The 57,671-nt window shown below is 69.3% G+C and carries 52 protein-coding genes and 2 pseudogenes (1 of these 54 running past the window's edge); 34 read left to right on the plus strand and 20 right to left on the minus strand.

The features are described from left to right. The 6 genes from APZ21_RS14625 to accC form a co-directional block, all read left to right on the plus strand. A partial coding sequence (locus tag APZ21_RS14625) for an SDR family NAD(P)-dependent oxidoreductase (protein WP_156371077.1) occupies nucleotides 1–2,651 on the plus strand: 2,651 nt, incomplete at its 5' end. Beyond that, nucleotides 2,648–4,660, plus strand: coding sequence for a hotdog family protein (locus APZ21_RS14630; RefSeq protein ID WP_054813860.1), 2,013 nt, complete (start codon nucleotides 2,648–2,650; stop codon nucleotides 4,658–4,660). The genes APZ21_RS14625 and APZ21_RS14630, both read left to right, overlap by 4 nt. Beyond that, complete coding sequence (locus tag APZ21_RS14635) at nucleotides 4,657–6,222, plus strand: PfaD family polyunsaturated fatty acid/polyketide biosynthesis protein (protein ID WP_054813861.1); 1,566 nt, start codon at nucleotides 4,657–4,659, stop codon at nucleotides 6,220–6,222. The genes APZ21_RS14630 and APZ21_RS14635 overlap by 4 nt, the downstream gene beginning before the upstream one ends. Continuing rightward, complete coding sequence (locus APZ21_RS14640; protein WP_054813862.1) at nucleotides 6,219–7,907, plus strand: acetyl-CoA carboxylase carboxyl transferase subunit; 1,689 nt, start codon at nucleotides 6,219–6,221, stop codon at nucleotides 7,905–7,907. Before APZ21_RS14635 ends, APZ21_RS14640 begins: the two co-directional genes overlap by 4 nt. Then, nucleotides 7,904–8,446, plus strand: a complete 543-nt coding sequence (locus APZ21_RS14645) for a biotin/lipoyl-containing protein (RefSeq protein WP_054813863.1) — start codon at nucleotides 7,904–7,906, stop codon at nucleotides 8,444–8,446. Before APZ21_RS14640 ends, APZ21_RS14645 begins: the two co-directional genes overlap by 4 nt. Continuing rightward, complete coding sequence (accC, locus tag APZ21_RS14650) at nucleotides 8,443–9,813, plus strand: acetyl-CoA carboxylase biotin carboxylase subunit (RefSeq protein WP_239476631.1); 1,371 nt, start codon at nucleotides 8,443–8,445, stop codon at nucleotides 9,811–9,813. Before APZ21_RS14645 ends, accC begins: the two co-directional genes overlap by 4 nt. A gap of 74 nt (nucleotides 9,814–9,887) precedes the next feature. Here the strand turns inward: accC and APZ21_RS14655 are convergent, their stop codons facing one another. From APZ21_RS14655 to APZ21_RS14665, 3 genes are all read right to left on the minus strand, one after another. Continuing rightward, complete coding sequence (locus APZ21_RS14655) at nucleotides 9,888–10,781, minus strand: alpha/beta hydrolase family protein (RefSeq protein ID WP_054813864.1); 894 nt, start codon at nucleotides 10,779–10,781, stop codon at nucleotides 9,888–9,890. Next, complete coding sequence (locus APZ21_RS14660) at nucleotides 10,778–11,302, minus strand: YiiD C-terminal domain-containing protein (protein WP_054813964.1); 525 nt, start codon at nucleotides 11,300–11,302, stop codon at nucleotides 10,778–10,780. Before APZ21_RS14660 ends, APZ21_RS14655 begins: the two co-directional genes overlap by 4 nt. A 77-nt stretch (nucleotides 11,303–11,379) precedes the next feature. Further along, the gene (locus APZ21_RS14665) at nucleotides 11,380–12,540 is read right to left on the minus strand and encodes an acyl-CoA dehydrogenase family protein (protein WP_054813865.1); all 1,161 of its coding nucleotides are present in this window, start codon (nucleotides 12,538–12,540) and stop codon (nucleotides 11,380–11,382) included. Nucleotides 12,541–12,659: 119 nt separating this feature from the next. Between APZ21_RS14665 and APZ21_RS14670 the strand changes: the two genes are divergently transcribed. From APZ21_RS14670 to APZ21_RS14730, 13 genes are all read left to right on the plus strand, one after another. Next, entirely contained in the window at nucleotides 12,660–13,592 is a 933-nt protein-coding gene (locus APZ21_RS14670) for a PDR/VanB family oxidoreductase (protein ID WP_054813866.1), read from the plus strand. A 19-nt stretch (nucleotides 13,593–13,611) separates the two neighbouring features. Continuing rightward, a complete protein-coding gene (locus APZ21_RS14675) occupies nucleotides 13,612–14,844 on the plus strand; it encodes a cytochrome P450 family protein (RefSeq protein WP_054813867.1) in 1,233 nt (410 codons plus the stop codon). Nucleotides 14,845–14,987: 143 nt separating this feature from the next. Continuing rightward, on the plus strand, nucleotides 14,988–15,932 hold the full coding sequence (locus APZ21_RS14680) for an acyl-CoA desaturase (protein ID WP_239476632.1): 945 nt from the start codon (nucleotides 14,988–14,990) through the stop codon (nucleotides 15,930–15,932). 65 nt (nucleotides 15,933–15,997) lie between these two features. After that, nucleotides 15,998–16,255 carry an acyl carrier protein gene (locus tag APZ21_RS14685; RefSeq protein ID WP_054813868.1) on the plus strand — a complete coding sequence of 86 codons (258 nt, stop codon included), beginning with the start codon at nucleotides 15,998–16,000 and terminating at the stop codon, nucleotides 16,253–16,255. 2 nt (nucleotides 16,256–16,257) lie between these two features. Further along, a complete protein-coding gene (locus APZ21_RS14690) occupies nucleotides 16,258–17,154 on the plus strand; it encodes an SAM-dependent methyltransferase (RefSeq protein ID WP_054813869.1) in 897 nt (298 codons plus the stop codon). Next, the gene (locus APZ21_RS14695) at nucleotides 17,151–18,392 is read left to right on the plus strand and encodes a cytochrome P450 (protein WP_307588841.1); all 1,242 of its coding nucleotides are present in this window, start codon (nucleotides 17,151–17,153) and stop codon (nucleotides 18,390–18,392) included. The genes APZ21_RS14690 and APZ21_RS14695 overlap by 4 nt, the downstream gene beginning before the upstream one ends. Next, nucleotides 18,389–19,147, plus strand: coding sequence for a thioesterase II family protein (locus tag APZ21_RS14700; protein ID WP_054813870.1), 759 nt, complete (start codon nucleotides 18,389–18,391; stop codon nucleotides 19,145–19,147). The genes APZ21_RS14695 and APZ21_RS14700 overlap by 4 nt, the downstream gene beginning before the upstream one ends. 8 nt (nucleotides 19,148–19,155) lie before the next feature. After that, on the plus strand, nucleotides 19,156–20,877 hold the full coding sequence (locus APZ21_RS14705; protein ID WP_239476633.1) for a fatty acyl-AMP ligase: 1,722 nt from the start codon (nucleotides 19,156–19,158) through the stop codon (nucleotides 20,875–20,877). 5 nt (nucleotides 20,878–20,882) lie between these two features. Then, entirely contained in the window at nucleotides 20,883–21,332 is a 450-nt protein-coding gene (locus APZ21_RS14710; RefSeq protein WP_054813872.1) for a PaaI family thioesterase, read from the plus strand. A gap of 13 nt (nucleotides 21,333–21,345) precedes the next feature. Beyond that, on the plus strand, nucleotides 21,346–22,554 hold the full coding sequence (locus APZ21_RS14715) for a cytochrome P450 (protein ID WP_054813873.1): 1,209 nt from the start codon (nucleotides 21,346–21,348) through the stop codon (nucleotides 22,552–22,554). A gap of 24 nt (nucleotides 22,555–22,578) precedes the next feature. Beyond that, on the plus strand, nucleotides 22,579–23,403 hold the full coding sequence (locus APZ21_RS14720; protein ID WP_054813874.1) for an alpha/beta fold hydrolase: 825 nt from the start codon (nucleotides 22,579–22,581) through the stop codon (nucleotides 23,401–23,403). Nucleotides 23,404–23,552: 149 nt separating this feature from the next. Next, nucleotides 23,553–24,635 (plus strand): acyl-CoA synthetase family protein, encoded by a 1,083-nt coding sequence (locus APZ21_RS14725; RefSeq protein WP_054813875.1) that lies wholly within the window; start codon nucleotides 23,553–23,555, stop codon nucleotides 24,633–24,635. Next, nucleotides 24,635–26,008, plus strand: coding sequence for an aldehyde dehydrogenase family protein (locus APZ21_RS14730; protein ID WP_082393115.1), 1,374 nt, complete (start codon nucleotides 24,635–24,637; stop codon nucleotides 26,006–26,008). Before APZ21_RS14725 ends, APZ21_RS14730 begins: the two co-directional genes overlap by 1 nt. 349 nt (nucleotides 26,009–26,357) lie before the next feature. Here the strand turns inward: APZ21_RS14730 and APZ21_RS14735 are convergent, their stop codons facing one another. Beyond that, entirely contained in the window at nucleotides 26,358–27,131 is a 774-nt protein-coding gene (locus APZ21_RS14735) for a uracil-DNA glycosylase (protein ID WP_054813876.1), read from the minus strand. A 297-nt stretch (nucleotides 27,132–27,428) separates the two neighbouring features. Between APZ21_RS14735 and APZ21_RS35995 the strand changes: the two genes are divergently transcribed. From APZ21_RS35995 to APZ21_RS14745, 3 genes are all read left to right on the plus strand, one after another. Continuing rightward, on the plus strand, nucleotides 27,429–27,557 hold the full coding sequence (locus APZ21_RS35995) for a hypothetical protein (protein ID WP_275426207.1): 129 nt from the start codon (nucleotides 27,429–27,431) through the stop codon (nucleotides 27,555–27,557). 39 nt (nucleotides 27,558–27,596) lie between these two features. Next, nucleotides 27,597–28,247, plus strand: coding sequence for a LutC/YkgG family protein (locus tag APZ21_RS14740; protein WP_054813877.1), 651 nt, complete (start codon nucleotides 27,597–27,599; stop codon nucleotides 28,245–28,247). Between the two features lie 111 nt (nucleotides 28,248–28,358). After that, nucleotides 28,359–29,318, plus strand: a complete 960-nt coding sequence (locus APZ21_RS14745) for an acyl-ACP desaturase (RefSeq protein WP_054813878.1) — start codon at nucleotides 28,359–28,361, stop codon at nucleotides 29,316–29,318. A gap of 3 nt (nucleotides 29,319–29,321) precedes the next feature. Here the strand turns inward: APZ21_RS14745 and APZ21_RS14750 are convergent, their stop codons facing one another. Beyond that, complete coding sequence (locus tag APZ21_RS14750) at nucleotides 29,322–29,930, minus strand: TetR/AcrR family transcriptional regulator (protein ID WP_054813879.1); 609 nt, start codon at nucleotides 29,928–29,930, stop codon at nucleotides 29,322–29,324. A gap of 337 nt (nucleotides 29,931–30,267) precedes the next feature. Between APZ21_RS14750 and APZ21_RS14755 the strand changes: the two genes are divergently transcribed. Continuing rightward, nucleotides 30,268–30,642, plus strand: coding sequence for a hypothetical protein (locus tag APZ21_RS14755; RefSeq protein WP_054813880.1), 375 nt, complete (start codon nucleotides 30,268–30,270; stop codon nucleotides 30,640–30,642). Nucleotides 30,643–30,691: 49 nt separating this feature from the next. On the opposite strand, the gene APZ21_RS14760 is transcribed toward APZ21_RS14755, so the two are convergent. Then, nucleotides 30,692–31,852: a BTAD domain-containing putative transcriptional regulator gene (locus tag APZ21_RS14760; protein ID WP_054813881.1), complete on the minus strand. Its 1,161-nt coding sequence runs from the start codon at nucleotides 31,850–31,852 to the stop codon at nucleotides 30,692–30,694. A 302-nt stretch (nucleotides 31,853–32,154) separates the two neighbouring features. Between APZ21_RS14760 and APZ21_RS14765 the strand changes: the two genes are divergently transcribed. Further along, nucleotides 32,155–32,706, plus strand: coding sequence for a hypothetical protein (locus tag APZ21_RS14765; protein WP_054813882.1), 552 nt, complete (start codon nucleotides 32,155–32,157; stop codon nucleotides 32,704–32,706). A 59-nt stretch (nucleotides 32,707–32,765) separates the two neighbouring features. Further along, complete coding sequence (locus APZ21_RS14770; RefSeq protein WP_054813883.1) at nucleotides 32,766–34,319, plus strand: phytoene desaturase family protein; 1,554 nt, start codon at nucleotides 32,766–32,768, stop codon at nucleotides 34,317–34,319. 112 nt (nucleotides 34,320–34,431) lie between these two features. Here APZ21_RS14770 and APZ21_RS14775 read toward each other — a convergent pair whose 3' ends face one another. The 4 genes from APZ21_RS14775 to APZ21_RS14790 form a co-directional block, all read right to left on the minus strand. Beyond that, the gene (locus APZ21_RS14775; protein ID WP_371852364.1) at nucleotides 34,432–35,529 is read right to left on the minus strand and encodes a PQQ-dependent sugar dehydrogenase; all 1,098 of its coding nucleotides are present in this window, start codon (nucleotides 35,527–35,529) and stop codon (nucleotides 34,432–34,434) included. Continuing rightward, nucleotides 35,529–36,461 carry a DUF5995 family protein gene (locus APZ21_RS14780; RefSeq protein ID WP_239476635.1) on the minus strand — a complete coding sequence of 311 codons (933 nt, stop codon included), beginning with the start codon at nucleotides 36,459–36,461 and terminating at the stop codon, nucleotides 35,529–35,531. Before APZ21_RS14780 ends, APZ21_RS14775 begins: the two co-directional genes overlap by 1 nt. A 119-nt stretch (nucleotides 36,462–36,580) precedes the next feature. After that, nucleotides 36,581–38,320 carry a serine/threonine-protein kinase gene (locus APZ21_RS14785; RefSeq protein ID WP_054813884.1) on the minus strand — a complete coding sequence of 580 codons (1,740 nt, stop codon included), beginning with the start codon at nucleotides 38,318–38,320 and terminating at the stop codon, nucleotides 36,581–36,583. A gap of 83 nt (nucleotides 38,321–38,403) precedes the next feature. Next, entirely contained in the window at nucleotides 38,404–39,324 is a 921-nt protein-coding gene (locus APZ21_RS14790) for an LLM class F420-dependent oxidoreductase (protein WP_054813885.1), read from the minus strand. A 214-nt stretch (nucleotides 39,325–39,538) separates the two neighbouring features. On the opposite strand from APZ21_RS14790, the pseudogene APZ21_RS14795 reads away from it, so the two are divergent. Beyond that, a pseudogene (locus APZ21_RS14795) lies at nucleotides 39,539–40,003 on the plus strand (gluconokinase); the annotation flags it as partial. Nucleotides 40,004–40,146: 143 nt separating this feature from the next. Further along, complete coding sequence (locus tag APZ21_RS14800; RefSeq protein ID WP_156371078.1) at nucleotides 40,147–40,527, plus strand: hypothetical protein; 381 nt, start codon at nucleotides 40,147–40,149, stop codon at nucleotides 40,525–40,527. A 140-nt stretch (nucleotides 40,528–40,667) separates the two neighbouring features. Here the strand turns inward: APZ21_RS14800 and APZ21_RS14805 are convergent, their stop codons facing one another. Beyond that, complete coding sequence (locus tag APZ21_RS14805) at nucleotides 40,668–41,123, minus strand: GNAT family N-acetyltransferase (RefSeq protein ID WP_082393116.1); 456 nt, start codon at nucleotides 41,121–41,123, stop codon at nucleotides 40,668–40,670. A gap of 89 nt (nucleotides 41,124–41,212) precedes the next feature. After that, nucleotides 41,213–42,022, minus strand: a complete 810-nt coding sequence (locus APZ21_RS14810) for a M50 family metallopeptidase (RefSeq protein WP_063125182.1) — start codon at nucleotides 42,020–42,022, stop codon at nucleotides 41,213–41,215. A 265-nt stretch (nucleotides 42,023–42,287) separates the two neighbouring features. Between APZ21_RS14810 and APZ21_RS14815 the strand changes: the two genes are divergently transcribed. The 3 genes from APZ21_RS14815 to APZ21_RS14825 are packed head-to-tail and all read left to right on the plus strand — an operon-like array spanning nucleotide 42,288 to nucleotide 44,872. Next, nucleotides 42,288–42,671 (plus strand): hypothetical protein, encoded by a 384-nt coding sequence (locus APZ21_RS14815; protein ID WP_054813888.1) that lies wholly within the window; start codon nucleotides 42,288–42,290, stop codon nucleotides 42,669–42,671. Between the two features lie 15 nt (nucleotides 42,672–42,686). Next, a complete protein-coding gene (locus APZ21_RS14820) occupies nucleotides 42,687–43,613 on the plus strand; it encodes an SGNH/GDSL hydrolase family protein (protein WP_054813889.1) in 927 nt (308 codons plus the stop codon). After that, a complete protein-coding gene (locus tag APZ21_RS14825; RefSeq protein ID WP_082393117.1) occupies nucleotides 43,610–44,872 on the plus strand; it encodes an acyltransferase family protein in 1,263 nt (420 codons plus the stop codon). Before APZ21_RS14820 ends, APZ21_RS14825 begins: the two co-directional genes overlap by 4 nt. On the opposite strand, the gene APZ21_RS14830 is transcribed toward APZ21_RS14825, so the two are convergent. From APZ21_RS14830 to APZ21_RS14855, 6 genes are all read right to left on the minus strand, one after another. Further along, nucleotides 44,873–45,634, minus strand: coding sequence for a siderophore-interacting protein (locus APZ21_RS14830; protein ID WP_054813890.1), 762 nt, complete (start codon nucleotides 45,632–45,634; stop codon nucleotides 44,873–44,875). 149 nt (nucleotides 45,635–45,783) lie between these two features. Beyond that, nucleotides 45,784–46,776 carry an LLM class flavin-dependent oxidoreductase gene (locus APZ21_RS14835; RefSeq protein WP_054813891.1) on the minus strand — a complete coding sequence of 331 codons (993 nt, stop codon included), beginning with the start codon at nucleotides 46,774–46,776 and terminating at the stop codon, nucleotides 45,784–45,786. Between the two features lie 292 nt (nucleotides 46,777–47,068). Continuing rightward, nucleotides 47,069–48,532: an MDR family MFS transporter gene (locus APZ21_RS14840; RefSeq protein ID WP_054813892.1), complete on the minus strand. Its 1,464-nt coding sequence runs from the start codon at nucleotides 48,530–48,532 to the stop codon at nucleotides 47,069–47,071. Between the two features lie 78 nt (nucleotides 48,533–48,610). Next, complete coding sequence (locus APZ21_RS14845) at nucleotides 48,611–49,363, minus strand: LGFP repeat-containing protein (RefSeq protein WP_054813893.1); 753 nt, start codon at nucleotides 49,361–49,363, stop codon at nucleotides 48,611–48,613. A 153-nt stretch (nucleotides 49,364–49,516) separates the two neighbouring features. Then, nucleotides 49,517–51,067 carry an acyl-CoA carboxylase subunit beta gene (locus tag APZ21_RS14850; protein ID WP_054813894.1) on the minus strand — a complete coding sequence of 517 codons (1,551 nt, stop codon included), beginning with the start codon at nucleotides 51,065–51,067 and terminating at the stop codon, nucleotides 49,517–49,519. 334 nt (nucleotides 51,068–51,401) lie between these two features. After that, on the minus strand, nucleotides 51,402–52,265 hold the full coding sequence (locus APZ21_RS14855) for an SAM-dependent methyltransferase (protein WP_054813895.1): 864 nt from the start codon (nucleotides 52,263–52,265) through the stop codon (nucleotides 51,402–51,404). Nucleotides 52,266–52,438: 173 nt separating this feature from the next. Between APZ21_RS14855 and APZ21_RS14860 the strand changes: the two genes are divergently transcribed. The 3 genes from APZ21_RS14860 to APZ21_RS14870 all read left to right on the plus strand — a co-directional run bounded on the left by APZ21_RS14860 (nucleotide 52,439) and on the right by APZ21_RS14870 (nucleotide 56,009). Further along, nucleotides 52,439–53,155 carry a DUF5753 domain-containing protein gene (locus tag APZ21_RS14860; protein ID WP_054813896.1) on the plus strand — a complete coding sequence of 239 codons (717 nt, stop codon included), beginning with the start codon at nucleotides 52,439–52,441 and terminating at the stop codon, nucleotides 53,153–53,155. A gap of 446 nt (nucleotides 53,156–53,601) precedes the next feature. Beyond that, a complete protein-coding gene (locus APZ21_RS14865; protein ID WP_239476636.1) occupies nucleotides 53,602–54,777 on the plus strand; it encodes a cytochrome P450 in 1,176 nt (391 codons plus the stop codon). Nucleotides 54,778–54,788: 11 nt separating this feature from the next. Next, nucleotides 54,789–56,009, plus strand: a complete 1,221-nt coding sequence (locus APZ21_RS14870) for a cytochrome P450 family protein (RefSeq protein WP_054813898.1) — start codon at nucleotides 54,789–54,791, stop codon at nucleotides 56,007–56,009. A 42-nt stretch (nucleotides 56,010–56,051) separates the two neighbouring features. On the opposite strand, the gene APZ21_RS14875 is transcribed toward APZ21_RS14870, so the two are convergent. Beyond that, nucleotides 56,052–56,267 carry a hypothetical protein gene (locus APZ21_RS14875; RefSeq protein ID WP_054813899.1) on the minus strand — a complete coding sequence of 72 codons (216 nt, stop codon included), beginning with the start codon at nucleotides 56,265–56,267 and terminating at the stop codon, nucleotides 56,052–56,054. 342 nt (nucleotides 56,268–56,609) lie between these two features. Beyond that, nucleotides 56,610–57,122, minus strand: a complete 513-nt coding sequence (locus APZ21_RS14880) for a hypothetical protein (protein ID WP_054813900.1) — start codon at nucleotides 57,120–57,122, stop codon at nucleotides 56,610–56,612. 197 nt (nucleotides 57,123–57,319) lie between these two features. Between APZ21_RS14880 and APZ21_RS35570 the strand changes: the two are divergent. After that, nucleotides 57,320–57,671: pseudogene (locus APZ21_RS35570) on the plus strand (zinc-binding dehydrogenase) (its annotated part continues 143 nt past the right edge of the window); the annotation flags it as partial.

Genomic DNA, 57,671 nt, shown 5'->3' on the forward strand with positions numbered 1-57,671 from the left:
TCCCCGCCGCCGCGCCGCAGGCGGCTTCGGCGCCCGCCGCCTCGGGTGGCGGAGTGTCCGGTGACGAGTTGCGCCGGGCGTTGCAGGAGGTCGTGTCGGAGAAGACCGGTTACCCGGTCGAGATGGTCGATCCGACGCGGGATCTGGAAGCGGATCTCGGTGTGGACTCGATCAAGCGAGTTCAGGTGATCGGCGCTCTCCAGGAACGGTTTCCACAACTTCCGAGCCTGGGTCCTGAGCAATTGGGCACCTTGCGCACTCTGGATCAGATCGTCGCGGAATTCGCCGCGTCGACCGGTGGTGATGTCCACCCAAAAGCTGAGGCCGCGGCGTCGACGCCGCGGCACCTCGTCGAGTCCGTCGCGCTGGCCCCGGTGGACGTCGCCGTCGAGCCCTACCGCGCCGACGCGGGCGTGCTGCTCGTCGACCTCGCCGGTGACTCCGAGTCCGACCGCGCCGCACTCGAATCCGCCTGCGCCGAGCGCGGGTGGCGAGTGCGGACGGTGCGCGGGGTCACCGCCGCGGAGACCGACGACGTGGACATCTGTGTGGTCCTGGTCGGCGGGTCGGCCGATCGCGAGGAGGCGCAGCGCAGGCTGACCGAGGTGATCCTCACCGCGGGCGCGCTGATTCCGCGCCTGCTCCAGGTCACCGGCCGGGCCGCCTTCGCGACCGTCACCCGGCTCGACGGCGACCTCGGCTATCGCGGCGCCGCCGATCCGGTCTCCGCGCTGCTCGGCGGTGCGGGCGGCGCGGTGAAGACCCTCGCCGCCGAACAGCCTTCGCTGTTCTGCCGGGCGCTGGACATCGAACCCGCGCTCACCGGCGCGGGCTTCGCGGCGCGGGTGCTCGAGGAGCTGTCCGACAGCGCCCGTGACACCGTCGAGGTCGGTATCGACGCCGCGGGTAACCGTCGCACCCTGGTACCGAGCCGCTACGCCGACGCCGAGACGATCGTGGCGGTCCGGGCGCGCGAGGCGCAGCCCGCGACCGTCCTGACCGACCAGGACGTGCTGGTGGTCACCGGCGGAGCGCGCGGCGTCACCGCGACCTGTGTGCTCGCGCTGGCCGAGCAGAGCGCGGCGAGGTTCGTCCTGCTCGGGCGCTCGGAATTGAAGCCGGAGCCGCAATGGGCTCTCGGCGTGGATGATTCGGATCTCAAGCAGGCCGCGCTGCGCGCACTGGCGGGCACCGGCGTGACGCCGCGCGATATCGAGCGCGAATGCGGCGCGATCCGCGGCGTGCGCGAGATCCGCGCCACCCTCGACGCCCTCGGGCAGCGGGCCGAGTACTTCGCGGTGGACGTCACCGACGAGGCCGCGGTCCGCGCGGCCCTCGCGCCGGTGCGGGACTCGATCACCGGTGTGGTGCACGGCGCGGGCGTCCTCGCCGATTCCATGATCGTCGCCAAGACCGCGGATTCGGTGCGGCGGGTGTTCGAACCCAAGATCGCCGGTCTGACCGCCGTATTGGCCGCACTCGGCGAATTGCGGCACCTGGTCCTGTTCACCTCGGTGGCGGGTCTGTTCGGCAATGCCGGACAGGCGGACTACGCGACGGCCAACGAGGCGCTGTGCCGCTTCGCGGCGAGCTACCGCGCCGCCAATCCCGACTGCCATGTGACGGCCGTCGACTGGGGCGCCTGGGACGGGGGCATGGTGACCGCCGAACTGCGGGAGTACTTCCGCGCCCGCGGCATTCCGCTGCTCCCGCCGGAGTCCGGCGCCGCGGCGTTCACCGAACAGTTCACCGCCGAACGCGCCGGTGACACCGTGGTGCTGATCGGGGCCGCGACCGCGCTGTCGGGACCCGACACGGCCGCGCCGACCCCGGTGCGCGCCGTGCGCGCGGTCGGCGATCTCACCGCGGATGCCGTCATCGCCGCGCACCGGGTCGGCGAGCACATCGTGCTGCCCGCCACGTTCGGACTCGGGGCCATGATCAATCTCGCCGAACGCCGCATGCCGGGCCGGGTCGTGGTGGGGGTGAACGATTTCGAGGTGCTCAAGGGCATCGTGTTCGACCATCCGGTGGACACGATCGAGATCGAACTCGATCCCCGCGACGGTGACGCCGCGATCGTGCGCGCCGCGGTGCACGCCGACGGCGCGGTCCGCTTCCGCGCGGTGCTGACCCTTGCCGACGGACCCGCCGAAGCCACGGCGCGGCTGTCCGTGCCGCACGGCGAGGCCACCGACGCCGCGGTGATCTACCGCGAGGGCGTGCAGTTCCACGCGCCCGCCCTCCAGGGCATGCGCACCGTGCGCGCCGCCTCCGACACGGCCATCGTGCTCGAATGCGAACTGCCCGCCGCGACCGTCGCGGCGGGTGCCTACTCAGGGCGGTTGCACGATCCGGTGCAGGCCGACCTGATCCTGCAAGGTCCGCCGGTGCTCGGCCATCGCCTGCTCGGATCGGCCTGCCTGCCGCTCGGCGTCGGACGGGTGGAATACCACCGGCCGCTGCCCGCGGGGGAGCCGTTCCTGCTCGTGGTGGACAACCCGCGCGCGGGCCGGGTCGACGCTCGCATCGACGCGACCGCGACCGCGCTGGACGGCACGGTGCTGCAACGTTTCTCGGACGTCACCGTGGTGACGACGCCCGATCTGACGGAGAAGTTTCGAACCTCGGTGAGGCAGTGGATGTCATGACAGTTCTCGACTTCGACGGAATTCCCTTCGACGCGGTGGCGCGGGCACAGACCCCCGCGCCCACCGCGCCGGAATCGGCGAGCGCGCTCGTCGAGACCTCGCACGCCCCGGCCCCGCTGCCCGCACCCGCCGCGCCCCCGCGCGCGGCGGGTGCCCCGCAGCCCGGCGGCGAGCGGGTGCGCGCCGCGATCGGTGAGATCCGGGCCGGCGTGGTGGCCTCCCACCGGGCGGCGCTCGCCGCCCAGGTCGCGCTGCAACGGGCCATCTGGCACCGGGCCTCGGGGCAGGCGGGCGGCGTGGTCGACCGGGCGGCGGTTCCGGCCGCCGTCGCGACGCCCACCGTCGACCCGTCGGCGAGCGCACCCGAGTGGGCGTTCAAACCGCCCGCCCGTACCCGCGTCACCAAGCTCGACCGGCAGGATCTGCTGCGTCTGGCAGACGGCGATATCGCGGGCGTGTTCGGCCCGGCCTTCCGCCGTGGCAACGCGCCCGCGGCGGTCCGGCTCGCGGCGGCGGCGCCGCTCGCCCTGACCGAGGTCGCGCTCATCGAACCGCGCGGCGGCAACGGCAAGGGCAGGCTCGTCGCCTCCTACGAGGGCGACCCCCGGGCGGCGGCCGTGCAGGCCGCGGAGGTCTTCGCATTGCACACCGGCATGTGGCTGGTGCTCTCGCGCGGCGAATTCGTCTCGGCCGCGGGCGAACCCGCCGAAGGTGCGGCGAGCCCGAACGCGGGCGTCCTGGAACTGATCGTCACCCATATCGATCTCGTGCCGCGCCCGCACGTCACCGGCACGGTCCGGGTCGCGGGCGGCGCGGAGTCGCTCGAGGTGTCGGTCGCGGTGGTGGAGCCCTCGGGCGCCTCCGTCGGTCCGGGCGCGGCGGCCGAGGGTCTGCTGCTCAACGAATTCCACATGACCCACCTCTCGCGCGGCGACCAGGCCATCGCGATGGGACCCGAATTCGCCGAGTACACCGGGGTGCGCGCGACCAGGCTGCCGACCTACGGTCTGCTGCTGGTCGACCGGGTCATCGACTTCGACGGCGCCCGCGGCAACCTCGATTCCGCCTCGTACACCAGCGAATACGACTCCCCGGCCGAGGCCTGGTACTACGCCGACACCGCCAACGAATCCATGCCGCACTTCGTGTACATGGAGACCTCGTTGCAGGCGGCCCTGCTCATGGGCTACTACGCGGGCCCGACACTGACCCAGCCCGGCACCACGCTGAGCCTGCGCAACCTCGGCGGCAAGGCCACCGTGCTGCGCCGGATCGACCTGCGTGACGCCACCATCGAACAGTCCTCGCGGCTGCTGTCGACGACGATCCTGCCCGGTTCGTCGTTGCAGACCTTCGACTACACGCTCAGCGTCGACGGCGAACCGTTCTACGTCGGCGAGACCATGTTCGGCTACTTCAGCGATCAGGCGCTGGCCAACCAGACCGGACTGGACGCGGGCCGCGACAAGCCGACCTGGCTTGCCGAGAACCCGGGCGCCGCGGTGCGCGTCATCGACGTGGCCGCCCGCCGCGCCGACCCCGCCGCACCGCTGTGCTCGCGGCGCACACTGACCCTCATCGACCGGGTCGACGTGGTCGACGGGGGCGGCGAGCACGGTGCGGGCTATCTGCACTCGCTGCGCACCATCGACCCCACCGACTGGTACTTCGCCCGGCACTTCCACCTCGACCCGGTGATCCCGGGTTCGCTCGGCGTGGAATCGGTCATCCACGCGGTCCAGGAGTGGATGCTCGACGCCGGATTCGCCGACGGCATGGCCGATCCGGTGTTCCGCATCCCGACCGACATCGCCTTCAGTTGGCGCTACCGCGGCCAGTTCCTGCCCACCGACGGCACCGTCGAACTCGAGGCGCACATCAAGACCGTGCGCCGCGGGGCCGACAGCGTCGTGGTGACCGTCGACGGGTCGCTGTGGAAGCCGGGGCTTCGCATCTACGAACTCATCGACCTCGGTATCGAACTCGCCGATCGGAAGGCCGCGCGATGACCGCCTCGCAGACCGCGGTCGCGGCCACCGCCGCGCAGATCGGTGCGCTGCTGCTGGATACGGCCAACCCGTGCTGGATCATCCGTCACGACGGCCGGGTCGGGGCCACCTCCGACGAGACCGTCGCCGCGGGCGCCCAGATCCTGGCCGCCGTCGGGCCACTGCCCGCACAGCAGTTGGGCGACAGCGGTTTCCGTGCCGCGCACGGCGTCCGTGCGGCCTACGCGGCGGGCGCGATGGCCAATGGCATCGCCTCGCCCGCGCTGGTGTCGGCGATGTCGCGGGCCGGCTACCTCGGCTCCTACGGCGCGGCGGGTGTCACTCCCGCCGTGGTGGATTCGGCGCTGGCCGCGCTGTCGCGCGAACTCGGCGACCGGCCGTACGCGTGCAATCTCATCCACAGCCCGTCCGAGCCCGCGCTGGAGCGGGCGATCGTGGATTCCTGTCTGCGCCACGGCGTCCGCTGCGTCGAGGCGTCGGCGTTCATGGCGCTGACCCCCGAGGTCGTTCGCTACCGCGCGGCCGGACTCGGCACCGACGCGCAGGGTCGCGTCCGTATCGGGCACCGCGTGATCGCCAAGGTGTCCCGGGTCGAGGTCGCCGAGGTCTTCCTGCGGCCCGCGCCCGCGCAGCTGCTGCGCGCACTGGTGGAGTCCGGTGACATCACCGCCGACCAGGCGCGGCTGGCCGAACAGGTGCCGATGGCCGACGACCTGACCGCGGAGGCGGATTCGGGCGGTCACACCGACCGGCGTCCGCTCACCGTGCTGCTGCCCGAGCTGATCGCCGCGCGCGACCGCGTCGCCCGCGCGGTGCCCGCCGCCGCGGGTGTGCGGGTCGGCGCGGCGGGCGGCATCGGCACCCCGGCGGCCGCGGCCGCGGCCTTCGCCATGGGCGCGGCCTACGTGGTCACCGGATCGGTCAATCAGGCCACCCGCGAGGCCGATCAGTCCGAGACCACCAAGAAGCTGCTGGCCACCGCGGATTTCGCGGACTGCACGATGGCGCCGTCCTCGGACATGTTCGAACTCGGCGTCCAGGTGCAGGTGCTGCGCCGTGGCACCATGTTCGCCGCCCGCGCGCACCGCCTCTACGACACCTACCGGGAATACGCGGGGCTGCACGCCCTGCCCGACGCGCTGCGCGAGGATCTGGAGGCCACGGTGTTCCGTCGGCCGATGGACGACGTGTGGCAGGACTGCGTCGCCTTCTTCACCGAACGCGATCCGTCCCAACTGGTCGGCGCCGCCGAGGATCCCAAGCGCAAGATGGCGCTGATCTTCCGGTGGTACCTGGGACTGTCGTCGGGGTGGAGCATCCGCGGCGTGGCCGAACGCGCCGCGGACTACCAGATCTGGTGCGGTCCGGCGATGGGCGCGTTCAACAGCTGGGCGGCCGGGACCTATCTGGCCGCGCCGAGCAACCGCAATGTCGCCGACATCGCCGACCAGTTGATGTCGGGCGCGGCCTATCTCACCCGGATCGCGCAATTGCGCACCGCCGGTGTGCGATTGCCCGCCGAGATCGCCCGATTCGTGCCACGACCGAGCGAGGAACGATGACCCTACTCGAATCCGATGCCACGACCGGCACCGTCTGGCTGCTGTGCCCCGCCTGCGGTGCGATCGTCTACGGCAAACGCTACGAGCGCACGGGCCGCATCTGTCCCGAATGCGACGGACACGGCGCGCTGACCGCCGATCAGCGCATCGCCGCGCTGCTCGACCCGGACTCGATCCGATTGCTCGAGGTCGCCGAGACCATCGCCGACCCACTGGAATTCACCGATTCGAAGACCTACACCGACCGGCTCGCCCAGGCGCGCGCCCAGACCGGCATGGTCGACGGATTCCGCTGCGCCCGCGGCGCCATCGAGGGCGCGGGCGTGGTGGTGGCGGCGATGGACTTCCGATTCCTCGGCGGCAGTCTCGGCGCGGCGGTCGGTGAGGCGATCACCACCGCCGCCGAGGCCGCGCTGGCCGACCGGGTGCCGCTGGTGATCGTGTCCGCCTCCGGCGGCGCGCGCATGCAGGAGGGCATCATCGCCCTGATGCAGATGGCCAAGACCAGTCAGGCCCTGCGCGCCCTCGACGACGCGGGCATCCTGACCGTCTCGATCGTCACCGACCCCACCTACGGCGGTGTCGCGGCCTCCTACGCCACCAGCACCGACATCATCATCGCCGAGCCGAGGGCGCGTCTGGGATTCGCGGGTCCCCGGGTGATCAGCCAGACCATCGGCCAGACCCTGCCCCCGGGTTTCCAGACCGCCGAATTCCTGGTCGAGCACGGCATCGTCGACATGATCTGCCACCGTTCCGCATTGCGTGAGCGGCTGGCCCGGCTGCTGGCGATGGCCGCCGACCGCGGCAGGCGCATCCCGTCGGCGCAACCGAATCCGCCGGTGGTCTCCGATCCGGCCGCGGTGTCGGCCCGCGACCCGTGGGCCTCGGTGCGCACCGCGCGGGAGCTGGGCCGTCCGACGACCCTGGACTACTTCACGACCGCCTTCGAGGAATTCGTCGAACTGCACGGCGACCGGATGTCGGCGGACTGCCCGGCCATGATCACCGGTCTGGCCCGGCTCGACGGCGTGCCGGTCGTGGTGATGGGCACCCAGAAGGGTCACAGCGCCGAGGAGCTCAACCGCCGCAACTTCGGCATGCCCTCGCCCGCGGGCTACCGCAAGTCCGCGCGCGTGCTGCGGCTCGCGGCCAAGCTCGGCCTGCCGGTGGTCACCCTCGTCGACACCGCGGGCGCCTATCCCGGCATCGCCGCGGAGGAGCAGGGTCAGGCGGTGGCCATCGCCGAATCGCTGAAACTGCTCGCGGGACTTCCGGTTCCGATCATCGCCGTGATCACCGGTGAAGGCGGCAGCGGCGGTGCGCTCGCGCTGGCGGTGGCCGACCGGGTGTTGGTGCTGGAGAACGCGTGGTACTCGGTCATCAGCCCCGAAGGCTGCGCGTCGATCCTGTGGAAGGACTCCGCCGCCGCGCCGCGCGCCGCCGAGGCGCTGCGCGTCGACTCGACTTCGCTGCTGCGGCTGGGGGTGGCCGACGCCGTGATTCCCGAACCCGCGGGCGGCGCGCACCGTGATCGGGCCGCCGCGGCGCTGAATCTGCGCGGCGCGCTGCGGCATACGCTGATCGGCTTCGGCCCGCTGGCCGCCCCCGAACTGCTCGCTCAGCGCCACAACAGATTCCGTGCCTTCGGCACGATCCGACCGACGATCGAGGAGAACCGATGAGCGAGTCCGTGGCCACCGAACCGGTCGGCCGTGCCCTGAATCCGGCCGACGCCGATCAGGCACTGACCATACTGTCCAGACACGCGCTGACCGTGCGGGACGCGACCGCGCCGAGTTCGGTCACCGTCGCCAACGGCCCGATCTCGCTGCGCATCAGCTGGGACGGCGCGAGCTCGGCGACCGTCGCACCGGAGGCCGCTGCCCCCGCCGCCGCGCCCGTCGCGACGAACGGGAACGGATCGGCCGCGCACGCGGCCGCCGCCGCGGCGCCCGAGGCGGCCGCCTCCGACGCCGAGACTTTCGTCATCACCGCGGACACCGTCGGCGTGTTCTACCAGCTGCCGGAGCCGGGCGCGGCGCCCTTCGTCGCCGAGGGCGACACGGTGGCGGCGGGCCAGCAGATCGGCATCGTCGAAGCGATGAAGCTGATGATTCCGGTGACCGCGGGCCGCGCGGGCCGGGTCGTGGAATTCCTCGTCGACAACGGCGAGGCGGTCGAACACGGCGCGCCGCTGCTGCGGCTCGAGGTGATCCGGTGAGCATCGGACGGATTCGCCGGGTGCTCGTCGCCAATCGCGGTGAGATCGCCGTGCGGATCATCCGCACCTGCGCCGAACTCGGCATCGACACTGTCGCGGTGTATTCCACCGCCGATGCCGAATCGGCGGCGGTGCGGCTGGCGGACCGGGCCTTCTGCATCGGCCCCGGACCGTCCAAGCGCAGCTATCTCAATATTCCCGCGATCATCGAGGCGGCCCGCGCCACCGGCGCGGACGCCATCCATCCCGGCTACGGATTCCTCTCGGAGAACCCCGATTTCGCCGAGGTGTGCGAGGCCGAGGGCTTCGTGTTCGTCGGCGCGCCCGGCGCGGTGATGGCCGATCTCGGCGACAAGTCCACCGCGCGCAGTCTCATGGCGGCGGCCGGTCTGCCGCTGCTGCCGGGCAGCCGTGAACCGCTGGACTCGGTGGACGAGGCGCAGGCGCTGGCCGACGAGATCGGCTATCCGGTCATCATCAAGGCCGTCGCGGGCGGCGGCGGCCGCGGTATGCGCGTGGTGCGCGCCTCCGGCGACTTCGCCGACGCCTGGCGTGACACCCGCGCCAACGCCGCCGCGGTGTTCGGCGACGGACGTCTCTACGTCGAGCGGTATCTCGATTCCGCCCGGCACATCGAGGTGCAGATCCTGGCCGATCACCACGGCACCGTGGTGCATCTTGGCGCGCGCGACTGCTCGTTGCAGCGCCGCCACCAGAAGCTGGTCGAGGAATCGCCCGCGCCTGGACTGTCCGACGAACTGGTGGCGAGCATCGGAGAGACGGCGGTGCGCGGCGCGTCCGCGGTCGGCTATGTCGGCGCGGGCACCTTCGAATTCCTGCTCGATCCGCAGGGCCGGTTCTACTTCATGGAAGTGAACTGCCGTCTCCAGGTGGAACATCCGGTGACCGAGATGGTCACCGGCACCGATCTTGTGGCCCAGCAGTTGCGGATCGCGGCAGGCCAGCGGCTCGACCTGCCCCGTGATATCGCCGTACCGCGCGGGGTCGCGATCGAATGCCGCATCAACGCCGAGGACCCGGCTCGCGAATTCGCCCCGGCCCCGGGCACGCTCACCGAGTGTGTGTTGCCGGGCGGACCGTTCGTGCGCGTGGACACCCACGTGGAATCCGGGTATTCGATTCCGCCGCATTATGATTCGCTGCTTGCGAAGGTCATCGTCTGGGGCGAGGACCGGCCCGCGGCCATCGCGCGCATGCGTAGGGCCCTGGCCGAGACCAGGATCTCCGGCGCGGGCGTCGCCACCACCGCGAACTTCCTGCACGATGTGCTCGGCCATCCGCGCTTCGTCGCGGGCGAACACGACACCGCGCTCATCGGCACACTCACCGAACCCGTTTCGGTCTGACCGGACCCGCACACGAAGGAGGCGGTCGAGATGATCTCGACCGCCTCCTTCGTCGTTCGTCGGTACGGACCGCGTCAGGCGGGGGCCGCACCGGTGGTGATCCACCGGGCCACCGCAGGCGCGATGGTGGCCGAATCCTTTATCCACATGAAATGGTCGCGGTTGGCGACCGCGGAGTTCTCGTCGATGTGCCAGCGCGACAGCCGTGCCCTACGCATACGCGAGGCCAGGAAGTCCACATTCGACTTCGGGCCGAGCACATCCTCCGACAGCGAGATCGGCAGCACCGGCAACGTCAGCCGGGCGAGCAGCGTGTTGTAGCGGCGCTTGCTGCCCTTGGGCCGGTAGTAGCTGGTCAGCGAATGCCAGGACCAGTCGATCATGACCCCGCCCGGCATGGGCGCCGGAATCAGCACGCCGCCGGGCCAGTGGCCCTTGACGCGCGAGACCATGCCGATCCACTGGATCTGGCTGAGCGCCTCCCACCAGCGCCGCGGGCCGAAGGCGTACCAGAACACCGTGCCGGTGCCGATGGTGACGACACCGGCGACCCGGTCGGCCTCGGCGGAGGCGAACAGCAGCGCCAGCTGGCCGCCGATGCTGTGCCCGAACAGGTACACCGGAGCCTGCGGGAACCGATCGTGCACCGCGCCCACCAGGGCGGGCATATCGATCTCGAGCATCTCGCGGTAGCCGAAGTCCTTGTGCTCGCCCAGGGCGGGCACGGCCTCACCGTGGGCGCGCAGATCGCAGGTCGCCACCGAAAGCCCTTGGGCGTGCAGCGCCTTGGCCAGGGCCAGGTAGTTGCGCGCCTTCATCGCCATCGCCGGGATGATCAGCACGACCGGCGCGTCGGCCTGTTCGGCCAGCAGGAACCGGACCGTGAAGGTGACCTCGTCGGAGGTGGTGACCAGTACCGACTCCAGCGATCCGAATTCGGATTTCGCCTCGGGGGTCTTGGTCGTCACGGCTGCACCTGCGCGATCGCGATGTCGCAGACGTAGTCGAAGGTGAATTTGGCCACGACGACGTCCTTGTCGTCGAGCAGGGAGACCTTGCCGGACAGCTCGAAGCGGCCCGAGGCGGTCGCGGCGAGCACATCGGCGAGTTCGCGCTGGTCCACGGTCGCCACCGCGCGGATGCGGCCGATGGCGGGCTTGCGGTAGGAGGCGGTGCCCGCGCGCAGCACCAGCCGCTCGACGGTGTTCAGGCGGGTGGCGGCCGCGCCGACGAAGGCCGCGGCGCCCGCGATGTCGGCGGCGGTGAACAGCGCGCCCGCGTGCACGGTGCCCATGTGGTTGCGCACCGAGTCCAGCGCGGGGATCTCGACCACGGCGCGGTCGGGGCCGATCTCGGTCACGACGGTGCCGACGCGCTCGGCGAAGGGCACCATTTCCTGCGAGACGGAGCGCAGGTACTCGTAGTCGACGGCCTCGCAATCCAGCTTCGGGTAGGCCGCGGCGAATCCGGCGATTTCACGGTTTGTCATCGTCATTCCTTTTCAGCGTTCGTCGGTCGGCGAATCGGTCTGCTCGCAGAGCACTCGGTCACGTGCGCGCAGAGCACTCAGCCACGTGCGCGCAGAGCGCGGCGTGCGATCGACCATCGCAGGACCTCGGATGGCCCCTCGTAGATGCGGAAGGCGCGCGCTTCCACCAGGAACCGGGCTACCAGATGGTCCTCGCAGATGCCGAGGCCGCCGTGCAACTGGACCGAGCGGTCGAGTACCCGCCACACCGCCTCGGCGACGAAGGTCTTGGCGATGGAGGTCTCGTGCTTGGCCTGCGAGGAGGCCGGGCCCTGCTCGTCGATGGTGGTCGCGGCCTGGCGGATGAGTCCGCGCGCGGCGGCGATGTCGATCTCGCTGTCGGCGATGAGTCCCTGCGCGAGTCCGTGTTCGGCGATGGGCGTCCCGAAGCCGGTGCGCTCGGTGATGTGGGCGATGGCGAGCTGGTGCCCGCGCACGGCGAGACCGAGCCAGTTCATGCAGAACACCAGCCGCGAGGGCGCAAGGCGCACCTGGGCAAGCGCCAGACCCTGACCGACCGCGCCGAGCACGGCGGTGTCGTCGACCTCGCAGTTGTCGAACAGCACCTCGCAGTGGCCGCCGGGGGCGCTGGTGTAGTCGAGGGTCGGCATACGCCGCCCGACCCGCATACCCGGATTGTCGGCGTCGACCAGGAACATGGTCGGGCCGTCGGAGGTGCGCGCGACGCAGATGGTGAACGCGGCGCCCTGCGCGCCGGTGGTGAAATGCTTGGCGCCGTTGATGACCCAGCCCCGGTCGGTCTCTTCGGCGTAGGTGCGGAGCATGGTCGGGTCCGAGCCCGCGCCGGGGGCGGGTTCGGTCATCGCGATGGCCGAGCGGACCTCGCCGGAGGCCAGCGGCGCGAGGTAGCGCTGCTTCTGTTCCGTATTCGCCACGTGGGCGAGCAGATGGATATTGCCGTCGTCGGGGGCCCACGCGTTGACCGCGAGCGGGCCGATCAGGCTGGCCCCGGCCGCCTCGAGGACCTGCGCCTGGGACCGGGTGTCGAGACCGAGACCGCCGAAGGCCGGATCCGACAGCGGACCGAAGACGCCTGCCTCCTTGGCCTTCTTCTGGAGTTCCAGTCGGAGGGCGTCATCCATCACCCTGCCGTCGACGATGATCTCGCGTTCGACGGGAAAGACGTGGTCACGGACGAATTCGGTAGTCTTCTCCACCAAGTTTGCCACTGAGGTCATGGGGTCAGTGTCGGCCGGGCCCTCGGTCGCGTCGACGGGCGATAGTCAACGTCGATTGCGCGAATCGACTGCTCGAACCTCATGGCAGGCGCGCCGGCCACTCGGCGACAGTGGGCCTTATGACCGACTTGCCGGTACGGATCACCGCCCGCAGCGACGAGGCCACCGGAGTCTTCGCACTCGAACTCGCCGCGCTCGACGGCGCCGAACTGCCGCCCTGGTCACCGGGCGCGCACATCGACGTCGCGGTCGGGCAGGCCGGAGTCAGACAGTACTCCCTGTGCGGCGATCCGCAGGACCGCAAGCGCTGGCGGATCGCGATCCTGCACGAACCCGAAGGCCGCGGCGGCTCGGATCTGCTGCACCGCACCGCCCACACCGACACCGAACTCGCGGTCTCCGCGCCCCGCAACAACTTCGAACTCGAACCGGCCGACCGCTACGTCTTCCTCGCGGGCGGTATCGGCATCACGCCGATCCTGCCCATGATGGCGGCCGCGCAGGCCGCGGGCGCGACCTGGCAGCTCTACTACGGCGGGCGCACCCGCGAGCACATGGCCTTCGCCGAGGAGATCACCGAGCGCTACCCGCACGCGCGGCTACTGCCCCAGGACGCGCACGGTCTGCTGCCGCTGGCCGAGATCATGGACGCCAACGCCGACGCGACCGTCTACTGTTGCGGTCCCGAGCCGCTGCTGAACGCCGTGGAGACCGAAGGCGGGCGACGCGGTGTCGCGGTGCGCACCGAACGTTTCGTGCCGCGCGTGGTCGACACCGCGGGCGACCGCGCCTTCCAGGTCCGCCTCGCCAACGACGGGCGCACCCTGCGGGTAGGGGAGAAGCAGTCGATCGTGGACGTGCTCGACGCGGCGGGCGTGCAGGTGATCACCTCCTGCCGCGAGGGCACCTGCGGCAGTTGCGAGACGGCCGTCCTCGAGGGCGAGATCGACCACCGTGACTCGATTCTCAGCGCCGAAGAGCGCGAGCGCGGCGACACCATGATGCTGTGCGTCTCGCGGGCGCGCGCGGATGTGCTCGTCCTGGATCTGTGACCGAGAGGCAGTCAAGCACATGACCGATACCGAGACCGTCGATACCGCGGACCGGGTGCACACCCTCGGCGATGACTTCTTCGCCGATCCGCACCTACACTACCGCCGCTGGCGCGCCGACGGTCCCGTGCACCGGGTGCGCTTCCCCGACGGCGTGGTCCGATACGTGGTCATCGGCTATCGCGAGGCGCGCGCGGCGCTCGCCGATCCGCGTCTGCGCAAGAACATGCTGCGCGTGGACGAATTGCTCAGTGCCCGCCGCGAGGCCCCGCCGACGAATCCGCTGTGGCTCGCGCTGACCTCGCACATGCTCCACGCCGACCCGCCCGAGCACACCCGGTTGCGCGGACTGGTCAACAAGTCCTTCGCCGTGCGCCGGGTGGCCGGATTGCAGCCGCGGGTCGAGCAGATCACCGCGGAGCTGCTCGACGCCATGGACGGACACGACGAGGTGGATTTCATGGCCGCCTTCGCCAATCCGCTTCCGGTCACGGTGATCTGCGAACTGCTCGGCGTGCCCTTCGCCGACCGCTCCGATTTCGGTGACTGGACCCGCGATCTGATCGGCGTGGCCGGTCGCGAGGCCGAACGCGGACGTGGCGCGCTGGCGATGGTCGCCTACCTGCGCGAACTGGTCGCGGCCAAGCGGCGCGAACCCGGTGACGATCTGCTGTCGGCGCTTGTCTACGCCGACGAGGACGGTGACCGGCTCACCGACGCCGAATTGGTGTCGATGGCGTTCCTGCTGCTGGTCGCCGGACACGAGACCACGGTCAACCTGATCGGCAACGGACTCAATGTCCTGCTGCGCGATCCGGTCCAGCTCGCGGCGCTGCGCGCGGACCTGTCGGCGGTGCCCGCGGCGGTGGAGGAATTCCTGCGCTTCGACGGCCCGGTGGACATGGCGACGGTGCGCTACACCGCGGAGCCGGTGCGCATCGGCGATATGGATATTCCCGAAGGCGAACTCGTCTATGTCGCCGTCACGGCGGCCAATCGCGATCCCGAGCGCTTCCGCGCACCGGACCGACTGGATATCGACGGCGACCCGAGCGGGCATCTGGCCTTCGGGCACGGCATCCATTTCTGCGTCGGCGCTCCGCTGGCGCGTATGGAGGCGACCGTCGCGTTCACCGCACTGCTGCGACGGTTCCCGCACCTGTCGCTGCCCGCGGGCGCGGCGGCGCCGACATGGCAGCCGAGCACCATGATTCGCGGCATGCTCGCGTTGCCGGTGCGGTTGCGCGCCTGACCGGAAGAGACCGGTCGGCATCCACGATAAACATTTTCGATCCTCCGATCGGCGGATCGGCGACCGATCGGTCCCCCGATCTGATCCCTGTTACCGTCGAGTTATTCAGTTGTCCAATAGTATTCGGCTTGGGGTATGGGACAGTGACCACCGAAGACAATGTGTTGCCTGCCGCGTCTCCGCGTCGGAAAACGATCAGCAGTCCGTATATCCATCGCCTCCAGCGCAGGCATTTCCTGTTGTTCGACGTATTGCCGATCATCGGCACGATCGCGGCATTCGCGTTCCTGTTCGTGCGGCCGTTCGGATGGCTGGAATTCTCGCTGCTGTTCTCGCTGTGGCTGATCACCGGACTCGGCGTGACCGTCGGCTACCACCGGTTGTTCACCCATCGCACGTTCAAGGCGAAGCCGTGGGTCGCCTGGGCGCTGGCCATCACCGGCTCCATGGCCGCGCAGGGCGGTGTGGTGTCCTGGGTGGCGCTGCACCGTCGCCACCACGAGTACAGCGACCGCGAGGGCGATCCGCATTCGCCCAACCTCTCCGGCGGCGGCCTGCGCGGTGCGCTGCGCGGTCTGGCGCATTCGCACTTCCTGTGGATGCACCGCCACGAATACCCGAACGTCGTGCACTACGCCCCCGATCTGATCAAGGACCGTGGCCTGGTCCGCATCGCCCGGCTGTACTACTACTGGGTCGGGCTCGGCCTGCTCATCCCCACCGTGATCGGCGGTGTGGTGACCATTAGCTGGACCGGGGCGGTCAGCGGTCTGCTGTGGGGCGGCCTGGTGCGGATCTTCGTGCTCGAGCACATCGTGTGGGCGATCAACTCCTTCCTGCACATGTTCGGCACCCGGCCATACGAGTCGCGGGAGAACAGCCACAACGGCGGCGTCTTCGCGCTCGTGACGCTGGGGGAGTCCTGGCACAACAACCACCACGCCTTCCCGGAGTCGCCCGCCTTCGGATTGAACTGGTACCGGCTCGATCCCGGATTCTGGCTCATCAAGACCTTGGCCGCCCTCGGCCTGGCCTGGGATCTGAAGGTGCCCTCCGCGGAGCGCATGGCCTCCAAACGCATCGCCTGACAGAGATATCCGGTGCCGTACGCCCGCGTCGACACCCCGTAGACAATCAGCCGAAGGAATCAACCGTGGACACGAGCAAAGCAGCGATCATCCGGTGGTGCCAGGAATACCTCGGCAACCTGCTCGAGGTGCCCGCCGAAACCATCGATCCCACCGCGGATTTCGACCGGCTCGGCATCGACTCCGCGCTCGCGGTGGCACTGTTGATCGAGGTCGAGGAGCGCTACGGCGTCGACCTGTCGCCCGAGGATCTGTTCGACAATCCGAATCTCGACGCGGTCGCGACGTATCTGCACAAGCAGGCCACGTCGACCGTCGCCTGACCATGTCGGCTCCGACCGAGCGGGTCGACGCGGCCGCGGCCGCCATTCGCCACCACTACGACGCGGGCAACGAATTCTACCGGCTCTGGCTGGACTCCTCGCTGACCTATTCCTGCGCACTTCGCGAAAAGCCCGACGACACGCTGGAAGTCGCGCAAGAGAACAAGCTGCGCCATCATCTCGAGGCCGTCGACGCCGACGGCGCCGAGTCGGTGCTCGACATCGGCTGCGGCTGGGGCGCCATCCTGCAACGGCTCTCGCGGCGCCACGGTGTCGCCCGCTCGGTCGGCCTGACCCTGAGCGAGAGACAGGCCGAATACGTGCGCTCGTGCGAATACCCGGGCGTGGAGGTACGGCTGGAGAACTGGCTGGAATACCGGCCCGAGACCAGGTTCGACGGGATCATCTCCATCGGTGCCTTCGAACATTTCGCCACACCGCGGGATTCGCCCGAACAGAAGATCGCCGTGTACCGGGAGTTCTTCGAACGCTGCCGTGACTGGCTGCGTCCGGGCGGCACGCTGTCGCTGCAAACCATCGCCTACGCGAACATGTCACGCGAGCAGGCGAGTTCGTTCATGCAGCAGGAGATCTTCCCCGACGCCGACCTGCCGACACTGGCGGAGATCACCGCGGCGGCCGAGGGCGTGTTCGAGGTCCGCGCGCTGAGCAACGGCCGGCTGGACTACGCGTGGACCTGCGCGCAGTGGGCGAGCAGGTTGCGCGAGCACCGCGCCGAAGCGGTGGAGATGGTCGGCGCGGAGACCGTGGCCCGCTACGAGCGGTACCTGAAGCTGTCCTCCCTCGGCTTCCGCATGGGCAAGATCGGACTGCTGCGCCTGGTGCTGGCGCCCTACGGCACCGGATTCTTCGCCGGCGACGGACGGCGGGACCGGTGACCGTCGGGGGCACCCGGGTTCGCTTCAACCCGTTCAGCCCGGAATTCCGGCATGACCCGTACCCCATGTACCGGCAGCTGCGCGAGCACAGGCCGGTGCACAAATCGTTGGGAACCTGGGTCCTGACCCGGCACGCCGACGTGCGCGCCGTGCTGCACGACCGCTCCTTCAGCGCGGGTCTCATCCCGACCCTGGTCTCCGAACAGGCGCGCAAACTCGGCAGGAGCGACATCGCGCGCGTGACACGGCTCGGCCGTAAGTCGTTGGTGTTCACCGACAATCCCGATCACGCGCGCCTGCGCGGGCTGGTGAACCGGGTGTTCACCGCCCGCGCGGTGGCCGGGCTGCGTCCGCTGGTCACGCGCATCACCGAGGAGTTGGTGCGCACCGCCCGCGCACGGGGTGAATTCGACCTCGTCGCCGATGTCGCCGCACCGCTGCCGGTAACGGTGCTGTGCGAATGGATGGCGCTGCCGCCGCATCTGCGCGACAAGGTCGGGCCGTGGACCCACGACATCCGATTCCTGTTGGAGCCCGGGCTGATGAAAGCCGCTGATTTCCAACGGGTCTGCGAGGTGGTCGAGGAATTCGCCGCCGCGCTGGACGAGGTGCTGCGACAGCGGAGAGCCGAGCCGGGTGACGACCTGATCAGCGAACTGCTCGCCGCGCGCACCGCGGGCGGCGACCGGCTCGCCGACGAGGAACTGATCTTCGTGTGCGTCATGTGCTTCGTCGCGGGCAACGAGACCACGAAATCGCTCATCGGCAATGGCGCACTGGCGCTGCTGCGTCATCCCGACCAGGCCGCGCTGCTGCGCGAGCGCCCCGACTCGGCGCGCGCCGCCGTCGTGGAGGCGCTGCGCTTCGACTCCCCGCTCCAGTTGACCAAGCGACTCGCGACCCGCGACACCGAGATCGGCGGCACCGTCATCGCCGAGGGCGATCAGGTCATGGTGTGCCTGGGCGCGGCCAACCGCGACCCCGAGGTCTTCGACCGCCCCGACGATTTCGACATCACCCGCGCCGCCGGGGACCACCTGGCCTTCGGTCACGGCATGCACGGTTGCCTCGGCGGCACATTGGCCGAACTCCAGGCCGAGATCGCCTTCGACCGGTTGTTCGGCCCGGATGCCCGCGGCGACCTCGAACTCCGCGTCGACCGACCGCGGTATCAGGAGCACAGTTTCATCGTGCGCGGCCCGGCCGCGCTGCCGGTCGCGGCGGGTGACCCGCGATGACCGGCACCGAAGCCGCCCGTACCTGGCTGCGCGGCCCCGCGGAGGCCGCGGGGGTGCGGCTGATCTGCCTGCCGCACGCCGGGGCGGGCGCCTCGTCGTTCAACCGCTGGCTCGACCTGTTCGGTCCCGGCCTCACCCCGGTACGGGTGCAACTGCCCGGCCGCGAGGACGTGACCGCCGAAGCGCCGCTGCGTCGGGTCGACTCGGCGGTGCGGCGACTGGTCGAGCAGACGAGACCGTGGCGGGCCGAACCGCTGGCGATCTACGGACACAGCATGGGCGCCCTGATCGCGTTCGAGCTGGCCCGCGCGCTCACCGCGGACGGCGCACCGCCGCTGCACCTGTTCGTCTCCGGCAGGCGCGCACCGCATCTGCCCGCCCGCCGCGCGCTCATCCACGGGCTACCCGACGAGGAGTTCGCGGCGGCGCTGGCCGATATCGGCGCGTTCGGCGAGGCGGCGCGCAGCAGCGCGTTCCTGCGCTACGCGCTGCCGCTGGTGCGCGCCGATCTCGAACTGTCCGAGGAGTACGACCACACCCCGCTGCCGCGGCTGGGCTGCCCGCTGACCGCGTTCTACGGCAGCGAAGACCCCGTGGTGGACCCGGACGAGATCGCGCAGTGGCGGGCACTGAGCGACGGGCCGTTCGCGATCCACGCCTTCTCCGGCGACCACCAGTTCCATCAGCGGCACCGGGCGGATATCGCCGCCATCATCACGACGGCTCTCGCGCGTCGGCCCGCGTTACCGGAATGAGGTCCGACGTGCAACTGCTTCCCGATATCCTGCGCCGCCGCGCGGTCGACGAACCCGATCGCACGGCCTATGTCTTCCTCGACGACACCGGCGCGGAGTGCGCGAGCCTGACCTACCGGGAACTGCACGAGCGCGCTCTGGCCGTGGCAGGCGCGCTCGCGGTCCGTTGCGCACCGGGCGACCGTGCCCTGCTGGTGTTCCCGCAGTGCCTCGACTTCATCGTCGCCTACTTCGGCTGCCTCTACGCGGGCGTCATCGCGGTGCCGGTGAATCCGCCGCGCCACACCGGGGTCCAGGCATCCACCCGTGCCGTCGTCGCCGACTGCGACCCGGCCGCGGTGCTGACACTGGAGGTGTTCACCGAATCGCTGCGCGCCGTGCTCGGTCCGCTCTGCGCGGCGCGGCACTGGATCGCCGCCGACGCGCCCGACGCCGCGCCCACGACGGAACCCGTTCGATCCGAACCGGATTCGGTCGCCTTCCTCCAGTACACCTCCGGGTCGACCTCGACGCCCAAGGGCGTCATGGTCACCCATCGCAATCTGGTCGCCAACGAGGAGATGATCCGCGAGGCATTCGGCCACGACCGCGATTCCACCGTGGTCGGCTGGGCGCCGTTCTTCCACGACCAGGGCCTGATCGGCAACGTGCTCCAGCCCCTGTACGTGGGGGCGACCGCCGTGCTGATGTCGCCGGTGACCTTCATCCGCCGCCCGCTGCTGTGGCTGTCGACGATCTCCCGGTACCGCGCCCACACCAGCGGCGGCCCCAATTTCGCCTTCGACGCCTGCGTGGCGCGCGCGACGGCGGGTGCGCACGGTGACTGGGATCTGAGCAGTTGGCAAGTGGCGTTCAACGGCGCGGAACCGATCCGTGAGCAGACCCTGCGCCGATTCGCCGAGACCTTCGCGCCCTACGGATTCGACGCCGCCGCGCTGTATCCGTGCTACGGACTGGCCGAATCGACCCTGATGGTCTCGGCGAGCGCCAAGGGCCGCGGAGCCGTCACGATCGAGGCCGATGTCGAGGCGCTCGGGCAGCGGCGCTACGTCCCCGCCGCGGACGGGCCCGCGCGCACACTGGTCGGCTCGGGCGCGATCATGGCGGCCGAGCGGGTGCGCATCATCGATCCCGACACCGGCCTGCCATGCCCGCCCGATCGGGCCGGGGAGATCTGGATCGCGGGCGACCATGTCGCACAGGGATATTGGCGCAACGCCGAAGCGACCGAACATACCTTCCGCGCGCGCTGCGCCGACGATCCCGACCGCGACCACCTGCGCACCGGTGATCTCGGCCTGCTCGTGGACGGCGAACTCTATGTCGTCGGCAGGCTCAAGGACATGATCATCGTGCGCGGGCGCAACTACTATCCGCACGATATCGAGTTCACCGTGCAGCGCGCCCATCCCGCCCTGCGCGCGGGCGGGAGCGCGGCCTTCGCCGTGCCGGGGCGCGACGGCGAGAAACTCGTCGTGGTGCAGGAGATCCGGCGCGACTACACCGGCGACGCCGACGCCGATATCGCGGGCGCGATTCGCGCGGCGGTCCTGCGCGAACACGATCTCGCCATCGGTGAGTTGGTGCTGACCGTCGCCGGTCAGCTCGGCAAGACCAGCAGCGGCAAGATCATGCGGTCGGCGGCCCGGCAGCGTCATCTCGCCGAAGGCTTCGAGGTCTGGACGCCCGGTCCGGCCGATATCCCGATGGAACTGCGACAGAAAGGCTGACCGGCGTGCAGACGTGGCAAGCGGCGAATCCCGATTACGAGGCGGTCGTGAAGGCGGCGGTGCTGAGTATGCCCGCGGCGAAACACCTCGGATTCGACTTCGGCGCGCTCGCGCCGGGTCTGGCCGAGATCGTGCAGCCGCATCGGCCCGAGTTGACCCAGCACGACGGGTACTTCCAGGGTGGGGTGCTCGGCTCGCTGGCCGATTTCGCCGCCGGCTCCGCGGCGGGCACTCTGCTCCAACCCGGCTGGGCCAATATGACCATCGACTACACGGTCAAGATCCTGGCGCCGGCGAAGGGGCCGACGGTGGTGGCGCGCGGCCGGGTGGTCAAGCCGGGCGCGCTCATCACGATCGCCGCCGCCGAGGTGTACTCGGTCGACGATGACGACGACGAAACCCTGTGCGCCACCGCACTGGTGACAATGCGCAACGTGAAACTGTTCAATTCCTGACCGAGGGGCCGCCATGTGCGCCGACACCTATGTCTTCGATCCGTTCTCGCCGGGCTTCGCGGAGGACCCGTATCCGGCCTACGACGAACTACGCGCGGCCGGACCGGCCCACGAACATCCGCTCGGGTTCTGGATCGTGTCCCGGTACGCGGAGGTGTCGCAACTACAGCGTTCCGCGCATTCGGTGGACGAGGCGCGACTGACCCGTCTGCCGTCGTGGAAGAGCGACACCGACCGCCTCGGCAAGGCCAACCGCATAATGGGCGGGCTGTCGCTGCTGGATCAGGACCCGCCCGACCACACCCGGCTGCGCCGACTGGTCGGCAAGGCGTTCACCCCCCGCGCGGTCGAGGCGCTCCGGTCGCGGGTGCTCACCCTGGTCGATGAGGCCCTGGACCGGATCGAGGACGCGGGAACCGCGGATGTGGTGGCGGAGCTGGCCTTCCCGGTGCCCTTCACCCTCATCTCGGAACTGCTCGGCATACCGGTGGTCGAGCACACCCGACTGCGCGAACTGGTCTCCACTCTCGTGCTCGCACTCGAACCGCTCGCCGAACCCGAACTCCAGGCGCGCATTCGGGACGCGAACGCCGAGTTGACCGCGATGGTCGGCGAACTCGTGCGCCACAAGCGCGACAGCCCGGCCGACGACCTGCTCTCGCGCCTGATCGCCGCCGAACACGAGGGCGACGTGCTCGGCGAGGCGGAACTCGTCGCCCAGGTCATGCTGCTGTATCTGGCGGGGCACGAGACGACCGTGAACCACATCGCCTCGGGAATCCTGGCCCTGCTGCGCCATCCCGAGCAGGCGCGCGCGCTGCGCGAGCGGCCGGATCTCGCGGACAACGCGGTGGAGGAACTGCTGCGCTACGACACGCCCGTGCACCTCATGCGGCGGGTCACCGTCGAGCCGTGGTCGGTGGGCGGGGTGCGGATCCCGGCGGGCCACTGGGTGATCGCCTGCCTGGCCGCGGCCAATCGCGATCCCGAGTTCTGGGGACCCGACGCGGGCGCGCTGCGGCTGGACCGGGCCGACGCGCCGCGCAATGTGTCCTTCGGCGCGGGTATACACCACTGCCTCGGCGCGGCGCTGGTGCGCTTGGAGGCGCGGATCGCCTTCCCGCGCTTCGTGACCCGCTTCCCGGACGCCGCCGTGCGGGAGGTGCGCTGGAACGGCCGGATCAATGTGCGCGGTCCGGCGGAATTGTCGATCTCGATCTAGCCTTCGATAAGGAGAGTGCGAGTCATGTCGGTCATCACCGTCGACGGCATCCGAATCGGCTACACCGACACCGGCGCTCCGCCCGGTCTCCCGAATGCCGCCACCATCGTCTTCGGACACGGACTGCTGTTCGGCGGGTGGATGTTCCGGCGTCAGATCGAGGTGCTGCGCGCCCGGTACCGATGCGTGACGATCGACTGGCGGGGTCAGGGCGAAACCCCGCCCACCGCAGACGGATACGATATGGACACCCTCACCCGCGACGCGGTGGGGGTTATCCGCGGCCTCGGACTCGATCCGGTGCACTGGGTCGGATTGTCCATGGGCGGCTTCGTCGGCCAGCGACTCGCGGCGCGCCACGGCACCCTGCTGCGGTCGCTGACCCTGCTCGACACCAGTTGCGAGGCCGAGGACCCCGCCAAGATCGGCGAGTACAAGCGGCTGGCGCTGGCCTGGCGGATACTCGGCGGCCGACCGCTCGTCGGGCGGATCGCCCCGCACATGTTCGGCCCGGCCTTCCGCCGCGACCCCCGCAATCGGCCGCTGATCGCCGAATGGGCCACTCGCCTGCGCCGCGGTGACCGGGCGGCAATCCGCCGGGCGGTACTCGGCGTGGCCGATCGCGCGCCGGTGGCCGAGGAGGTCACCACCATCACCATGCCGACACTGGTCGTGGTCGGCGCCGACGATGTCGCGACCCCGCCCACGCGGTCCGAGCGGATCGCCGCGCTGATCAAAGACGCTCGGCTGCACACGATTCCGGCGTGCGGTCATTCCAGTGCGCTCGAACAACCCGACGCGGTGACGGCGCTGATCGAGGAGTTCCTGGCCTCGGTGGACCACCGCTGATCCGGCCCGATGCGGACATACCAGACAGCTACCGCCCGACGGCGCGGCGCGGAATTCTGCTATCGACTAATTGATACTGCGCGGTGAAGGTTTCAACCCTCCCGCGGGTGCGCGAAGGTGTGCGTGACGTACACGCAGCTGGAGGGCGCATGTGTTCTGCCATTCTCGATATCTCCACCGCCCCGGTCGATCCCGACGAGTACATCCGGGAATTGATGTCATGGCATTTCAGCCAGGAAACCGGTAGTCCTTATTGGCTGCGCCGCGCGCGCACCCTGGACTTCGATCCGCTCACCGATATCCGCACCTTCGACGACCTCACCCGATTCCCCAACGTGATCAACGAGTTTCGCGATGTCGCGATCGAGGATCTGATCCCGCGCGGACTCACCGGCGAGGATCGGGTGATCGCCGGAATCTTCGAAAGCGGCGGCACGACCGGACTGCCCAAGCGGTTCGTCATGTTCGACCGCTGGATGGAGTTCGCCCTGGGATGGGATGAATTCCACTACGCCGAACTCGGCACCGTGAACACCCTTGCGATCGCGCCGAGCGGACCGCACATGTTCGGCGAGTTCGCGACCCGCCGCGCGCGCCGCCACAACGGCGTGAAATTCACCATCGACCTCGACCCACGGTGGATCAAACAGTTGATCGCCCGCGGTGACACCGAGGAGGCCGACCGCTACGCCGAACACCTCATCGACCAGGTCGGCCACATTCTCACCACGCAGTCGGTGGGCATTCTGATCACCACCCCGCCGCTGCTCGAGCGCGTCGCGCGCCGCCCCGAACTCGTCGACGCCGTGCGCAAGCAGATCAAATTCATCTGCTGGAGCGGCGCGCACATGGACGCCGACTCCCGCGACATCTTCCGCCGCGAGATATTCCCCGACATTCCGCTCAAGGGCCTCTACGGCAGCACCACAATTCTCGGCATGTCGCGCGAGCGGCCCGAGGAGCGCCCGGACGGACTGCCCGTCTTCGACACCCCGAGCCCCTATATCGCCTTCCGCGTCGTCGACCCCGAGACAGGCGCCGACGTCGAGTACGGCGAGCGTGGGCAGGTCGTCATGAATCACCTCACCAAATACGCGCTGCTGCCCAACAACCTGGAGCGCGATATGGCCACCAAGGTCGAGCCGCTGCCCGGTGCGCTCGGTTGCGCGGTCGCCGACGTTGGTCCGGTCAAGACCTTCGACGACCGCTCCGTTATCGAAGGTGTGTACTGATGGACATCCAGATCGACGCGCTCGGCCCGTCCGGCGCATACCGTTCCCGCGAACGCCTCCCGCTGACCTCGCTGGCGGGGGAGCGGATCGGCGAGATCAGCCAGATGCCGCCGCTGTACGTGCGGCGCACCCTCACCGCCATGCGCGCGGCTCCGGTCATGCCGGTCGAGGAAAGGCTGGCCGCGCTCGACAAGGCCGCCGACCTGTTCCACGACGGCACCGTCGACGGCCTCGACCCCGACAGCTACGCCCAACTCGTCTCCACCGCCTCCGGCGTGCCGCTGGCCGTGGTGCGCCAGTCCGTGGACTGGGTTACCGACGTGCTGCGCTCGCAGCGCACCACCCGGGAACTGGCGATGCCGCGCGGCGCCGTCGAAGAGTGGCACGGCGATCAGACCCTCAACGGGTCGGCGGTGTGGACCCGCAAGGGCGACGTGTTCGCGGTGCACGCCGCGGGCAACACCCCCGCGGTGCACGGCCTGTGGCCCGAGGCGCTGGCAATGGGCTACAAGGTGGTGGTGCGACCGTCCACGCGCGAACCGTACACCGCCTTCCGCCTGGTGAGCGCGTTGCGCGAAGCCGGATTCCCGCCCGATGTGCTGACCCTGCTGCCGACCGACTACGCGGCGGCCGACGTCATCATCGCCGAATCCGATTTCGCCATCGTCTACGGCGGCCAGGACGTGGTGGACAAGTACGCCGCGAATCCCCGGGTGCTGACCCAGGGTCCGGGCCGGTCCAAGATCCTGGTCACCGCCGATGTCGACTGGCGCGAGAAGGTCGAACTGCTGGCCGGTTCGGTGAGCCACCTCGGCGGCACCGCCTGCACCTGTGCGACCGCGATCCTCGTCGAAGGCGATCCGGCGCCGGTCGCGGCCGCCGTGGCCGAGGCGCTGGCCGCCATCGCCAGTCTGCCGGCCGACCATCCCGACGCCATCCTCACCGTGCAGCCCGTCGAATCCGCGCGCGAGGTCGACCGCTACCTGCACAAGGTCGCCGGTGACGCCCGCCCGGTGCTCGGCGGCGACACCATCGTCGACGAATTGCCCTCCGGCGGTGCGGTATTGCGTCCCGCGGTACATCTCGTCGACAGCAGCACGGCGCCTCAACTCAATGTCGAGCTCGGCTTCCCGTGCGTGTGGGTCGGCCCGTGGCGCCCCGAAGACGGCATCGCCCCGCTGCGCGACTCGCTGGTGCTCACCGCGATGACCACACGCTCCGACCTCATCGAACAACTGCTCGACGAGCCGTCCATCACCAACCTCTACCTCGGGGACAATGCCACCACCTGGCTGCGCCCCGGCGTCCCCCACGACGGCTACCTCGCCGAACACCTCATGCGCACCAAGGGCATGATCCGCTCGGCCTTCTGATCACTCGCGCCGTCGCCGGACCGCACACCTCGTGCGCGGTCCGGGTGCGGTGTCGGTGTGGTCATGAGCGCGATACGGCCGCGGCGCGTGGTGCGTAGCGGCGCGGCCGTTCCGTCGCCGTCACGGGGCGATCGTGATGCGGGACCCCGGTCGGTGTCCGCGGTCAGAGTTGGGTGAGTGCGGCCAGCAGGGTGAGCGCGGGGACGGTGCCCTGTGACGCCGCGGCTTTGACCATGCGCCGGTCGGTGCCTGCCAGCACGATCGCGGCGGCCAGCATCGAGCGACATCCCGAACTCTCGCCCTCGCCGATGGGTTCGCCGCCGGACAGCGCGCCGGTCGGAATCCGGCCTCACCCCGGCCGATGCGCGGTGAGGCCCGCCGCCGCGGCGGCCTCGGAGAAGACCCGCTCGAGCATGACGGGAGTGAGACGGCCGGTGAAGGTGTTCTGCTGGCTGACGTGGTAGCAGCCGAATACGTGCAGCGGCGCGCGATCCGCCCGCGAGGGCGCCAGCGTGACGTGCGTGCCGTGACCGAACTTGGGGCGCGGGCGCGGGACCGCCCACCCGGACTCGTTCAGCGCGGGCATGAGCGCCTGCCACCCGAATCCGCCCAGGACGACCACCGCGCGCACCGTGGGGGCCAACAGTCCCAGTTCGATATCCAGCCAGGCCCGGCAGCGGTCGCGTTCGGAGACGGTGGGTTTGTTGTCCGGGGGCGCGCAGTGCACCGGGGCGGTGACCCGCGTGCCGTGCAGACGCAGGCCGTCGCCGAGGCGTCGCGAATGCGGCTGATTGGCCAGCCCCACGGCGTACATGGCGGCGTAGAGCACATCGCCGCTGCGATCGCCGGTGAACATTCGGCCGGTGCGATTGCCGCCGTGCGCGGCGGGCGCGAGACCGACCACCAGCAGTCGCGCGTCGTCCGGTCCGAACCCGGGAACCGGTCGACCCCAATAGGTTTCGTCGCGAAAGGCGGCACGTTTGGTGCGCGCGACCTCCTCGCGCCAGGCCACCAGTCGCGGACAGGCCCGGCAGTCGGACACCGCGGCGTCGAGTTCGGCGATATCGCGGGGGAGCGCGGCATCGCGGCGATCCGGCCGCACCGTACGCGCACGCGGGGGCATTGTCGCAGCCTATGCCGTCGGGCCGGTCGTCGTGCGGGCGGCACCACTGACCCGTCACGGTCGGTGGTGGCAGGGATCAAGATCGGACCGACCGGTTGCCACGGCATGCGGGGCGGCGGTAGTTTGCCTGGAGGAGCCGGACCGGGTCCGGCCGTGAATATCGAGCGAATGACAGCGAACACCGTGCAGACCTGACACCGTGCGAACCGACACCCGTCGGCGCCGAGCCGTGAGCTCACCCGGCGGCCGCGGCGACCCGGCCGCCGACACGGCGCCGGGCGACGGAGCGAGGTGGATATGACCGACGACAAGGTCGCCGCCCAGATGCGCGGGCCGGAACCGTCGATGTGCGATACCATTTCGATACCATCGTGGAACATCTGGCCGGTTCGTCGGAATCTGCTGGGGGAGTTGTGCATTGGGTGAGACGTATACCGTTCGCAATGTCGGGGACGGTCGGCGGATATGAATCCGCGCGAAGAGTTCCTGCGTCGCGTCCGTGACGCGCTGGTCGACCTGCCGGACGACGAACGGCTGGTCACCATGTCGCGCTCGCGGCAACGCCAACCGTCGGCGACATCGACGGGCGACCGGACGGCACTGGCCGACCTGTTCGCCGAACGCCTGAAATACCACGGCGCGCAGGTCCACCACCTCATCGAACAAGACATTCCCGACACCATCGGCAAGGTTCTCACCGCGCAGCGGGCCGCGTCGGTGGTGGTGCCGCATGGGCTCCCCGAGGCGTGGCTCGATCCGTGGCGCGCCGACGAGCGGCACCAGATCATCGATGACAGCCCATTCCTGCCGCAGGGGCAGTTGGCGGGCGCGGACGCCGTGATCACCACCTGCGCCGCCGCGGTCGCCGACGCGGGCATCATCGTGCTCGACGGCAGTTCGGGCCAGGGTCGGCGCGCCCCGACGCTGGCACCGGCCTGTCACGTGTGCGTGGTGCGCGTCGAACAGATCGGCTCGACCATGCCCGAGGTGATCGACCGTCTCGACCACCGCCGTCCCATCACCTGGTTCGGCGGGCCATCGGCCAGTGCCCGGTCCGGAGCCGAGCCGACCGGAATCGGGGCGGCGCGTCAGTTGATCGTCCTGATCGTGGACTGAACGCACCGTTCGGGTGCCTTTGGGGTCGTTGCCGCGCTGCGCATGGTCCTCTCGGTCGACTACCTTCGGCCCTGCAATCCGACGCCGGACGCCTGATGGCATGAGGCGGTGATGACACGAGATCTGACTCAGCGTGAGATCCTGAGCGAACTTGAGCCGGTCGCTGAGACCTGCGTCAACCGCCACCTCGGTATGGCCAAGGACTGGCAGCCCCACGACTACGTGCCGTGGGACGAGGGCCGCAATTTCGCCCTGCTCGACGGAATCGACTGGGAGCCCGAACAATCCAGGCTAGGTCCGGTTGCCAAGGCGGCCATGGTGACCAATCTGCTCACCGAGGACAACCTGCCCTCCTACCACCGCGAGATCGCGCAGAATTTCTCCCGCGACGGCGCGTGGGGCACCTGGGTGGGGCGCTGGACCGCCGAGGAAATGCGCCACAGCACGGTGATCCGCGACTACCTCGTGGTCACCCGCGGCGTCGACCCGGTCGCGCTCGAACACGCGCGCATGGTGCACATGACCAACGGCTTCTCCGCCGGCGCGGAGCAGGCCGACGTCGACGACGGCGCGGGATTCCTGCATTCGGTCGCCTACGTGTCCTTCCAGGAACTCGCCACCCGGGTCACGCACCGCAACACCAGCCGGGTCTGTGAAGACCCGGTCGCCGACCGCATGTTGCAGCGCATCGCCGCCGACGAGAACCTGCACATGATCTTCTATCGCACGGTCTGCGGCGCGGCACTGGACCTGGTCCCGGATCAGGCGATCGAGGCCATCGACACCATCGTGGAGAACTTCCGCATGCCGGGCGCGGGCATGCCCGACTTCCGCCGCAACGGCGTGCTCATGGCCAAACACGGGGTCTACGATCTGCGCCAGCATCTCGAGGATGTGTTGTGGCCGGTGCTGCGGCAGTGGAACATCTTCGAGCGCACCGATTTCGGCGCGCGTGGCGAGGCCGTGCGGGAGCGGCTGGCGGCCTTCCTCGAGGATATGGAGCGGGTGCGGATTCCGCGTTTCGAGCAGCAGCGCGACCGCGCGCTGGCCAGGGAACAGGCGCGGCTGTGAGGTTCAGGCGCGCGGGGTGACGCCGAGCAGGACCGCGAGCACCTGCCGGAGGCGGTCGACGTCGCCGTGGATGCCCGCGGCCCGGTCGTTGTAGAGGAACGCCTCGCCCAGGCGCACCAGCGCATAGGCCAGCAGCGGGCGTTCGAGCGGCGGCCGGTAGCCGTCCTCTTCCTCGACGCGGGCGATCAGCGTCTCCACCGCGGCGACGACCCGTGGCTGCACGGGTCCGTCGCTCGCGGTGATGATGCGCAGTCCGTAGATGGGTTCGTGTTCGAAGTAGCGCCGGAAGGGTTCGTTGTCGGATTCCCAGCGCGCCACCCGGTCGAAGACGTCGAGAATGCGGGCCGCGCCGCGGGAGCGGCTGCGGGCGTCGGCTCGGTCGAGCATGCGCTGGTGTTCGGCGGCGAGCATGGTGCCGAGCAGGCCGTCACGAGAGCCGAACCAGCGGTAGACGGACGCGCGGCTGAGTCCGAGTTCGGCCGCGATGGCCTGGACGTCGACGCGTTCGCCCGCGAGGAAGGCGCGGCGAGTGAGATCGAGGACCTGCTCCCTGGTCGCGGAGGCCGGCCGTCCCGGGGATCGGGTCGAGGAACGCCGCGTGGAGGTACTCATCGAAGAAATAGTACACGAAGGCGTGCGTGTATCGAATTGTCATCGGGAATCGGGTGGACCGGCGGGTCCCACTTTAGAGACGCAGTGTGCGAGATGTACTTTACGGGGGTCCGCCGCAACCCTACCCACCCCTCATTACGGCATGGACACGGCCGCCCGGATCGGGATCGGCAGGCGGGATTCGGCCATTACCATCTGCCCAAGGGACGATCCGTGACGACGAGGTCGCTGGTCGCTCCCGTCCGGGGACGGTATGCGTCGGCCGCCGCGAACGACGCGGGACGAGGGCCGGATGATGCGTCGGATTCGAAAGGCAACGATGTTTCGGGCGGGTGCGGTGACCGCCGTCGCCGCGGCCTGCCTCGGCGCACCGCTGCCGCATCCGGCCCGCGCCGCGGCCACCGTCACCAGGATCGGCATCCTCTACGACCTCAACTACGGTCCACTGACCAATTTCGGCGACGGCGGCTGCTCCTACACCGTCCGAGCGGTCCTGACCAGCGCGGTGGGTCCGGTGTCGCTGTACGACAACGGAATACTGTTCGCCACGGTCGAACCCACCGGCGGTGTCGCCATCGCGAAGTGGGTCCCCCCGAGTCGGGGTCGCCACACCATCACCGCGACGCAGGCTCCCGACGCCGCCGTCACCGCCGCCGTTGACGCCTTCGTCGGCGTCGGGATGCCCATCGGCACGGCCTGCCTGGTCATCTGACACGGCTCGCATCGCGAGCCGCCGAGGTCCACGGTCGCCGACCGTGAGGTCAGCTCGCGGGCGGCGGCGGGAGACCGGGCGGCCGGGCTTGGCGGGCGAGCAGTTCGAAGACCAGTTCGGTGTCGCCGATGCGCAGCACCGCGCCGTCGGCGAGCGCCATGCTGTCGATGACGCGCACGCCGTCGACGTAGACGCCATTGGAGGACAGCAGATCCTTGACGACATAGGCCGGTCCGGTATCGACCACGACCGCGTGGTGTCGGCTGACCTTGCCGTCGTCGAGGGCGATGTCGTTGTCGCGCAGGCGGCCGATGCGGGTGAAACGGCCACGCACCGGATGGCGGTGGCCCTCGGCGTCACGCAGGGCCGCGAGGTGACCGCCCGCGCCCTGATCGATGATGGTGGTCATCCTCGTGGCCGAGGCCGCGCCCGCGGCGTTCGCGGTGAGCGGTTCCTGGCGCAGGATGCGGGCCTCGAGTTCGCGCAGCGGCGGGCCGGGGTCGATGCCGAGTTCGTCGGCCAGCGTCGCGCGCAACCGCCGGGCCGCGTCCAGTGCGTCGGATTGCCGCCCGTCGATGTAGAGCGCGGTGATGAGTTGCTGCCACAGCGGTTCCCGCAGCGGATGTTCGGTGACCAGATGCGACAGCTCCGACACCACCGCCGCCGCGCGCCCCTGGGCGATATCGGCTTCGGCGCGGGCCTCGATCGCACTCATCCGGTCGTCGTCGAGTACCGCCGCGTACGCCTCGGCGAAGGCGAGTCCGCGCAGGTCGGCGAGCACCGGCCCGCGCCACTGCGCCAGCGCCTCCGACAACAGGTCGCTCGCCGCGCGGAACCGCCCCGCCGCCAGCGCCCGTACCCCCGATTCCATTCCGGTGCGGAACCGCTGCGCGTCGACGGCGCCTTCGGCGACCGTAATCCGATATCCCGCGCCGACCTGCGCCAGCGCCGATCGCGCGTCGATACCCGCTTCGCGCAGCGGTTTCCGCAGATTCGACACGATGGTGTGCAGACTGGCCCGCACATCCGGCGGCTGATTCGCCTCCCACACCGCTTGCGCCAGCGAATCCACCGACACCGGACGATTGGCGTTGATCACCAGATAGGCGAGCACCGCCCGCTGTTTCGGGCCACCGAGCGCACGCGCGGCACCGTCGATGGTCAGTTCCACCGGTCCGAGTACGCCGAATCGCGCCCGTTCCTCAGCCATGGCGAACTCCTCACGACGCGGCCCGCGAGCCGGAAAGGTCGCGATGAGCCGAATCCGGGCATTGCCGGGTACGTGCCCCGCGCCCGCGGCGTTCCAATCGTATACGGGCGGCGAAGTCCTCGGGACAGCGAACTCGCGGTCGCCCTCCGGGCGAGCCTCGTCGGCGGCCGTCGGCCCTCGCCTGCCCGCGATCGACGGGGGCGGGACGGTTCGGGCGACCGGTCGTGCAGCGGGCATCGTTGCTGGACACAGGCTTTCGGCGACCCCGGCGCATATCGGCCGCTACTGCTACGCTCAGCACGGTGTTCGTGCAGTACTACTTCGCACTGGGCGAATCCGATGCCACCGCGGTGCACCGGGTACGTGAAACAGTGCGTTTCTTCCTGGGTTGCCGGGAAGTGGACACCGCGGAGTCGGAACACGGTTTTCTGGTCGTTCCGGGACATGCCGCCGATCACCGCGCAGTCGCGGAATTGATGGCGGAGGCATCACGCAACGCGAATCGGGCCACCGAAGTGCCGGACCGCCATCTCATCACCCCGATGCTCGGATTCGATTACGCCTGCGCGTGGAACCACGCCACCGAGCCACGGTGCCCGCGTTGCGCGACGCCGCTGGAGGGATGGGACGGCGAGGAGTGGATGTACGGTGCCGAACCCTTCGAGACCTGCGCTGTCTGCGAGTACACCGCGCTGATCGGCGACTGGGACCTGACCAATTCTCTCTTCGCGAAGACGAATTGCGGTGTGGCGCTGCTCGATTGGCCCAGTCTGTGGGAGTGCGCCGATGACGTGCACCGGCAGGCGCTGCATCTGATAGGGCACCGCCCGCGCTATCTCTACGGCGCCGTGTAGCGGCGACGGCACCGGGCGAGTCGTGCGCCCGCGCGCGACGGTCGTGGTATCGAGGACCGATGACCTCGACACGAACCTCCTACGACGTCGTTGTGGTCGGCGGTGGCCACAACGGCCTGGTCGCCGCCGCCTATCTCGCCCGCGCGGGGCGGTCGGTGCTGCTGCTCGAACGCCGTGACCAGCTCGGCGGGGCGGCGGTCTCGGCGCGGCTGTTCCCGGGCGTGGACGCGCGGGTGTCACGGTATGCCTACCTGGTCAGCCTCCTGCCGCAGCGCATCGTGGCCGATCTGGGCCTGAGTTTCCGCACCCTGCGCCGCCGCATCTCCTCCTACACGCCGGTGGGCGCGAGCGGACTGCTGGTCGACACCGCCGACGAGGCGCGCACCCGCGAGAGCTTCCGCCGCGTGACCGGTTCCGACCGCGATTTCGACGCGTGGCGCGACTTCTACGCCGCGACCCAACGCCTGGCACGACGGGTGTTCCCCACTCTGACCGAGCCGTTGCCGACTCGGGACCGGCTGCGCACGATCGTCGACGACGCCCCGATGTGGGACGCCGTGTTCGAACGTCCACTCGGCGAGACCATCGAGGCCCGCTTCGCCGACGACACCGTACGCGGTGTCGTCATGACCGACGCGCTGATCGGCACCTTCACCCACGCCCATGATCCGTCGCTGCGCCAGAACCGCTGTTTCCTCTACCACGTCATCGGCGGCGGCACCGGGGATTGGGACGTACCGGTCGGCGGCATGGGCGCGCTCACCGACGCACTCGCCGCGGCGGCGCGCGCGGCGGTTGCCGATATCGCCATCGGATGCCAGGTCACCGGCATCGAGACCGACGGCGTCACCGCCGAGGTGCGCCATACCGGCGGTGCGGTCGGCGCGCGCCACGTGCTGGTCAATGCCGCGCCCGACGAACTCGCCCGGTTGCTCGGCGATCCGCCGGCGCCGAAACCCGAGGGCAGCCAACTGAAGATCAATATGGTGCTGGACCGGCTGCCGCGCCTGCGTGACCCGTCCGTCGACCCGTCGGAGGCGTTCGCGGGCACCTTTCACATCGCCGAATCCTACGATCAGCTGGAGCGGGCCTATCGCGAGGCGGACAGCGGTGGCATGCCGTCGGCCCCGCCGTCGGAGATCTACTGTCACACACTCACCGATCCCTCGATCCTGTCCGGCGAGGCCGCCGCGCGCGGAATGCACACCATGACCCTGTTCGGATTGCACACGCCCGCACGGTTGTTCGAGCGCGGTCCCGAGCGAACCCGGGCCGACCTGGTCGCCGCGACACTGGCCCAATTGGATTCGGTACTGGCCGAACCCATCGCCGATTGCCTGGCCCGTGACGCCGACGCGAACCCGTGCCTGGAAGCCCGGTCACCGCTCGACCTCGAACGCGAGGTCGGCCTGCCCGGCGGCCACATCTTCCACCGCGACCTCGCCTTCCCCTATGCCGCCGACGACGCGGACGATCCGGCCGGGCGTTGGGGCGTGGCGACCAAACACCGGAATATCCTGCTGTGCGGGGCGGGCGCGGTCCGCGGCGGCGGGGTCAGCGGCATACCTGGACACAACGCGGCCATGGCGGTGCTGGAGAGCCGCGGCGACTGACGGTGCGCCCGCGCGAGTTCTCCACATTCGCCACGTGATTCGCCTGTTCTATTGCGGCCATGTCGATTTCGTGCGCGGAGCCCTCGACGCCGGCGGGTGCGCGGCCCGGGGCTCACAGCGGCGGGAAACGCAGAACCCGGTCGTCGCCACCGCGGATGTCGCCGCGCCCGTCGGTATTCGACGTCGTCAGCCACAGCGCGCCGTCCGGCGCCACGGCCACGGTCCGCAGGCGGCCGTAGGTATCGCGCAGCCGGTAATCGGTCTCGCCGAGCGCCTCGCCCGACAGGCGGGCGGTCCACAGGCGCCGTCCGCGCAGGGCCGCCACGTAGAGGGTGTCGCCCGCGATGGCGATACCCGAGGGCGACGCCTCGGCGGTCGACCAGGTCAGCAGCGGCTCGGCGTATCCGCGATCGGCTCCGCCGCGGCCTTCGACGATGGGCCATCCGTAATTCGCGCCGGGCCGGATGAGATTGATCTCGTCGAACCGGTTCTGGCCGAATTCGGCGGCGAACAACCGGCCCGCGCGATCCCAGGCCAATCCCTGCACATTGCGGTGCCCGAGGCTGTAGACCGGCGATCCGGTGGTCGGATTGTCCGCCGCGGGAAGGCCTGCGGGGGTCAGGCGCAGAATCTTGCCGTTCGGCGAGGCCGGATCCTGTGCCCGGTCGGACTGTCCCGCGTCGCCGGTGCCCACATACAGCAGACCGTCGGGCCCGAAGGCTATGCGGCCGCCATTGTGGTTGCCCGCCTTGGCGATTCCGGTGAAGATCGGCTCCGTCGCGCCGTCGAGCCGGAAACGCGCGATCCGGTTGTCCTCGTTGGAGGTGAAATAGGCGTAGATGTAACGGCTTTCGGCATAGTCCGGCGCGAGCGCGAGCCCAAGCAATCCGCCCTCGCCGCGCGCGATGACGCCGGGCACCTGATACACCTGCTCGGCCGGACCCGTCGGCGTCACTCGCAGAATCCGCCCGGTGTCGCGTTCGGCCACGAGTACGGCGCCGTCGGGCAGGAAGGCCAGCCCCCACGGCACCCGTAGCCCTTCGGCGACGGCCGTGCCCGCGCCGAATCCGGGAACACCGGTCGCCGTCGTCGTCGCCGTCGTCGTCGCGGGACCGGCCGGACTCCGGCTCTGCGACCCCGGGGAGCATCCTGCCATCGCCGCGGCGCACAGCAGCGCCGCGAACGCCGTCGTCGCCAACCGCCTCGCCACTACAGTCCGCCGAGCTGGGTCAGCACCTCGAGTGCCACGTCGACGGCGCGCCACATCACGTCGATCTCCTGTTCGGCCGCGGGAGCCAGAGTCGGGTCCTGCAAGGCGAGACCGTTGGCGAAGATGGCGACATTCGCGCCCGAATCGGCCAGCCGCAACAGCGCCCCGCTGCCAACGCCCGCGCCGAACACCGCGTCCAAGCCCTCGCCCACGAAGTAGAAACGCCACAGCGGACCGAGGTCGCCGCCGTAGACGTCCCTGGTGGACGCGACGATCAACTGACCGTGCGCGGCAATGGAATCCACGATCTCGAAATTGTCGGGCGCGTTGGCCGGGGTGGCGCGCACGTCCGCGAGTGAGTACGCCAGGTCCACGCTGAGGTGGGCGTTGTATCCGGCCATCGCGACTCGCGCGGGCGACAGTTCACACTGCCGGGCGAGCGCGAAATAGTGCGCCCACTGCGGCTGCGCCTGTGCCCCGGTGAATTCGGCGCGCAGATTGTCCAGGAACCGCGACAGCAGCGCCAGACTGATGCGATGCGCCCATTCGGCATCGACGAACGCCGCCGGATCGCGCTGCATCGGCATGACCGCCGCCTGTTCGACGGCGTCGAGCCCGAGCGGCAGCAGACCGCGCCGATCCCGATGGCGCACAAGAATTTCGGTGATCCGACGATGCTGGTCCACCGCCTGCTCGAGCCGCTGCAAGGATGATCCGGTGAGCGTAGCGGTATCGGCGAGCTCCGCGATCTCACGCACCTCCGCGCCACTGAGCGCCGATCCGCACGCCCGATCGACCTCCGCCGCGCCCGCACCCGGCGCACCGACGGTGAGCGCGGTCAACGTTACCAGCAGCGCGCCGATCGCGCTGAACCGCGCCACGACGGGCCTGCCGGTACGCTGCGGCTGAATTAGCTTGCGGGCGTTGGTCATCACGGCTCCCTGCGCTGGTCGGCGACTGGTGCGGACGGCGGAACACCCGTTCGAACTCCGGGCGCAGCAGAGCCTAGCGAATCGCAGGCCGATCCGCATGCGCGCCTGCGCGCGCCGGATCAGGAGGACTTGCGCAGGGTGCCGTTGATGGAGCCGCCGAGCAGACCGGGCGTGCTGTAACCGAGGGTGCCGTCCTTGTGCAGGGTCACCGTCGAGTTCGCGCCGTCGTCGGCGCAGTCGGCGCCGGTGCTGTTGGCGTGGTCGAGTGCGGCCTTGAAGGTGATGGTGGTCTCGGTCACCCCCGTGAGCGTCTCCACCCGCGCGCATTTCGTCCCCAGTAGTCTGCCGGTATTGGACGAGGTCGCGGCCTCGTCTCCGACAGTGCCGCCGTGGATGGTGAGTTCGATGTCGAATCCGACGAGGCCGTCGTTGGCGGTGCCGCGCCAACTGCCGATGAAGGCATCGGGAATGGACCTGTCCGATCCCGCCTCGGTGGTCACGGTCGATTCGCCCGCGGTCGACTCCGCCGATTCGGTATCGGTGGTCTCCTCGTAGCTGGTCTCGCTGTTCGACGCCGAATCCGATGCGCCGCCCCGCAATTGGTTGCCGATCAAGAACGCGCCCGCCGCGACGACGAGTGCGACGACGACCAAGCCGACGATCAGTCCCGCGCGGGTGCGGTCTCGGCGCGGTGGCTCGGATGTCGTTTCGGCGGAGCGCGGCTCGGACCGCGGCGACATGTGGTCGCCCCACGGCTGATTCGGCCGATCCTGTCGCGGGTTCTGCCGGGTTTGCGCCGCGGAACGCGGACCCGAATCGTCCGGTCCGCGGGTCTGGCCCGCGACCCAGGTCGGGGTGGAGGCCGGATAGCGCGGACCGGAGACCGGGGCGGTGGCGGTCGAGATCGGCGGCGGGGTGTAAGGGCCGTGACCCGGCGCGGACGCCCGCGAGGGCGGGACCACGTCGTGTGTTCCCGAATCGAGGTCGAGCAATTGCACCGCGCGCCTGCTGACCTCGTGCAGTACCGGATTCGGCAACCAGCCGCTGTCGTCGGGCACGCCGATTCGGCTCAACTCGTCCAGCAGTTGCCGCGGCGTCGGCCGCGCGTCGACCTGTTTGGTCAGACAGGCGGCGATGAGCGGCCGTAACCGCGCGGGCACATCGTCGAGCCGCGGTTGCTCGTATACCACCCGCCACAGCATCTGCACCGTGTCGCCGGTGCCGAAGGGGCCGTGTCCGGTGGCGGCGAACACCAGGACGCCGCCGAAGGCGAAGATATCGCTGGCGGGCACGACCGGCTCTCCGGTGACCTGTTCCGGGCACATGAATCCGGGCGACCCGATGACTTTGCCGGTGGTCGTCAGCGCCGTGTCCTCCACGGCGCGCGCGATTCCGAAATCGATCACCTTGGGCCCGTCGAGGGCCAGCAGCACGTTCGAGGGTTTCAGGTCGCGGTGGATCACACCCGCGTCGTGGATGGCGGCCAGCGCCTCGGCCAGGCCGCGCGCCAGCACCAGGACGGCGTCCTCGGTGAAGGTGCCGAACCGTTCCACCGCTTCGGCCAGGGAGAATCCCGCCACGTATCCGGTGGCCAGCCACGGTGGGTCCGCGTCGACGTCGGCGTCGAGCACCGGCGCGGTGAAGGCCCCGCCGACGCGGCGCGCCGCGGTCACCTCGCGGCGGAACCGCATGCGGAATTCGCCGTCGCCGATCAGGTCCGGCCGGATCACCTTCACCGCGACCGTGCGGCCGCCGGCATTGCGCCCCAGGTACACCCGGCCCATACCGCCTGCGCCGAGGACCCCGAGCAGCCGGTAGTCCCCGATCCGTCGCGGATCGTCCATGCCAAGCGGTTGCATCGCGAGCCTTTGTTCCCTTCGGATGAATCGAGCTTCCGAAAGGCTACCTATCCGGCTCCCGTCCACCCAGATCTATTGTGCGGTCACAGCCGCGTCTGCACCTGCGCGGCGATCAATTCCAGGTGAGCGAGATCCTCGAGATCGAGAATTTGCAAGTAGATCCGGCTCACGCCGATTTCGGCGTATCGGCCGATCTTGTCGACCACCTCTGCGGGCGATCCGGCCAGACCGTTGCGCTTCAACTCCTCCACCTCGCGCCCGATGGATTCGGCGCGGCGTCGCACGTCGGCGTCGGTGGCGCCGACGCAGGCCACGAGTGCGTTGGAGTAGACGAGATCCTCGGGACTGCGGCCGCGGGCGCGTGCCGCCGCGCGCACCCGGTCGAACTGGCGGGCGGAATCCTCGAGCGAGGCGAAGGGCATATTGAATTCGGTGGCGTATTCGGCGGCCAGTCGTGGGGTGCGGGTGGCGCCGTGGCCGCCGATGAGCACCGGCACCGGATCCTGAACCGGTTTGGGCAGGGCGGGGGAGTCGGTCAGCCGATAGTGCTTACCGCTGTGGCTGAAGGTGTCGCCGACCTTGGTGGCCCACAGTCCGGAAATGACGGCGAGTTGCTCTTCGAGTCGATCGAATTTGTCGTCCGGGAAGGGAATGCCGTATGCGGCGTGTTCCTCGGCGAACCAGCCGCTGCCGAGGCCGAGTTCGACCCGTCCGCCGGACATGCGGTCGACCTGCGCGACCTGGATGGCCAGCGGGCCGGGCAGCCGGAAGGTGGCGGCGGTGACGAGGGTGCCGAGCCGGATGCGGCGGGTCTCGCGGGCGAGTCCGGCCAGGGTGATCCAGGCATCGGTCGGGCCGGGCAGACCCTTCGATCCGCCCATGGCGAGGTAGTGATCGGAGCGGAAGAACGCGTCGAACTCCAACTCTTCGGCGGTCTTCGCGACGGTCAGCAGCGTGTCGTAGTCGGCGCCCTGCTGCGGTTCGGTGAAGATTCGCAATCTCATGGACGTATCGTGCCCGATGGATTCGCCGGCCCGTCGACGGCGCGACACCGTTCCGGTCCGGGACCGATGCCGGTTCCGTGCCCGCTCTGTCGAGGATCACCGCCGGTAGGGGCCGGTGGCGGCCGGTGCCAAGGCGGTCGATACGGTGCACACGATGCCATCCGCACGTGTCGCGAACCACACCGTCACCACCCCCGGCCCGCTCGTGGTGGTCATGGGCGTGAGCGGCTGTGGGAAGTCGACCGTCGGCGAACTTCTGGCGGCGACTCTCGGCGTCGACTTCGCCGAAGGCGACGATCTGCATCCGGCCGCGAATATCGCGAAGATGGCCTCGGGCGCGCCGTTGACCGACGCCGACCGCGCGCCCTGGCTGGATCGGGTCGCCGCGTGGTTGGACGAGCGGGTACCGCGCGGCGGCGTGATCGCGTGTTCGGCCCTGAAGCGCGCATACCGAGATCGCCTGCGTGCCAACGCCCCCGCACTGTTCGTCGTCCATCTCACCGCCGACCGCGCGCAGCTGAGACGCCGATTGTCGAGTCGCCGAGGACATTTCATGCCGCCGACGTTGCTCGACTCCCAGCTCGCCACCCTCGAACCATTGGCCGCCGACGAATACGGCCGCACCCTGGACGCGACGGCCGCTCCCGAACTGCTCGTCCGATCAGTGGCATCGGAGTTCCGGCACGGCGGCCCACAGCCGCGCCTCCGCGCCGACTCGAACCCGGCCATACCCTCTACGCCACGGCAACACTCGGGGTCACCGGACCACGCCGCCGGTATGTTCGACCTGGGTTAGCCAGGGGTAGACAGTGCGGCGGGTATATGTCGGACACTGCTCGCCCCCGGCCTCCGCGGCCGCTGGCGGATCTGTCGACCCTGATCGTGACGGTCGCACAGACCGAGGACGAGTGGACCTCGACCTGCGACCTTGTCGCGCAACATGTCCTGCCGCTGCTCGCCCAGAGACAGGTACGACTGGTCGAAGTCGCCCGCGCCGGTCCCACCGTCGCCGACGGGATCGTCGTCCGACAAGACACCCGTACCCCGACCCGGCTGCATCCCGATCCCGACGAGCACGGCTTCTACCCGCTCTCGGCCGAGCATCGCGGCAACGGCGTCATGCCCACCCTTCATGGGCGCGCCTGCACGGTTGACTGCACCAGTCACCGTCGGTCGAGATGGCCGACGACAGGTTCGAATTGAGGAGCTCACCGCCTTTCAAGTCCAGGCTCTCTCAAGACTCGCCGCGCAAGACGAAGAGATCCAGGGGCTCCGCGCGGTCGCCGATCCGAAAGATACGTCACCCAACTGCCGTCGACGCGGCAGAAGTTGATCGGACCGTGCTAACCGATCGCCGCGTCGCGGCGTCGTGCGGGCTCGGTCGCGTCGAGTTGCCACCAATAGCCTGCATCGTCATGAAGCGAGGGTTCCCCACCGGTGGCTTCGTACAGAGCCTTCGCAGCAGCGTTGTCCTCATCGGTGAACAACCACATCCTGCGGTGCCCCTCCGCGACCGCCAGATCGCGGAACGCCGTCAGCAGTGCACGTCCGACGCCCCGCTTCCGCAGTCGCTCGACGACACCGATCTCATACAACTGCACCTGGGAATAGCCACCGGCATGACGTTGCCGCATTCCCCACACCCACCCAATGACCTCGCGGCTTTCCAAGGCGACGAAGGCGATCGTCGCCGGATCCTCCAAAAACGGTGCATGGTCTTCAACCGCGATACCACGGAACTTCCGTACCGCGGCATCGATCAATCCATGATCGCGGGCGGTCAACTGGCGAACAAGCACACCTCATAGATATTCACACTTTCGTAGTGAGGCGTGACCGGACCCCGCGCGGCCGCGAATCGCAGCCATACGCGCCGCCGGCGGCGGTCTCACCGGCCGCCGAGGATCTCCGGCATGGGACAGGATTCGCCCGATACGATCGGAATGCACACCCCGGTCGCGTCCGACAACAGCAGCCCGCCGCCCACGACAAGCGCGGCCGCCGCGACGGCGCCGAAGAACAGCACCCACAGAATGCCCGGGACATGGGTCAGCCGGGCGAGTTGGTCGGCGTCGGAATCGACGTTCCGCGGGGTATTGCGCAACCTGCGGGCGCGCCCGCTCTGGAGTTCGATCACCGGACGGACGCCCGCGAGTAACAGGAACCACGCGCCAAGGAACGCGAAACCCGCTTGGACGGTGTCGGTTCCGAACCACGACACGGCGAAGACGACTCCGCCGAGGCCGACGACCGTGCATACGCCGTATACATTGCGGACCTTGATCAGTACCGCGGCCAACAGCGCGATGGAGGTCCACAACATGAGCGTGATGCGTTCGGCCCCCAGCAATGCCGCGAATCCCAATCCCAGCAGCGGCGGCGCCGGATAACCCGCCATGGCGGTGAGGATCATGCCCGGTCCGTAGGGTTTGCCGCTCGACACCGTCAGCCCGGAGGTGTCCGAATGCAGCGTGATGCTGGTCAGCTTGCGCCCGGTCAGCAGCGCGAAGAGCGCGTGCCCGCCCTCGTGGGCGATGGTCACCACATTCCGGGTGAGCCGCCACAGCGGCCGATATGCCACCAGCACCAGTGCCGCCACGGCCGTTGCCACCACCAGCCACCACGGAGGCGGCATCTGCGTTGTCGAGAGACGATCGACGATGGACGCACCGCGATCGACCAGTTCCGCTCTGTCCACCGCCGCACCCTATCCGCCGTCGCCCGCCACGGCACATCTCCAGTGTGCGGCAAACCGCACCGTGAACGCGCCGAAATCCCACAGGCGGGTCGCTGTATCGCCGGGTCGACCTCGTGCTCGCCGCCTACGCCACCGGCGCACCCGGCATAGGCGGCATAGCGCGCGTAGTGATCGAATCGGGCGGATCGAGCCCCTGACACTCGAGCGACTTGTAGAGTGCCCAAAAATGAAGCAATGATGTTTCAGTTTTGATTCGAGAGGTTCTATGAAGATTCGTATCTCGGGTGTCCTCGTTCTGCGGGCAGCGGGTGCGCTTGCCGCCGGCGCGTGCCTGCTCGGTGCCGCGGCCTGCGGGGACGACACCACGGACCAGCAGCAAAGCCCCGGCAGCAGCACCGTCGCGCCCGCGCCCGCGCCCGCGTCCGCGACCCCCGCGCCCGCCGCCGAGCCGGCGCCGGCGAGCAGTGTCGCGCCGCCCGCGGCCGAAGCGGACGCGCCCGCCCCTGAGCCCACCGCCGCGACGGTCGCACCGGCACCCGCGCTCGAGGCGCCCGCGCCGCAGACGGTCGCCCCGAAACCCGCCCCGCAACCGAAGCCCGCACCGCCGACATTGGACGCGCCCGGCTTCGAGCCGCGCGCGGGTTACTGAGAAACGGGGTCACCTATGCGATCGGCAGCCGACGGTATCGGCAAAGGACTACGCGGAGTGTGCGCGGCCGCCCTCGCGATCGTCGCGTCGACGGTGGGAGCCACCGCGGCACACGCGGATTCGGCGCCGCAGGGCAAACAGGTTGTCGTCCTGGGGGATTCGTACACCGCGAACGGATGGGATCCGCTGAGCATGGGGGATGTGTGCGTGCGCGGCGGCACGGCGTGGCCCGCGCAGCTGGGCCGGCTGATCGGTCCGCAAGGGCTCGACCAGGTGGCCAATCCGTCCTGTTCGGGTTCATCCATCGACAGCGGCCCCGGCTATACCCTGGCCATGCAGGCACTACAGGCCGACCGCGACGGCGCGTTCGGCCCGGCGACGAGGCTGGTGACCTTACAGCTGGGTCTGGACGACCATTGGGGCGACACCGACCAGACGCTCTGGCACTCGCTGGAGCAGTGTGTATTCGATCTGGTCCGTGGCTGTGATATGGACGCGGTGGAGCAGGGCCGCATCCCCGACCTGCGCGGGTTGGCCGGTACCGTGTACGCCGAAAGAATCCGCGCCGCAGTGACATACATCCGGTACTACGCGCCCGCCGCGCGTGTCGTGATCGTCGGATACCCGGAGATCCTGCCGTCGGGGCAGGATACCGCCTGTTTCAGCATCCTCGGGGTTGCGCCGTTCGTCCAGCCGCGCGGGCGTGCCATCGTGGAGTACTTCGATCGCATGGACCGGGCCCAGCGCGAGGGCGCCCAGCTGCTCGGGCTGGACTTCTTCGACACCCGTGCGCTGACCACCGGGCACGGGCTGTGCTCCGCGGAGCCGTGGATCAACGGGGTGTTCGACCCGAACACCGATATCACCGGGCTGCCGCTGCACCCGTCCTCACGTGGTGACGCGGTCGTCGCGAATGCCTTGTACGACAGGTATCTTCGATGACTCGTCCACCGGAGGTACTGCCCGCGCCGGTGGCGACCGGCGGCGCCGATCAACGGCGTCCCGCGTTGCCGTCGCTGACCGGCGCGCGCTGGTGGGCCGCGTTCGCGGTATTCGTGTTGCACGCCCTGGTATTCCTGCCGGTGTACCCGTTCCAGAAGTCCGAACTGTTCCGGCAGATCCATCAGTGGATGCCGATGCAGCTCGGCGCCGCCGGGGTCACCTTCTTCTTCGTGCTGTCGGGCTTCATCATCTACTGGTCGTTCCGGCCGGGAATGCCGGTGCGGCTGTTCTATCGGCGGCGGGTGTTGAAGATCTACCCGACCCATCTGGTGGCGGCGGCCGCGTTCGTGCTCGCGGCCGGAGTGCCGCTGCACCGGCTCGTGGTGTGGCTGCCGAATCTGCTGCTCGTGCACGCCTGGGTGCCGAAATGGAGCACCGTCGGCGGGCTGAACGTGCCGTCCTGGTCGCTGGTATCGGAACTGTTGTTCTACTTCAGCTTTCCGCTGCTGCTGCCGGTGGTGCGGCGCATCCCGACGCGGCGGCTGCTGCTGGCGGCCGTCGTACTGGTGCTGGCCGTGCTGGCGCTGCACGCGGCCTACTACCTGTGGGTACCGGGCCCGAAAGGCATCGCGAATGCCTTCGCGCCCCGGCTGGTTCCCGGTGACAGCTCGCCGTATTTCGAGCTGCACGCATCCCAGGCATGGTTCGCGCAGCCGGATATTCCGGTGGCACAGTCATATTGGCTCGGCTACACGTTCCCGCTGTCGCGGTTGCCCGAGTTCTACCTCGGCGTGCTGACCGCCCGGATGGTAGTCGAAGGACGGTGGCGCAATGCCCGTCTCACGCCACCGCTGCTTGCCCTGGCGCTCGCCTACGCCGCGACCTGGGTGGTGCCGGTCGACTTCAAGATGTCGGCCCTGCTGATCGCGCCCATGGCCGCGGTGGTGGCCACGCTCGCGGTACGTGACCTGCGCGGCATCGGCGGGCTGAACGCGCATCCGCGAATGGTGTGGCTGGGCAACATCTCCTACGCCTTCTATCTGATCCAGTTTCCGGTCATGGTGCTCGTCACCCGATTCCTCATCGGCGGCAGGCAGTTCGGCATCCTCGGCTGGATCGGAATCGCCCTGCTCGTACTGATATTGGCGACCGCGGCCGCGGCAGCCCTCTACCACTGGGTCGACGTGCCGGTGATGAACCGGTTCGCCGGGCGCCCGGCACCGCGAACGGAGACCGTGCCGACGACGCCGTCACCGTGATCAGCCCGCGGCGGGCGCGGATTCGGCGGCCTTCAGCTCGGCCTTCCAGGCGCGGAACCCCTCCTCGGTGCGTCCGCGCCGCCAGTATCCGGAAATGGAATTCGCCCATTCGGCGGGCACCTCGCGGTCCCGGCGGATGTAGCGGCGCAGATCGTGCATGACGGCGTGCGCCTCACCGTGGATGAACACCTGCACCTGCCCCGCCGACCAGGGTGCCGAGCGAACTGTCTCGGCGAGCAGTTCGCCCGGACCGCGGTCGCCGCGGTGCAGCCAGGTGAGTTCGACGCCATCGGGCTTGGTGAGGGGCAGCTCGTCGTCCGGTCCGGCGACCTCGACGAAGACACGGCCGACGGCTGTGCTCGGCATCGCCTCGAGCGCCGCGGAGATGGCGGGCAGCGCCGCCTCGTCACCGGCCAGCAGATGCCAGTCGGCATCCGGTCGCGGCGAGTACGCGCCGCCGGGACCGTAGACGTCGATCACGTCACCGGGTTTCGCGGCCGCCGCCCACGGACCGGCGATGCCCTCGTCGCCGTGGTAGACGAAATCGATGGCGAGTTCGCCAGCGGCGGTGTCGATCGAGCGGACCGTGTAAGTGCGCAGCACCTCGATCTCGTCACGCTCGAAGATGAACTTCACGTAGGAGTCGCTGAATTCGCTCGGGCGGAACGCGGCGAGGCCCGGTCCGCCGAAATGCACGCGGATCAGATGCGGGGTGAGCCATTCGGTGCGCTGCACGGTGAGTGTGGTGCGCGGTCGTGCCAAGAGAGCCTCCGGTTGTCGCTGGTTAGGCATGCCTTACCCAACCGTACTCGTTCGCGGCGCTACCGCTCGGGGACATCGAACGCGGCGGCCGGCCGAACGCGCGGCCGACCGACAGCGCCGCCGCCGGCCGCGGGTTCGAATCGCGCCGATCAGGCCGCGACCTTGTCCACCAGCAGTTCGAAGGACCGCATCCGGTCCTCGACGTCGTAGACGAGCGTATTGATCATCAACTCGTCGGCGCGGGTGCGCGCCAGCAGATTCTCGAGTTGCGCGCGCACCGTGTCCGGCGAACCCATGGCCTGCCCCTCGCGCCGTTGCAGGATGAACTGTCGTTCGTGGTCGCCCAGCGGATAGGTCGCCGCTTCCTCCGGGGTCGACAGCGCCTGCGGCCGACCGGCCGCCAACTGGAGGAAAGCCAGATCACGAGGGCGGGAAAGCTCCTCGGCGCGTTCGTCGGTCTCGGCGCAGACCACCGCCACGGCCACCATCGCGTACGGTTGGTCCAAATGCTCCGAAGGACGGAAATTTTCGCGGTACAGCGCGAGCGCGGGCTCGGTATTGGCCGCCGAGAAATGGTGCGCGAACGCGAACGGCAGGCCGAGCAGACCCGCCACCTGTGCGCTGAAACCGCTCGAACCCAGCAGCCAGATCTCGGGTTGTTCGCCGCGTCCCGGTGTCGCGGTGATGCCCGCCGGATCGGTGCCTTGGAAGTAGCGCAGTAGCGAGGCGAGTTCCTGCGGGAACGACTCGGCGTTGAGTCCTTCACGGGTGCGGCGCAGCGCCAGCGCCGTCGCCTGGTCTGTTCCCGGCGCGCGCCCGATGCCGAGATCGACCCGACCCGGATGCAGTGCGTTGAGCGTGCCGAACTGCTCGGCCACCACCAGCGGCGCGTGATTGGGCAACATCACCCCGCCCGATCCGATACGAATAGTCGAGGTCGCGGCCGCGATATGGGCCAGCAGCACACTCGGCGCGGAACTGGCGATACCCGGCATGTTGTGATGTTCGGCGACCCAGAAGCGCCGGTAGCCCAGCGCCTCGGCGCGCCGCGCCACCTCGGTGGTGGCCGCGAGGGCCTCGCCCGCGGTGCGGCCGGCCTCCACCGGCGCCAGGTCCAGAACTGACAGCGGGACGTCAAGCAATGCGGGCTCCTCGGGTGAGTGGATACCTGGGCCAACGCCGCACCCGCCACACCTTATTTCCGGTCTCGGTACCGGGCCGCGGCCACCGCGCGGACACCTCGACGGTGCCGGTCTCGTCCGCGTCGCCGTCTCCGTTATCACGCTGTGGCCGCACTTCGCGGTCAATACGGAATCGGGATGACCGACGGCCGTCTCCCATCCCGCACGACCTCGTCGGTTCAGTGCTCGCCGACGGGGAGGCGCGTGATCGCGCACAGCCCCCGGCGAATCGCAGTGGATCGTGGGGTCGAGGTCAGGAATCACCGCCCGGCCGCGAGTGTGTCGCCGCGGCTGGTCCGGGATGCGCGGCGTCCCGCGTCGACCGGCCGGGCATCATGGCCGACGTGGCGACCATCACCGCCGCCATCGCGGCGACGGCCAGGAACACCACGTGCACCGCCGCGGACAGCGCGGCGGGTGTGGGGTGGTCGGTGGGGCCGAGACGGGCGTTGACGACCGCGCCGAAGACCGCGACGCCGACCGCGCTGCCGATGGCGCGGGCGAACATATTCGCCGAGGTCACGACACCGCGTTCGGACCAGTCGGCGGAGGTCTGGGCCGCGATGAGGGTGGGTGTGGCGACCAGGCCCATGCCGGTTCCGACCAGGAAACAGGATGCGGCGACCTGGGCGAGCGAGGAGTCCTCGGTGATGAGCAGTGTGCTCACCGCCCCGACGGCGGCCAAGCCGCTTCCGATCAGAGCCGTGTAGCGGAATCCTATGCGCAGGTAGACCTTTCCGGCCTGCGATGCCGCCAGTGGCCACCCGAGGGTCAGTGCGCCGACGGTGAGTCCGGCGACCAGCGCGCCGGTGCCGAGCACACCCTGGGTGAAAGTGGGCACGTAGGAGGTGAGACCGAGCAGAATCGCCCCGACCAGAACCGACACCAGACTGCTCGCGATCACCACGCGCCGGGTGAACACCCACAGCGGCAGCACCGGATTCTCGGCGACCCGTTCGACGAGGACGAAGACGACCAGGACCACCGCGCCACCCGCGAAGACGGCGATTCCGGTGGGGGAGGACCACGCCCACGCCTGTCCGCCCTCGAGCAGGCCGAGGATCAGCGCGCCCGCCCCCGCGGTGAGCAGTACGGCGCCGAGATAGTCGACGTTGCGACGTTGCCGGGGCACGCTCTCGCGGAAATTGCGCAGCAGCATCCAGCCCGCCAGCGCGGCGAGCGGCAGGTTCACCAGAAAGATCCAGCGCCAGCTCACGTATTCGGCGAAGACACCGCCGAGTAGCGGACCGAGCACCGACGACATCGCCCATACGGCGGCCAGATAGCCCTGGACCTTGGCGCGCTCGGCCAGGGTGTAGAGATCACCGGCGATGACCATGGTCATGGGCTGGATCGCCCCCGCGCCGACGCCCTGCACCGCGCGAAAGACGATCAGCGCGACCATGCTGGTCGCCAGCCCGCACAACAGCGAACCGAGGGCGAATACCGCGATACCGAACAGGATCACCGGTTTGCGTCCGACCGTGTCGGCGACCTTGCCGTAGATCGGCACCGTCACGGCCTGGGCCAGCAGATAGATCGAGAACAGCCAGGGGAATTGGGAGAAGCCGCCGAGATTGTCGGTGATGGTGAGTACCGCGGTGGCGATGATCGTGGAGTCGAGGGCGACCAGACCGGTCGACAACATCAGCGCCCCGAGGATCGGTCCCCGTTCCGAACGGAAACCGACGGTCGACTCCACTGCTTCCACTGCCACCGGCGGACCTCTCGTTCGTTCGGCTAACCACTGGAACGAACGTCTCGACGGCCGGACTATTCCCGGGCGGAAGTGTGCTCAGGGCCGCCAGGTGATGCGACCGCCCTGGAAGTCCTGTGCCTTACCGCCCTGGAAATCGTATTCGTCGCTGGTCGGATAGCCGTAACGACCGCCCTCCGCGCCCGCGCGCACCCAGTCGTCGCGCAGCGCGCCCCAGACGATGTGCGCACCGGTGGCGGAGGTGTAGTAGATCGCGCCGCCGGTGAACAGGTTGTAGCGGCCGTTGTTCTTGGCGGCGGCCTCGTCGGTGAGCGGGTAGCCCAGCGGTCCGCTCTCCCAGCCCCCGGCGGCCCACCTGTCCCGGATCGGCCCACCGACCTGGTGCGCGTCGGTGCCCAACGTCCAGTAGATCGAGCCCTTCTCGAAGTGGTTGAAGCGGCCCGATCCTGACGGTGTCACTTGCTCGGCGGTAACCGGATAGCCGAGGATGCCCGATTCCGACCCCAGCTCGCCCCACTTGTCGCGGATCGCGCCGCCCACCGGATGGGCGCCGGTGGCGGCCTGCCAGTAGATCGAGACATCGCGCTGGAAGGTCTGGTACTTGCCGCCGCGCGCCGCGTCGGATTCGGGGGAGGTCGGATCGCCGAAGACGGCCGGTCCGCCATTGGCGTCGTATTCCGCCTCGATCGCACCACCGACCTCGAAGGGGCCGATCGGCCGCGCACTCGCGGGACCCGCGGCGAGTAGGACGCCCGCGGCGACCGCGGACAGCGCGAGTGCGCCGCGACGCGTCGAACCGGAGAGTCGATATGGGCGAGATGTCCTTGCCATAGATACTCCCTGGACAGATGTGATCAGGTTGCCGCGCGATTGCGCGGCATGCGACAGTGCGCACCGAAGCTACCAGTTCGGCGCGGCGCCCGGCACGCCGGTGGCGGGTTCACGGACCGCGAAATCGCTGCTCACAGCCGTGCCACCCGCCGCTCACATCGGATAGAGGCTGTGTTTGCGCGGGTTGGGCGCCGCGGAGTCCTCCTTGTCGCGCAGCAGACGCAGGGCACGGCGCAGTTCCAGCCGGGTGCTCGAGGGCTCGATGACCGCGTCGATGTAACCGCGTTCGGCGGCCACCCACGGTGTGGCGACGGTCTCGTTGTACTGGTCGATCATGGCCGCGCGGGCGGCGGCCCGATGTTCGGCGGGCACCTGTTGGAGTTGGCGCCTGCCCACGATGTCGACCGCGCTCTCCGCGCCGATCACCGCGATACGGGCGGTCGGCCACGCCAGGCTGATATCGGCGCCGAGCTGCTTGCAGGCCATGAAGCCGTACGCGCCGCCATAGGACTTGCGGACCACCAGGTTGACGATGGGAACCGTCGCCTCGATGATGGCGCGGAATACCCGCCCGCCGCGCACGATGACGCCGTTGCGCTCCTCCTCGACACCGGGCAGCACGCCGGGGGTGTCCACGACGAAGATCAGCGGCAGGCCGAAGGCATTGCACAGCCGGATGAAATGGGTGGCCTTGTCCGAACACTTCGCGTCGACCGCGCCGCCGAGTACCAGCGGCTGATTCGCGACCACGCCGACGGCTCGGCCGTCGACGCGGGTGAATCCGGTGATGAGATTGGCGGCCGCGGTCGCGCGGATCTCGTGGAATTCGCCGTCGTCGAAGATCCGCAGCAGGATCTCGTGCATGTCGTAACCGCCGCGATCGGAATCGGGGATGATCGAATCCAATTCCAGGTCGGTGGAGGTGACCTCGGGTTCCAGGCCGGGATTGACGATGGGCGCGCGTTCCAGGCAGTTCGAGGGCAGATAGCTCAGATACGCGCGGGCCCAGGCGAACGCGTCGTGTTCGGTGGCGGCGATGTGGTGGATGGTGCCGTTGGCGGCCTGGTTGCGAGCGCCGCCGAGTTCCTCCATCGTGACGTCCTCGCCGGTGACCGCCTTGATCACCTCGGGACCGGTGACGAACATGTAGGAGTTCTCGGTGGCGATGATGACGTCGGTGTTGATCGGACCGTAGACCGATCCCGCGGCGCAGCGGCCCAGCATGATCGAGACCTGCGGGACGAATCCCGAAAGGCGTTCCTGGCGGCGGCTCATATGGGCGAACCAGGCCAGCGAGGTCACCGCGTCCTGGATCCGGGCACCGCCCGAATCGTTGATCGCGACCACCGGACAGCCCTTCTCATAGGCGAAGCGCATGGCCTCGGCGACCTTGCGGCCGAACATCTCGCCGACCGAACCGCCGAAAACCGTTTGGTCGTGGGCGATCACGACCACCGGGCGGCCATCGACGAGCCCGCGCCCGGTGACCACGCCGTCGCCGTACATGGCGGCGGGATTTCCGGGCTGGCGCACCAGCGCGCCGATCTCGAGGAAGGTGCCCTCGTCGAGGAGGGCGCGTACCCGTTCGCGCGCGCTCGGAATCCCCTTGTGCGCGCGTTTCGCGACGCCGGATTCGCCCGCCGGTTCCTCGGCGACGGCCAGAACCTCGCGCAGCCGGTCGAGCTTGTCGCGGGTAGCAGTCATACGGTTTCGCCTTTCGCCCTCGCGGTATTCCCGGCGAACCCTAGTTGCAGGCGAACTGCGCGGAGCGGTCATGACCGACCGTTGGGGACACCTCACAGCGGCGCGGCGGCGGGAATTGGACGGCGCCACGATCCGGGAGCGGGGAGCGCGATTGCCGTGACGGTGCCGGAGCGGGCCGTCGGGTGGTGGTCGACCGACGGCGAATCGCCGGACACCGCTCGGCGACGTCTCCGGCGCGCGGCGCCGAATCGGGCACGGTGGCTCGGGCGAGGATCGGGCGCGCCGACGTAATCGCTTGTGCCGGTGTTGGATTAGGTACGGCGCGCCCGCGGCGTCACGGCTTGCGCAGAATGCCGCCGTATTCGTAGACCTCGGTCCTGCGCCGGGTAGCGCCCACATACGGGAGCAGCTGCTCGGGGACGGGCTCGAGCGGCGGCTGATGCGGATCGGCGCGCCACCCGGTGAGGTTGGTCAGTCCGGGCTCGATCGGTTCCAGCCCGTCGAACAGCGCGTCGACCTCGGCGGGCGTGCGGTTCTGCCACGGGATTCCGGCGCCGTCGAGTTGGGCCGCGAATCGTCCGCCGATCTCGGGGTCGTCACTGACGACCTGCGAGAACGCGATATGGCTTCCCGGTGCGGCCACGGTGTCGATAATGTGACGCAACGCGTGTTGCGCGCCCGCGCCCACGGAGTCGACGTCCTTGAGGTGATGGCCCACCGACAGGAACAACACCGCGACCGGTTCGGAGAAATCGATGAGCCGCCGCACGGAGGGATCGGCGAGCAGCGCCTCGGGATCGCGCATATCGGCGGTGATCACGGTGGTGCTCTGCTGATCGGCGAGCAGCGCGCGACCGTGCGCGAGCACGATGGGATCGATGTCGACGTAGACGACGCGCGCCTGCGGATCGAAGGTCTGGGCGACCTGGTGCACATTGTTGTCGGTCGGCAGGCCGCAGCCGAGGTCGAGGAACTGGCCGATACCCGCCTCCTCGACCAGGTAGCGGACCGCGCGATAGAGGAACTGCCGGTTCTGACGCGCGATATCCACGCACTCGGGGAATCCCTGGAGCACATGGAGGATGATCTCGCGATCGATGGCGTAATTGTCCTTGCCGCCGAGCATCCACCCGTATGCCCGCGCCGAGGTCGGCCGGTCCAACGGTATGGAAGTCTCCATCGTTTCGTCCGCAGTCATCCTCGTGCTCCGCCCTTTCACCCTCTGCCATCGGTAAGACGACGCTGTCCAGTCTGACCGGTGACGACTGGTCAAGCAAGACAGTTCGATTCGGTGATGCTCTCGCGAATTGCCCTGTAAAAAGCCCGATTTGGGGATAGCTTCTCGATACGTTCACGTGGCAGACTCGGCGCATGGGCGCGCGGGATACCCCGGAGTCGAGTGAGTTCGCGGACCGGGAGGCGGTCACCGAGGCCGCGCGGCGAGTCGTGGGCGCGGGTTGGTGGCAACGCGATGCCGACTGGTTGCCGCCGGGCTTCGACACGTATCTGCATCTCGAGCAGGCCGCGCGCATGGTGCGCTGCTACGAGTCACGGGTGGTGCCGGAACTGTTGCAGACCGCCGACTACGCGCGGGCGCTGCTGACCCTGGCGCATCCCGACGATTCCGAGACCATGCGCGAGCGCCGGGTCGCGCTGCGTATGCGCCGCGCGGAGATACTGCACCGGCCCGATCCCACGCAGTTGTGGGTGATTGTCGACGATTCGGCGCTGCGGCGCCCGATCGGCGGCTCGGCCGTGTGGCGGGCCCAGCTCGAACACCTCTCTCGGGCGGCGCGGGCCGCCAATATCGCGGTCCAGGTGCTCGCCGATCCGGTGGGCGGTCCCGCGCTGACCGAGGGCTCGTTCTCGGTGCTGCGTTTCGCCGAGGGCGATCTACCCGATCTGGTCTACCTGCAACAACTCACGAGGCGGGTCTTCCTCGACGCGAGCGAGGACATCGAGGCGTACATGAGCGTAGCCGACATCCTGTCCGTGCACGCCACGGCGCCCGAACACACGCCCGCCCTGATCGAGGCCATGCACCGCAGTCATCCGGCGACCGTCGACCAGCCTGCCGCCCGACGTTGACCCCACCGCGGCGGCGCGCGTCGAAAGATGTTGACACATCGAGCGTGAGCGGGATGCGGTCCTGCTACCGTGAACGGGTCGTCGGGTTCGGGACGACTGTTGTACGCGGCGTTTGTCGGTCCTCTCGAGGCGAAAACGCCCGCGCCCGCGGGCGTGTCACCAGCAGTTCCGGTCCGAGGCTGGACCTCGGGTCCGGGGTCGCCGAGTCGAACGGTGCGAGGAAGGCTGAGCGTAAGCGTTGTGGGCAGGTTGGCGGTGGGGTGCGAGCCTCGAGACGCGACCCGACGCGGACGGCGGCTCTCCTCGATCGGTCCCCGGATCCCACGCTGTTTCACCTTTCTGGAGCTAATTCATTGAGCACGCCACACTTCGCCGTACCGTCTCAGACGCCGGGAGTATGCCCCGTCGCGCACGGATCGCCCGTCGATTCCGACGACAGCCCCCGAATGCTGCTGCACACCCCCGAGTTCGCCGCAGATCCGCACCGCGCCTACCGTGAGGCCCGCAAGCAGTACGGCTCGATGGTGCCGATCGAACTGGCCCCGAACGTACCGGCCACGCTGGTGCTCGGCTATCAGACCGCGGTGCGGATACTCAACGATCCCGAACACTTCCCGGCCGATCCCCGCGCCTGGCAGGACAGCGTGCCCGCGGACTCGCCGATCAGGCCGATGATGGAGTGGTATCCGAACGCCCTGCGCAACAGCGGTCCGACCCACGCGCGCTACCGGCAGGCCTACGTCGCGGCCATCGACGGCATCGACCTGCACGCGCTGCACGCCACCATCGAGCGCATCGCGGTCCCGCTGATCAACTCCTTCTGCGAGAGCGGATCCGCCGATCTGGTGACCCAGTACGCTTTCCCGTTGGTCTTCGAGGTGCTCAACAGGATGGTCGGCTGTTCGACCGAGCTGGGGCAGCGGGTGGCGACGGGGATGGCGATGCTGTTCGACACCGTCGAGGCGGCCCGCGGCATGGAGATGCTGAGCACCGCGCTGCTCGAACTGATCGCGCTGCGCCGCGCCGAGCCCGGCGACGACGTGACCTCCCGCCTGGCCCATCACCCGGCGAATCTGGACGACACCGAGATGCTGTGCCAGCTGATCAGCTTCTACGGCGCGGGCATCGAACCGCAGCAGAACCTCATCGCCAACACCCTGTTGTTGATGGTCACCGACGAACGCTTCGGCGGCAATGTCCTCGGCGGCAGCCTGTCCACCCGCGACGCGCTGGACGAGGTGCTGTTCAACGACCCGCCGATGGCGAACTTCTGCACCTCCTACCCGCGCCAGCCGATCCTGATCGACAACACCTGGCTGCCTGCGCACCAGCCGGTGCTGATCAGCCTGTCGGCCTGCAACAACGATCCGGCGATCCGCGGCGGCGACCGCACCGGCAACCGGTCGCATCTGGCCTGGAGCGCGGGGCCGCACGCGTGCCCGGCCAAGTCGGTGGCCTACCTCATCGTGCAGGACGCCATCGACCAGTTGCTCGACGCGTTGCCGGAACTGGACCTCTCGGTACCCGTGAGCGAGTTGGTCTGGCGGCCGGGACCCTTCCACCGCGCGCTCGCTGCCCTGCCCGTCGTCTTCCCGCCGTCCCCACAGATGAATCTGGTCTAAGGAGTTCCTCGATGGAGAATGAAACGATCGCCCTGGATCTGACCGGCGCCGATATCCAAGGCGAATCGGAGCGGATCCGCGGTCGCGGGCCGATCGCACGGGTGGGGTTACCCGGCGGGGTGCCCGCCTGGTCGGTGACCGACGCCGTCGTTCTCAAGGAACTGCTTGCCGATCCGCGCGTGTCCAAGGATCCGCGCCGCCACTGGACGGCATTCATCGACGGTGAGATCACCGAGGCGTGGCCGCTGCACCCGTGGGTCGCGGTGGAGAACATGTTCACCGCCTACGGCGGCGAACACCGCAGACTACGCAAACTGGTGTCGCCTGCCTTCACCCATCGCCGCAGTGCCGGGCTGCGCCCGCGGATCGAGGAGATCACGGCGAAACTGCTGGACCGGCTGGCGCAGATCCCGAGCGGGACAGCCGTCGACCTGCGGGCCGACTATGCCTATCCGGTGCCGATCGAGGTCATCACCGAGATGATGGGTGTGCCCGACCATCTCGGTCCTGGCATGCACAAATGCGTCGACGGCTTCTTCGACACCTCCTTCGGCCCGGAGGAAGCGCAGGCCAACTACATCGAGATGTACGGTCTGGTCAGCGAACTGGTCGCGTTCCGGCGCGACAATCCGGGCGAGGACGTGACCAGCGTGCTCCTGCGTACCCGCGACGAGGACGACGGTTCCGCGCTCTCGGAACGGGAGCTGGTCGACACCCTGATGCTGGTCATCAACGCCGGTCACGAGACCACGGTGAATCTGCTCGACCAGGCCATCGTCGCGCTGCTGACCCATCCTCGGCAGCGCGCCGAGGTGGTCGGCGGCCAGGTGCCGTGGACGGAGGTGGTGGAGGAGACGCTGCGCTACCAGGCGCCGGTGGCGCATCTGCCGCTGCGGTACGCGGTGGAGGACATCGATGTCGACGGTATCCGCATCGGCAAGGGCGAGGCGATTCTGGCCTCGTACGCCGCCGCGGGCCGCGATCCGAAAGTGCACGGCGCCACGGCCGCGCAGTTCGACATCCACCGCGCGAACAAGGATCACGTGTCGTTCGGGCACGGAGCCCATCACTGCATCGGCGCGCCGCTGGCCCGACTCGAGGCCGATATCGCGCTGCCCGCGTTGTTCACCCGTTTCCCGAATCTGCGACTGGCCGTCGAGGTCTCGGCGTTGGAGCCGGTCGGCAGCTTCGTGTCGAACGGTCACCGTACGCTGCCGGTGTACCTGGACTGATGCGCGGCGGGGCGGCGCGCCGCGGCGCCCCGCGTGCGGGATTCAGCCGCCGCTGATCGCGGAGGCTTCTATCGGGCAGCTGACGGTGCGCGGCACGTCGACGCGGAAGCCGCCGGACCGGGAGGTCGCGGCGTCGCCGGAGATGCCGGCTATTCGGACGGTGTCGGTCGGCACCGATTGATCCCCGAGAATATCCAGAGCCCCGGCTCCGGCGAGAATGATGGCGGCGGTGGCGAAAACAACCTTGGCACGTTTCATGACCTGCTCCCGCTGGTTGGGCGAGTTCGATTGCCGAGCCCGGGTCCATCTCGTGGAAGCCCCGCACCCCGTGGGTCGCTGGTTATTTGCTTAGAGGAACCGTAATTCTTGATTCATAGGACGAGCAAGACACAGAAGGGTCACGGAACCGGTGAGTACGAGTGTCACTACCTCGGTATACGTTCTCGACCGGGTAGTCGGCGGCTGGTGCGTCGATCGGTCTGCTACGGAACTCGCCGACATTCGCGACTGGTGAACCGGCGGATCTGCCGTGGACGATCACAGTAGGTGACGCACATGTGACACGACCGCGCCGCACCGTCCGCGCATACCGTGCGAACCCTACGGTCGGCAGCCCACCGGAGACGTCGCCTCACTGTTCGACGCGCTATCCCTGACAGGGTTGTCCGGTTTCGGTCGCGGCGCTCCGGCGAGGCGGACGAGAGCGTCCGAGACGGTCGAGCCCGCCGGTAGTCGCAGTGCTCCCGGCCGGGGTGCGCGCGCCCAGCGCCAGCCGAATCCGTGGTCCGACATCGGGAGCATCACCCGTCGTCCGGCGGCGCGCACGCCTGCGCCATGCGCGAGCAGGATGTCGCGGTGGTAACCATCGGCGCGGGCGACCGGGGTGACCAGGAAAGTCCAGGTGGTGTCGCGCGGATCTACCACCACCGGCCCGACATTGCGCTCGTGCAGGATGTCGAGTACCCGGGAACCGAGACCGGCGGGCATGTCGACCGCGTCCAGCAGTTGACCGCACACGACGGTGGCGCGCGCGGCGGCGAGTTCGACCGGCAATCCGTATCGATGCCGCAGGAGGTGGGCGACATCGTATGGGCTGTAACAGGTTTCGAACATGGCACCTCTTCCGGGGCATCCTCGCGGCGGGGGGGCGGGCGCGACGGCGGGCCCGCAGAATCGATGCGTCGATGAGACCATTCGCGCATTGCCGCGGCATTTCGCCCGCATTGCTGTGCCATTGCTCCGCCCGTATGGTGAGATCCGGGCGGATCTTTCGAATAGCATTGCGCGCGTTGATATTACGATTTGTATGCGGGGCGCGCGCAGTTCGCTCGACTCGCGGTCGCGGCGCGCGGGTCGCGGTAAGGGCGGACGCTATGGTGGAGGGCTTCGACGCCGCCCTCGATCATCGCGACCCGGATTTCCCGGAGGCGCTGCGGGCCGCCGTGCCCGACGGTATCGACATCTACTTCGAGAATGTCGGCGGCGCGGTCGCGGCGGCGGTCTATCCCCTGTTCAACACCTACGCGCGGGTACCGGTGTGCGGGCTTGTCGCCGAGGGGCCGGATCGCCTGCCCTTGTTCTACTCCCGCGTCCTCACCAAGAGTCTGACCATACGCGGTTTCATCCAGAGCGAATTCGTCCGCGAGATGTACCGGGATTTCC

The organism is Nocardia arizonensis, assembly GCF_001310275.1.
Taxonomy (GTDB): Bacteria; Actinomycetota; Actinomycetes; order Mycobacteriales; family Mycobacteriaceae; genus Nocardia; species Nocardia arizonensis.

Bases quoted from the DNA above. Each gene is read 5' to 3' on its own strand.
- APZ21_RS14825 (WP_082393117.1), top strand. From the start codon at position 43,610: ATGACTCGTCCACCGGAGGTACTGCCCGCGCCGGTGGCGACCGGCGGC.
- APZ21_RS14820 (WP_054813889.1), top strand. From the start codon at position 42,687: ATGCGATCGGCAGCCGACGGTATCGGCAAAGGACTACGCGGAGTGTGC.
- APZ21_RS14725 (WP_054813875.1), top strand. From the start codon at position 23,553: ATGTGTTCTGCCATTCTCGATATCTCCACCGCCCCGGTCGATCCCGAC.
- APZ21_RS35995 (WP_275426207.1), top strand. From the start codon at position 27,429: ATGACCGACGACAAGGTCGCCGCCCAGATGCGCGGGCCGGAACCGTCG.
- APZ21_RS14800 (WP_156371078.1), top strand. From the start codon at position 40,147: ATGTCGGACACTGCTCGCCCCCGGCCTCCGCGGCCGCTGGCGGATCTG.
- APZ21_RS14760 (WP_054813881.1), bottom strand. From the start codon at position 31,852: ATGGCTGAGGAACGGGCGCGATTCGGCGTACTCGGACCGGTGGAACTG.
- APZ21_RS14875 (WP_054813899.1), bottom strand. From the start codon at position 56,267: ATGAAACGTGCCAAGGTTGTTTTCGCCACCGCCGCCATCATTCTCGCC.
- APZ21_RS14730 (WP_082393115.1), top strand. From the start codon at position 24,635: ATGGACATCCAGATCGACGCGCTCGGCCCGTCCGGCGCATACCGTTCC.
- APZ21_RS14665 (WP_054813865.1), bottom strand. From the start codon at position 12,540: ATGACCTCAGTGGCAAACTTGGTGGAGAAGACTACCGAATTCGTCCGT.
- APZ21_RS14770 (WP_054813883.1), top strand. From the start codon at position 32,766: ATGACCTCGACACGAACCTCCTACGACGTCGTTGTGGTCGGCGGTGGC.
- APZ21_RS14780 (WP_239476635.1), bottom strand. From the start codon at position 36,461: ATGACCAACGCCCGCAAGCTAATTCAGCCGCAGCGTACCGGCAGGCCC.
- APZ21_RS14880 (WP_054813900.1), bottom strand. From the start codon at position 57,122: ATGTTCGAAACCTGTTACAGCCCATACGATGTCGCCCACCTCCTGCGG.
- APZ21_RS14845 (WP_054813893.1), bottom strand. From the start codon at position 49,363: ATGGCAAGGACATCTCGCCCATATCGACTCTCCGGTTCGACGCGTCGC.
- APZ21_RS14870 (WP_054813898.1), top strand. From the start codon at position 54,789: ATGGAGAATGAAACGATCGCCCTGGATCTGACCGGCGCCGATATCCAA.
- APZ21_RS14720 (WP_054813874.1), top strand. From the start codon at position 22,579: ATGTCGGTCATCACCGTCGACGGCATCCGAATCGGCTACACCGACACC.
- APZ21_RS14690 (WP_054813869.1), top strand. From the start codon at position 16,258: ATGTCGGCTCCGACCGAGCGGGTCGACGCGGCCGCGGCCGCCATTCGC.
- APZ21_RS14715 (WP_054813873.1), top strand. From the start codon at position 21,346: ATGTGCGCCGACACCTATGTCTTCGATCCGTTCTCGCCGGGCTTCGCG.
- APZ21_RS14790 (WP_054813885.1), bottom strand. From the start codon at position 39,324: ATGAGATTGCGAATCTTCACCGAACCGCAGCAGGGCGCCGACTACGAC.
- APZ21_RS14640 (WP_054813862.1), top strand. From the start codon at position 6,219: ATGACCCTACTCGAATCCGATGCCACGACCGGCACCGTCTGGCTGCTG.
- APZ21_RS14630 (WP_054813860.1), top strand. From the start codon at position 2,648: ATGACAGTTCTCGACTTCGACGGAATTCCCTTCGACGCGGTGGCGCGG.
- APZ21_RS14865 (WP_239476636.1), top strand. From the start codon at position 53,602: ATGCTGCTGCACACCCCCGAGTTCGCCGCAGATCCGCACCGCGCCTAC.
- APZ21_RS14660 (WP_054813964.1), bottom strand. From the start codon at position 11,302: ATGACAAACCGTGAAATCGCCGGATTCGCCGCGGCCTACCCGAAGCTG.
- APZ21_RS14855 (WP_054813895.1), bottom strand. From the start codon at position 52,265: ATGACTGCGGACGAAACGATGGAGACTTCCATACCGTTGGACCGGCCG.
- APZ21_RS14635 (WP_054813861.1), top strand. From the start codon at position 4,657: ATGACCGCCTCGCAGACCGCGGTCGCGGCCACCGCCGCGCAGATCGGT.
- APZ21_RS14785 (WP_054813884.1), bottom strand. From the start codon at position 38,320: ATGCAACCGCTTGGCATGGACGATCCGCGACGGATCGGGGACTACCGG.
- APZ21_RS14745 (WP_054813878.1), top strand. From the start codon at position 28,359: ATGACACGAGATCTGACTCAGCGTGAGATCCTGAGCGAACTTGAGCCG.
- APZ21_RS14670 (WP_054813866.1), top strand. From the start codon at position 12,660: ATGACCGACTTGCCGGTACGGATCACCGCCCGCAGCGACGAGGCCACC.
- APZ21_RS14700 (WP_054813870.1), top strand. From the start codon at position 18,389: ATGACCGGCACCGAAGCCGCCCGTACCTGGCTGCGCGGCCCCGCGGAG.
- APZ21_RS14645 (WP_054813863.1), top strand. From the start codon at position 7,904: ATGAGCGAGTCCGTGGCCACCGAACCGGTCGGCCGTGCCCTGAATCCG.
- APZ21_RS14735 (WP_054813876.1), bottom strand. From the start codon at position 27,131: ATGCCCCCGCGTGCGCGTACGGTGCGGCCGGATCGCCGCGATGCCGCG.
- APZ21_RS14860 (WP_054813896.1), top strand. From the start codon at position 52,439: ATGGGCGCGCGGGATACCCCGGAGTCGAGTGAGTTCGCGGACCGGGAG.
- APZ21_RS14750 (WP_054813879.1), bottom strand. From the start codon at position 29,930: ATGAGTACCTCCACGCGGCGTTCCTCGACCCGATCCCCGGGACGGCCG.
- APZ21_RS14675 (WP_054813867.1), top strand. From the start codon at position 13,612: ATGACCGATACCGAGACCGTCGATACCGCGGACCGGGTGCACACCCTC.
- APZ21_RS14815 (WP_054813888.1), top strand. From the start codon at position 42,288: ATGAAGATTCGTATCTCGGGTGTCCTCGTTCTGCGGGCAGCGGGTGCG.
- APZ21_RS14740 (WP_054813877.1), top strand. From the start codon at position 27,597: ATGAATCCGCGCGAAGAGTTCCTGCGTCGCGTCCGTGACGCGCTGGTC.
- APZ21_RS14850 (WP_054813894.1), bottom strand. From the start codon at position 51,067: ATGACTGCTACCCGCGACAAGCTCGACCGGCTGCGCGAGGTTCTGGCC.